The sequence below is a fragment of the Actinomycetota bacterium genome, assembly GCA_040881665.1.
In the GTDB taxonomy this organism is placed as follows: Bacteria; Actinomycetota; UBA4738; order UBA4738; family HRBIN12; genus JBBDWR01.
This window is the reverse complement of record JBBECT010000002.1, coordinates 115,343-172,488: the sequence shown is the minus strand read 5'-3', so window position 1 is coordinate 172,488 and position 57,146 is coordinate 115,343. Positions and strand designations below refer to the sequence as shown.

Sequence of the window (57,146 nt, the reverse complement as noted above, 5' to 3'; positions counted from 1 at the left end):
TACTCGAGGTCGCGGTCGTACATCAGTCACCACTCCGACCGGCAAGAAGGGTGCTGAGGATGTGCCGCGCCGAACAGGGAATGCACCATTCAGTTGGAGGGCGTCCTCCGTCCTCAACCGGATCCGTGCACTCGGGGTTGAGATAGTGATCGCTGACCGGCTCGCACTGGCGCTGAGCTAGGCGCGTTGTCAGCTCGAACAATGCCGTCTCCGACGACTCGGCTCTGTTCGCCAGGTCAACGAGTTCGCGACCGATCGTGCCGTGCACCTGGTGTGCGACCGTTCCGGGGTGGCCCGCGATCGTGATGGAGATGCGCGAGTCCCCGAGAGTGGGCACGGCCACGAAGCGGAGGCTCACGACTCACCCCGCAGACGCGCGAGCAGCCGGTAGGCGTCACACGTCGCGCACTCGCAACCCTCGCCCGCACCTTCGATTCCGCCGTGCGCGCGATCGACCTCGAGCAGTCGCTCGATCACGCGGGTCTGTTCGTCGCGGGTGTCGAGGAGGGTGAGAGTGATCGCGTCCGGCACCCGGTTCAGCGCGTACTCGTCGCCTCGGCATTGAGCGCGGATCACGTCCGCGTCCTCGTTCGTGACGAGCCGCGTCGCGTCGACCGCCATCACAGAACGCCCGCTCTGATGTCGTCGTAGTGCCGGTCCCCAGCCTCGAACGCAGCGTCCTCACGGGCGTGCTCGAAGCACGGGACGTGGACGAACCCCCACCCGTCGGTGATGCAGCCGCACGGCTCGTCGGTCGCGTGGCGCGTCGACTTGTCGGGCAGATCCACCAGGGCCGAGTGTCCGGAGTCACAGCGCATCCAGAGCTGGTCGATCCCGAGGAAGGAGCGCTCCATGCGCGCCGCCGTGATCCGGCCCTCGCACCAGCACCGCCCCTCGTTCCGATACTTCGCTGCGATCTGATCGCGGACCCGCAGGGCGAACTCACTCTCGGTGTCCGGTCGGTGGTTCAGGTCGGTATCCATGTGGCCGGTGCCTCCTATCTGCCGCCGGATCAGGCGGCGTCGGTGCGCTGGTCCTGCTCGCGGATCGCCTTCAGGTGCTGGTAGATCGCCTGGGGGGAGAGGTGGAGCAATCCCGCGATCTCTCGGGGCGTGAGGTCCTCGCGGTGGAGGGCCCGAATGGCTCGCCGCCGGAGCGTGTCGCCCTGTGAAGTGGTCCGCTGTCCCATCAGACGGGGACAGTAGACCCGCCCTTCGGCTCTTGTCAAGCGAGGACGGGGAGGCTACCCTTTCCCGCAGGTCAGAGGCCCCATAAAGGGGGCTCACGGGTAAGGGGATAGGGGCTGAAAGGCATGGCACAGCGGGCTGAGGTGCCCGAACCGCCCGAGAAGCGGCCACCTGAGGAGAGGCCACCTGACGCCGCCGTGCTGGGGTGGCAGGTGTTCCGTCGCCGGACGGGTCGGTTCCCGAAGATGGGACAGCGCGATCTAGCCGAGCGCTGCAAGGAGCTGGGGGACAGCGGGGGGAAGAACACCGTCTCGGCGATCGAACGCTCGCGCCTGTGGGTTCACGATCCCCGCACGCCGCTGCACAACCCCACGCTGTCGACTATCGAGGTTGTGGCTCGCGCACTGGAGTGCTCGTCGCGCGACTTGCTAACTTGGGACCCGAGCCTTACGCGGGTGTAGCTCAATGGTAGAGCCCCAGCCTTCCAAGCTGGTTACGCGGGTTCGATTCCCGTCACCCGCTCGATGCGAGTCGCGTTCCGCCTCCTCGATGTGTTCTGCGACCGGCCGTTCGCGGGGAACCAGCTGTGCGTCGTCCCCGATCCCGGTCGGCTCGACGATGCCGCGATGCAGACGATCGCGCTCGAGATCGGGTTCTCCGAGACGACGTTCGTGACCGGTATCCAGGGCGATCGCTTCCGGATGCGCATCTTCACTCCCGACGAGGAGCTCCCGTTCGCGGGCCATCCCACCCTCGGGACGAGCTACCTGCTCATTGCGGAGGGACGCGTGGGCGCGGGCGGCGCAGTCGGCGACCCGGACCCGCCGGAGATCACCGCGCAGGTCGCGGCCGGCGACTTCCCCGTCGTCGTGGACATCGACGGGCACGCAGCACGGATGCGGCAGCTGCCGGCGCTGTTCGATCCGCCGGTGACCGATCGCGCGGTGGTGGCTCGGGCGAGCTCGCTCGCGGAGGACGATCTCGATCCGGCGCTCCCGGTGCGTGTCGTGTCGACCGGGCTACGTCCGGTGATCGTTCCCGTCCGCGATCTCGAGACCCTTCGCCGCGCGGAACGCGACGGGCGAGCGGTGCGCGAGGCGTGCGCGCAGGTCGGCGGTGACGCGCTCTACCTGTTCGCGGTCGAAGGCGACGGGGCGGTGACCGCCCGCATGTTCGATCCAGGGGTCGGTATCGGCGAGGATCCCGCGACGGGATCGGCCGCGGGGCCGCTCGGTGCCTACCTCGCCGAGCACTCGGTAGCGGGGATGCCCGGCAGGGTGCGCATCTCGCAGGGAGCACAGGTGCGGCGGCCGAGCGAGCTGTTCGTCGACGCCGCGCGCGAGAACGAGGCGTGGACCGTCCATGTCGGCGGCGGGGTCCGCATCGTCGGTGACGGCGGGTTCGACCTGGAGGGATCGTGACGGACGACGACACTCCGTCCGCCGGGACGAGCCCGCGGGTCGCCGCCGCGGAGCGACGGGAGCGGATCGTCGAAACGGCGATGCGCCACTTCGCCGAACACGGGTACCGAGACACCCACGTCGACGCGATCGCAGCGGAGGTCGGCGTCGCGAAGGGAACCGTGTTCGTGGGGTTCGGATCGAAGGAGGGGCTGTTCCTCGCCGCGTACCAACGCGCCGTTTCACTGCTGCCCGCGTGGCTCGACGCCCCTCAGGACGTCCTCGACGCCGGGTTCTGGTCGACGCTCGAGTGGTGGTTCGATCGGACGGAGGAGTACACGCTCGAGGACCCCGTCCCGAACCGGGTGGCGATGCTCGGCCGGTACGACACCGGCTTCGGGCTCCGGCGACCGATCAACCGCTTCATGCGCAGCGAGGACCCGTACGGAACGCTCGAGTTCATCGAGTTCGGGATCGGCCGCGGGGAGATCCGTGGGGACGTGGACGTCGAGACGGTCGCGTCGATGCTCGACTGGGTGGCCGAGCGGTTCCAGGACGCCCTCGTTGCCGAGGAGCTCGACCCCGGGTTGATCCACCGCAAGCCCTACCGTCCCGAGCGCCGCGAGGCCCGGATCCGGGAGGTCACCGAGCTGCTGCGCACCGGTATCGGCGGCTCCGGGACCTAGGACGTGTCTCCTTATCGTGCCTTTCGGCAGCGTTCAGTGCTCAGCGCACCGCCTTCTTCACGAGCGCGACGATCTTCGTCTCTTCGGCGGCGGTCAGCTCCTTCAGCGCGAAGGAGGTCGGCCACATGGCGCCCTTGTCGAGGCTGGCCTCGTCGCTGAAGCCGATCGTCGCGTACCGTGCGTTGAACTTCTGCGCGGCCTGGAAGAAGCAGACGACCTTGCCGTCCTTGGCATACGCGGGCATCCCGTACCAGGTCTTCGGCCAGAGGTCTGGCGCGGACGCGGAGATGATCGCGTGGAGCCGCTTGGCGATGGCGCCATCCTTTCCCTTCATCCCGGCGATCGCCGCGAGCAGGTCCTTCTCTCCGGCCGCCCTGTTCTTGTTCGCGCGCTCTTCCGCCTTCAGCTCCTGAGCACGGGCCTTCATCGCCGCCCGCTCCTCGGCGGTGAATCCGCCGGACGTGCTCGCGGTGGTGCGCTTGCTCTGTGCGGTCTTCTTTGCGAGTTTCTTCTCAGCCATCTCGACATCATGCCACGTCGCGCCGAAGGGGCTATCGGCGCATCGTCTGCCGCGGCGGCCTCGTCCTCGCAGCTGTGCTGCTCTTGCTCACCGACGTAGGAGACACGTCCTAGGAGTCTCGAGGCGCTGCGCCCGGTAGGCTCGTGGGGACGGGGCGTAGCGCAGCCTGGCTAGCGCGCGTGCTTTGGGAGCACGAGGTCGCGGGTTCGAGTCCCGCCGCCCCGACCGGGACGAAGCGGCCGCATCCACCTGCGTGTCTGACACCGTCCGTACAGTGGCGAGCATGCGTATCGTCTCCCGTCACGCCGATCTGCCCGTCGCCGAGGTCCGCCGGATGCTCGAGGGCCTGCCCGACTGCCCGGGGTACCGGGTCGTGGTCAAGCCGTTCCGCTACCGGACCTCGCCCCACCTCTCGGCCTTGACCGATTTCGATGCCCGCGAGATCGTCCTGCAGGTCCCCGAGCCGTTCCTGCCCTTCGGCGAGGTCGTCCCCTACGGGGCGATGCGGCGCGAGGGTCGTGGCATCCGGTTCATCTGGCTGACCGAGGGGGTGACGTTCCGCACCCCCCGGCAGGTGCTGCGGTTCCTCTATTGCCATGAGTGGATGCACTGGTTCCTGAAGGAACGGCTCGGCCGCAAGAGCTCGGCCGAGACCACGTGCGACCGGTTCGCACTGTGGAACTACCTGCGGCGTATCGTCACCGAGGACGACGCACTGGCCGCGCTCAAACGCAACCGGGGCCCGGCGCGCACTTCCGGGCGCACCGCGGCGCGCGGGCGCACCACGCGGCGCGGCTGACCGCCGCTGCGACCCGGGGTCACGGCCGGGGCAGGCCCGAGCCCACGGCACGGGCTCGGTCCCGCGTAGGATTCGCGGCATGACCGATGCGACGATCACCACCGCGATCCGCGCCGGCCGGCTGCTCGATGTCGAGGCCGGCGAGGTGCGCACCGATCAGCTCGTGCTGCTCGCCTCGGACCGGATCCACGAGGTGCGCCCGTGGACCGACGCGGATCCCGACCTGCCGGCGGGTATCGAGGTCCTCGACCTCTCGGGCCACACGGTGTCTCCGGGCTTGATCGACCTGCACGCGCACCTCGTCGGACAGACCGAGGTCGAGACCGGCGCGAACTACGCCGCCCTCGTGATGCGCAGCGGCGCCCAGGAGGCGATGAACGGAGTCCGCAACGCGCGGAACACCCTCGAGGCGGGGTTCACGACGGTCCGCGACGTCGGCACGTTCCGAGCGTTCGTCGATGTGGCGTTGCGCGACGGCATCGAGGCGGGCTGGACCCCCGGGCCGCGGATGCTGTGCGCCGGGGCCTACCTCACCTGCTCCCAGGGAGGGGGCGACGTGACCGGGCTCGCGGCCGACGTCGACGCGGTGGTTCCACGGGATCTCCGATTCGGCGTGGCGAACTCCGTGGACGAGGTGCGCACGCGCGTGCGCGAGATCCTGCACTTCCATGCCGATTTCATCAAGGTGATCGCCACGGGCGCGGTGATGACACAGGGAACGAACCCCGGCACCCCCGAGTTCACCGAGGACCAGCTGCGCGTCGCCGTCGAGACGGCCGCCGAGCACGGTACGTTCGTCGCCGCCCATGCGCATGGCGCCGAGGGGATCAAGCAGGCGGTGCGCGCGGGGGTCCGTTCGATCGAGCACGGATCGCTGATGGATGACGAGGCGATCGCGATGATGCGCGACCACGGGACCTACCTCGTCGCCGACATCTACTGCGGCGACTACATCGACGAGATGGGCCGCGAACACGGCTGGCCGGTCGAGACGCTGCGCAAGAACACCGAGACGACCCAGGCGCAGCGCGATGGGTTCGCCAAAGCGGTGGAGCTCGGCGTGAGATGCGGCTTCGGCACCGACTCCGGCATCTATCCCCACGGATGGAACGCGAAGCAGCTCGCGTACATGGTCCGATTCGGGATGACGCCGATGCAGGCGATCCGGTCCGCGACGATCGTGGCCGCCGAGTGCATGGACTGGTCCGACCGCGTGGGCTCGATCGCGCCCGGGAAGTTCGCGGACCTCGTCGCGGTGGCCGGCGACGGCCTCGCCGACATCGGCGCGTTCGAAGACGTCGCCCTCGTGATCAAAGGCGGCGAGATCGTCAAGGACACCCGGGCCGACGACGAGAGGTAGGAACGGCCCGCGACCCTCAGGTCGCCGCGTTCGCCGGGGCGTCCTCGTCGGCGGTCGCGATCGCGGCCGCCGACGCCCGCACCGATGTGGTCCCGATCGCGCTGCGCAGCAGCGTCGCGAATTGCTCGATCCGCACGTCGGTTCGGTTCGGCACTCCGCGGCGATGGAACAGTCCCGGATCGAGCTCCTCGGTGACGAGGGCGTCCTGGAACCGTTCGGCGAGCCAGTCGAGCATCGACACGACCATGTCGAGATCGACGTCGCGGCGCACCTCCTCGCGTCCGATCCCGTACTCGACGAAGTCGAGCGTTCCGTACGGATCCTCCGACACGAGGAACCGGTTGATCTCACGTTTGAGCTGGAGGTCGGTGCCGTAATTGCCGATCAACAGCACCCGGTTGGGGACCCAGTCGTCCTGGATCAGGTGCTCGGTGCGCTTGAGCCAGTACAGCACCGTGCTGAAGAAGCCCTCCTCGAGCACCGACTCCGGAGCGTCGAGCCAGGCGGGCATCGCGAACACGGCCTTCTTGTACGCCTCGAAGAACAGACCGGACTTGCTGCCGAAGTGCTGGAAGATCGAGCCCTTCGCGATACCGAGCTCGCTCGCGATGTCCTCGACCCGCGCCCCTTGATATCCGTGCTCGGCGAAGTTGCGCATCGCGGCGTCCACGATCCGCTCGCGTTTGGCCTCCGAGCGCGCCGTCGACTTGTGTGACTTCAGGTCAGGCATCATCGCTCCGATCCATCGTTCCCGGGTCCGAACAGGAAGGGGATCGCCCTCCCCGGTCTGACTTGCGGTCAGAGTACGAGGCTCGGACGGGATCGCGCAACCTCTTCGCCCCGGGTCGGAGAACCCGGGGTCAGTCAGCCCCTCGGTCGGGCTCGGACGTCGTCAGCGGGTCGCGGCCGGGAACGCGTGACTCGCGCCTCCCGTGCGCGAGCCGGACGATCACCTCGTCGTGCAGGCGCCCGTTCGACGTCAGCACGCTGCCGCCGTGACGCAGGACGTCGCCCTCGAGCGTGCTCATCCGCCCACCCGCCTCCTTCACGACGACCTGGAGGGCGGCCCAATCCCACGTGGCGAGTGAGGGTTGCAGCATCACGTCGGCCGAGCCGCGCGCCACGAGCATGTGCCCCCAGAAGTCGCCGAACCCCCTCGCGCGACGCGCCGTGCGCACGATGTCCCCGAAGCCGGCGGCGTACTCGCCGTCGACCCAGTCCGCCGCATCGTTGAACACGACGAACGCGCGATCAATCCGGTCGGCACGCGAGGGATGGATCTGACGGTTGTTGAGCATGGCGCCCTCACCGCGAACGGCCTGGTAGCGCTCCCCGAGGGCCGGGGCGCTGACGACCCCGAGCAAGGGTTCTCCGTCGATCTCGAGGCAGATCAGGGTTGCCCAGACCTGGACGCCGTCGGCGTAGTTCTTGGTCCCGTCGATCGGGTCGAGGATCCACCGCCGGCTGCCCTCGCCGTCGAGACCGTCCTCCTCCCCGAGCACGGCGTCGGTGGGGAACCGGTCCTCGATCGCGCCTCGGAGGAGGCGCTCCACGCGCACGTCCGCCTCGGTCACCGGGGAGGAATCGGGCTTCTCCCGCACGTGGAGGTCGGTCCGGAAATACTCCATCGAGAGGGCGTCGGCCCGGTCGGCGAGCTCGAGCGCGAAGGACAGTTCGGCTTCCAGCACGCGGGGAGGCTACCAACGCGACCCCGGGTCAGCGGCCCGCCTTGAGCCCGCATACTGGGGAGTGCTTGCATAGGCGGCCGGAGGTGACCGACGGTCGCCCCGGTGGACCGACGGCAACCCGGTGCGGGCCGGCGAGCCGTCGCAGGCCGCGACGGGAGGGGACGCTCGTGGACAGGTCGCTCCGCAACAGGCGCTTCGGCGGTCGCTTCGGCGTCGTCACCGCGCTGGTGCTCGCAGCCATGGTCACCGCGCTCCCCATGGCGGCGCTCGCGCAGGAGGACGGGGCCAGCCCGGCGGGTACCTCGGCCGCCCCCGATGACGAGATCGTCTTCCGGGTCGGAACCCTGACGAACCTCGACAGCCCCAGCGTCTTCACGGCCGGTGGGTGCGGCTGTTACGAGATGCTGTTCCTGACCTACGACATGCTGTTCAACTTCGATCCGGTCACGCTCGAGCCCGGTGACCTCGGGCTCGCGACCGACTACGAGGTCCGCGACGGCGGGCGAACGTGGGAGATCACGATCCGCGACGGCGTCCGCTGGAGCGACGGAGAGCCGCTGACGGCCGCGGATCTGGCGTTCACCTATTCGTTCATCGTCGAGCAGGACATCAACCTCTACAAGGCCTACCTCGGAGCGGTGCGCGGCGTCGAGCCGCCGACGTTCGAGGCGCCCGACGACACGACCTTGATCTGGCGCGCATCCGAACCTACCCGAGCCCCGCTCACGCCGCCGTGGATCCCGATCCTGCCCGAACACATCTACGGAGACATGACGCTGGAGGAGGCGCGTTCGTTCGAGAACGTCCCCGCGGTCGGCAGCGGGCCGTTCGTTCTCACCGAGTGGGAGAGCGACCAGTTCTGGACGGTGGAGCGCAACGAGCAGTACTGGGGGACGACCCCGACGATCGACCGGGTGGAGTTCCGCGTGTACTCGAACGAAGAGGCGATGGTCACCGCGCTGAAGTCCGGCGAGATCGACATCGCCGACGGTCTGAACCCGAACCTGTGGCGGTCCCTCGAGGGGGACGAGAACATCACGATCCACGAGGGAACCGCCGGGTACTTCACGAACTTCGCCTTCAACTTCGGTGGCCAGAGTGAGAAGGCCGACCCGAATCCCGCGCTCGAGGACGCCGACGTGCGTCTGGCGATCGCGCACGCGATCGACCGACAGGTCCTCGTCGACAACGTCCTGCTGGGGACCGGGACCGTGGGCACCTCGGTGACGCTGCCCCTGTCGCCGTACCACTGGGACCCGGAGCCGGGGGAGGAGATCGGATTCGACCCCGCCGAGGCGCAGCGGCTGCTGGATACCGCCGGGTACGACGACACCGACGGTGACGGGATCCGCGAGATGCCCGACGGCGAGCCCTTCGAACTGGACACCTTCGTTCAGTCGTCGGACCCGGCCGCAGTGAAGTCGCTGCGGCTGATCGCCGGCTGGCTCGAAGACGTCGGGGTCCTCGTGAACGTGGACGTGGTCGGTGGCGGCGAGGCCGGCACGAGGTGGGGCAACGGCGACTTCGATGCCTACGTCTGGGGGTGGGGTCCCGAGCCGGATCCCGACTTCATCCTGTCGGTGTTCACCACCGACATGTGCGGGGTCTGGAGCGACGGGTGCTACTCGGATCCGGCGTTCGACCGGATGTATGAGGAGCAGCGCGTAGAGACCGACGTGGAGGCGCGTAAGCAGATGACCCTGGATATGCAGCGATACCTGTACGAGGACAACGCGGAGCTCGTCCTCTACTACTACAACCAGCTGCAGGCCTACCGGAACGATCGGTTCGAGGGGTACGTGCCCGCTCCACAGCCCGAGGGCTTCCTGGTGATGGGCTGGGGTCCGTACTCCTACATCAACCTGAAGCCGGTCGAGGGCGCGTCGACGGCATCGACCGGTTCGAGCGGCGTGTCGGGCGCGGTGTGGATCGCGGTGGTCGCCGGCGCCCTCGTGATCGCGGGGGCGGTGCTCGTGCTGCGACGCCGCGGGAACGCCGACGACCGCGAGTAGCGAGCGGGCAACGCTCCGGCGGCGCTGAGGCGGATGGGGGTCCGTCGCTACCTCGTCCGCAAGTGCCTCGGGCTGCTCGGGACGCTCGTGTTCGCGCTCGTGCTCAACTTCTTCCTGTTCCGCGTGATGCCCGGCGACCCGGTGCGGCTGCTCGCGCGCCAGCAGGAGCTCAGCCTCGAGGAGCAGCAGGAGCAGATCGAGCTCTTCGGGCTGGATGAGCCGCTCGGCCAGCAGTTCGTGACCTACGTCGGCGCGACGCTGCGCGGCGACTTCGGGATCTCGGCCCGGACCCAACGGCCCGTCTGGGACATCATCGGCGAGCGGGTCATGCCGACCCTGTTGCTCGTGGGACTGTCGACGATCTTCTCGATGGTGTTCGGCCTGTGGATCGGGATCCGCGGCGCGTGGCGGCGGGGGAGCGGCTTCGACAAGGTCACCCACATCGGTTCGCTCGCCCTGTACTCCACCCCGGAGGGTGTCCTCGCGATCGCGTTCATCCTCGTGTTCTCCGGCTGGCTCGGCTGGTTCCCGGCGGCGGGGTACTCCTCACCCGGGCTCACGGGGATGGCGTATGTGATCGACGTGCTCAATCATCTGGTGCTCCCGGTGCTCACGTTGGGGCTGGGCTACATCGGTTCCTACTCGGTCGTGATGCGCGAGTCGCTGCTTGAGACGATGGGCGAGGACTACGTCGGCACCGCTCGCGCCAAGGGACTGAACGAATCGCAGGTCCGCCGCAAGCACGCCGTTCCCAACGCGCTCCTCCCGACGATGACCCTCGTCCTGTACAGCTTCGGGTACGTGATCGGAGGAGCGGTGGTGACCGAGTACATCTTCAGCTTCCCCGGTCTCGGCAGGCTGACGGCCGAGGCGATCGGCCAGCAGGACTTCCCGCTGCTGCAGGCGTTGTTCCTGCTGCTCACGGTGTCGGTGCTCGTGTTCAACCTGATCGCCGACGTCCTCTACGGCTACCTCGACCCGCGGGTCCGGGAGGGCTGAGGGATCCGCATGCGCACGCCTGCGACCGAACCCGACGCCACCGGATCGGCTCGCGTCGACGTGTCGGGTCGGCGCCTCGCATGGCAACGACGGCGACGGTCGCTCGGCGACGTGTGGCGCGTGTTCCGCCACAGTCCGATGGGGGTGACGGGCCTCGTCACGTTGCTCGTGTTCGTGGTGATCGCGGTCGCGGCGCCCCTGCTCGCCGACCCGTCGAGCATCGATCCCACCGAGACGATCACGACGAACCCCTTGAACGCCGCACCTTCGTCGGAGTTCTGGCTCGGTACCGACGACGTCGGCCGGCCGGTCGTCTCGCTGCTGATCTGGGGAGCGCGGATCTCGCTGCTCGTGGGACTGACCGCGACGGTGGGCACGATGCTGATCGGTTCGATCGTCGGGCTCGCCGGGGGGTTCGCGGGCGGCAGGCTCGACGGGGTGCTCAACGCGTTGACGAACTGGTTCCTCGTGATCCCCTGGATCGCGCTGGCCGCGGTGATGGCGACGATCCTGGGTGCCTCGGTCGCCAACATCATCCTCGTGATCGCCGTGACGTCGTGGGCGGGCACCGCACGGCTCGTTCGCGCCCAGACCTTGACCGTCCGCGAACGCCCCTACGTCGAGCGCGCCCGTGCCCTCGGGGCGGGGAGCTGGCACCTGGTGACCCGGCACGTGTTCCCGAACGTGTTCCCTGTGATCTTCGCCAACACGATCTTGACCGTCGCGCTCGCGATCCTGTCCGAGACCACGCTGTCGCTGTTGGGGTTGGGGGACCCGCGCAGCGTCTCGTGGGGGCAGACGATCGGCGAGGCGTTCGACGCGGGCGCGCTCACGGCCGGCCAGTGGTGGTGGCTGCTCCCGCCGGGTGTGTGCGTGATGCTCGTGTGTCTCGCGTTCACGATGTGCGGCTACGCGCTCGACGAGATCGTCAACCCCAAGCTCCGACGTCGCTGAGGCCGCTAGAGCGGGTTGCTCCACGCCCGTTCGCCGGCGGCATCCTGGATCACGACGCGCGCGAACGCGACCGGCTGCTCGAACTCCAAGCGGGCCGCGGTCACGAGCCCGTCGGGGGTCGTCTCCAGTGCCCGGCCGTACCAGACGCGCGGACGCGGGGAGCCCCACACGCCCGCGCCGAGCTCATAGCTCGTGTGCAGGAGCACGGCGCGCGCCGGACTGCACCGCACCTCGACCCCTGTCTCGGTGCGAACGGCGTCGAGGATCGTCGGTCCTGTGGAGCCGTACGTGGCCCCGGTTCGGAGCGCCTCCAGCACCGCGGCGGGCGTGCGCTCGGCGGCGCGGACCCAGGTCCACGCGCGATCGAGGTCGAACCCCGGGTAGTGCGCGTCGTCGGTCCACAGCCCGAACGTCGGACCGCCTTCTTCGAGGGACTCGTCCCACAGGGCGCTCGCGTCGCCGCGATCGGCGTCGGACTGTGAGCTTGCGTTGAAGTGCTCAAGCCCCGCGAGGCCCTCCGATGCGACCACCAGGTCGTGGCGCACGCCGCTCCAGTACGGATGCGCCAGGTAGGCGACGCCCCCGTTCTCGTTCGCCCACCGGGCGCCGGTGGACATGTCCGGGAAGGAGTTGTTCGAACGCACGGCCGGGTCGTCGAGCAGCTGGTCGATCCCGTACACGAGGAGGTCGCAGTAGCGCTCGTCGCCGGGCAGATCGGCGTTCAGCTCGGCGCCGGTGATCGTGAGGACGCGGTCGGTCCCGGGATGCTTCGTGATGTGCCAGTGGTCGGTGATCGCGACCACGTCGTATCCCGCCCACTCGTAGTGGGCGATCAGTGCGTCCGGGGTGAGTTCCCCGTCGGAGTTCGTCGAGTGGCAATGCAGTTGCGCGCGCAGCCACTCGCCTTCGAGCTGGAACGGATTCGTGATCATCGAGGGCTCCCCGGGCGGCCGAGCCGAGCGTACCGGCGAGCGCAGGTCACCTCAATCACGCGGGCTCACGCGAGGCTCAACGTCAGGACCGCGATCCCGGCCACGATCGCCCCCGCGGCGACCAGACGGCGCCGGACGTCGACCTCGCCGAGCACGCGCGCGCCCAGCGCCACCGCGACCACGATGCTCAGCTCTCTGGCCGGTGCGACGAAGCTCACGGGAGCGAACGACAGAGCGGTCAGGACGAGCATGTACGCGAGGGTGGAGATGATCGCGACCCTCACGACCGCGCCGCGGTAAGCGCGGCAGACCATGCGAACCTCCGCGCGCCGCCGCGCGGCGAACGGGGTCAGCACGGCCGTGAGCATCACCACCGTCAAGGGGTACTGCACGACGGGCGGCATGCCGAGCGCCGTGACCGCGTACCGATCCGACAGCGTGTACGAGGCGATCGCGCCGCCGGTCAGCAGTCCCCACTCCGCCCCGGTGGCGAGCTCGCCGCGCCGCAACGCGTGGCCGGTTCCGGTGAGTGCGAACACCCCGCCCACCGCCAGGAGGATGCCGCCCACCGAGAGCACATCCGCCTGCTCGCCCAGGAACAGGAGTCCGGCCGTGGCCGCCAGCAACGCACCCGTCCCTCGTGCGATCGGATAGACGACCGAGAGATCGCCGTCGCGGTAGCCGCGTTGCAGCGCGAGGAAGTACACCGCGTGCAACGAGCCGGAGACCGCGACGAACGCGAGCTGCCGCCCGCCGATCGTCGGTCGCTCCACGGCGTAGGCGATCACCGCCACCGGGAGGAAGACGATCGCGCTCGTCGCCGAGACGCACCACACGAACGGCAGTCCAGACGGAACGCGCTTGGCAAGCAGGTTCCAGACGGCGTGAAGGACGGCGGAGACGGCCAGCAGGGCGAGCGCGGCCGCGATCCGACCGGGGCTCATCCGGTGCGCAGCCTCGAGAGCACCTCGTCGTGGAGCGAGTCGTTCGTCGACACCATGCTCTGTTCCTCGCCACCGGGCCTGCCGACGGCCGACAGCGCGCCGCCGTCGAGTCGGGTGCAGCGCCCGCCCGCCTCCTCGAGGATCGGTACGAGCGCCGCGTAGTCCCAGATCGACAGCGCCGGCTCCACCATCACGTCCACTGCGCCGCGCGCGACGAGGCAGTGCCCCCAGAAGTCCCCGAACGCACGCGTCCGCCTGCAGGCGCGCACGAGCTCGAGGAACGCATCTGCCAGAGGCGAGGCCAGGAGCTCGTCGAGCTCGGTCAGACACAGGAACGCCTGGTCGAGGGACGTCACGGCCTCGCGCACCCGTATCGGCTCGCCGTTGCAGTGTGCCCCCGCGCCGCGGACGGCCCAGTACCGCTCGCCGAGTGCCGCCGCCGAGGCCACACCGAGTTCGAAGCGGTCGCCGATCTGCAGACCGATCAGCGTGGCCCACACGGGGATCGCCTCGGCGAAGTTCTTCGTGCCGTCGATCGGATCAAGGATCCAGGTGCGCTCGGCCTCGCCGGTCGAGCCGCCCTGCTCCTCACCGAGGATCGCGTCGCCGGGGAACCGCGCTGCGATCACCTCGCGCACCATCGCCTCGATCGCGAGGTCGGCCTCGGTCACCGGTGTCGCGTCGGGCTTGTGGCGTACCTCGAACGTGCCGCCGTAGAAGCCGAGGGCGATCTCGCCGGCACGATCGGCCAGCTCGTGCGCGAGGGCGAGCTCCTGCTCCAGCACGGGCGCACGATACACCGGCGCCGCCCGGTCGCCCGTGCGCGGGTCGGCTAGGCTGTTCGTCCCATGCAGACGACCGTCGAGAACACCGATCCGCACAAGGTCAAGCTCACCGTCGAGATCTCGTCCGACCAGGTGGAGCAGGATCTGGACAAGGCGTACTCCCGCATCGCGCAGCAGGTGAAGATCCCCGGGTTCCGCAAGGGGAAGGTTCCGAAGCAGATCATCGATGCGCAGATCGGGCGCGACACGGTGATCGAGGACTTCGTGAACGAGTCGTTGCCTTCCTACTACCGCGAGGCGGTCCGCGAGGAGGATCTCGCGCCGATCACCGAGCCCGACATCGACCTCGCGCAGCTCGAGGACGGCAAGCCCCTGATCTTCACGGCCGAGATGGAGGTGCGTCCGCGGCTCGAGCTCGAGGACTACGAGGGGATCGAGGTCACCCGCCCGCCCGCCGAACCCACCGACGACGAGGTCGATCAGATGCTGCAGAGCGTCCGCGATCGCTTCGCTGAGCTCGAGACCGTCGAGCGGCCCGCGATCGACGGCGACTTCGTGGTCGCCGACGTGCACGCGGAGGTCGACGGCGAGGAACTGGCCGAGGGAACGCGGCCCGACTACCTCTACTCGGTCGGTTCCGGCGAGTTCGGTCCCTCGATGGACAGCGAGCTGCTCGGGAAGAAGCCGGGCGACATCATCACCTTCGACCAGGAGCTCGGGCCGGGCGCGGGGGAGCGCGCCGGGGGAACCGCCTCGTTCCGCGTGCTCGTGAAAGAGGTGAAGGGCAAGAAGCTCCCCGAGCTCGACGACGAGCTGGCCAAGACCGCGAGCGAGTTCGACACGCTCGACGAGTTCCGCGGGAGCCTGCGCGAGTCGATCGAACAGAACAAGGAACGGCAGGCGCAGGCTGTGGTGCGCGACCGCGTGCTCCAAGAGCTGATCGACCGCGTCGAGGTCGACCTTCCCGACACGTTGATCGACGAGGAGACCCAGCAGCGGGTCGACGGGGCACGCGAACGCGCCGAACGCTCCGGGATGACGCTGGACCAGGTTCTGGAGGCGCAGGGCTGGGATGAGGAGCGACTGCGCTCCGACGCCCGCGATCACGCGATCCGCGCGATCAAGGCCGACCTGATCCTCGAGTCGATCGCGCGCTCGGAAGACCTGGAGGTGTCGGCCGAGGAGCTCGGCACCGAGATCTCGATGCTCGCCGCACAGGTGGGACAAGAGCCGAAGCAGGTCGCGCAAACGTTGGAGCGCAGCGGTCAGATCGTGTCTCTGGCCAGTGATATCATCCGTTCCAAGGCGCTCGACATGCTGGTCGACAAGGCCAAGGTCGAGTCCGAGAGCGCTCCTTCCGAGGTCAACGACGGCGACGCGGCCGCCGATACCTCTAGCGACAGCGACCCTGATCGAGCATCCGAACCGAAACCGGAGGCGAATCCGTGACCGACATCCAGAACTATCTCGTCCCCGTCGTCGTCGAGCAGACCAGCCGGGGCGAGCGGTCCTTCGACATCTACTCGCGCCTGTTGAAAGAGCGCATCGTGTTCCTGGGAACGCCGATCGACGACGCCGTCGGCAACCTGATCATGGCGCAGCTGCTGCACCTCGAGTCCGAAGAGCCGGACAAGGACATCAACCTGTACATCAACTCACCGGGCGGTGACATCACCTCCTTGTTCGCGATCTACGACACGATGAAGTACATCAAGCCCGACGTCTCGACGATCGTGATGGGCCAGGCCGCGTCGGCCGCCGCCGTCGTGCTGCTCGCGGGTGCGAAGGGCAAGCGCTACGCGCTGCCGCATTCCCGCGTGCTGTTGCACCAGCCGCACGGTGGTGCGCAGGGACAGGCCGTCGACATCGAGATCCAGGCCAAGGAGATCCTCCGCTATCGTCGCCTGCTCGACGAGCTGATCGCCCAGCACACGGGCCAGGCGCTCGAGAAGGTCGGCAAGGACACCGACCGCGACTTCATCCTCACTGCCGAACAGGCCAAGGAGTACGGGGTCATCGACGAGATCATCCAGGCGCGCGGGCTCACGCCGGAGCTTGCTGCGGCGTCCGTCTAGGTCGGAGTAGACTGTAGGAATGGAGCCGCGGTTCCGGCGCGCGGCGTGGCAGAGAGGCAGATCCAGGGGGCATGGCCAAGTTCGGTGACTCCGACCTGTTGAAGTGCAGCTTCTGCGGCAAGTCGCAGAAGCAGGTCAAGAAGTTGATCGCCGGCCCCGGCGTCTACGTCTGCGACGAGTGCATCGATCTGTGCAACGAGATCATCGAGGAAGAGCTCAACGAAGGTTCCGAGCTCAAGCTCGAAGAGCTCCCGAAGCCGCACGAGATCTACTCCTTCCTCGACGACTACATCATCGGACAGGATCAGGCGAAGAAGGTCCTGTCGGTCGCGGTCTACAACCACTACAAGCGGATCCAGGTCGGTGCGAAAGACGCCGAGGTCGAGCTCCAGAAGTCCAACATCATGATCCTCGGCCCCACGGGCTGCGGGAAGACGCTTTTGGCGCAGACCCTCGCACGCATGCTCAACGTCCCCTTCGCGATCGCCGACGCGACGGCGCTCACCGAGGCCGGGTACGTGGGCGAGGATGTCGAGAACATCCTGCTGAAGCTGATCCAGGCGGCCGACTACGACGTGAAGAAGGCCGAGACGGGCATCATCTACATCGACGAGATCGACAAGATCGCCCGCAAGAGCGAGAACCCGTCGATCACGCGTGACGTCTCCGGTGAGGGCGTGCAGCAGGCTCTGCTGAAGATCCTCGAGGGCACCACCGCCTCGGTACCGCCGCAGGGCGGGCGCAAGCATCCACACCAGGAGTTCATCCAGATCGACACGACGAACGTCCTGTTCATCTGCGGCGGGGCGTTCGCCGGGCTCGACAAGATCATCGAGAGCCGTATCGGCAGCCGCGGCGTCGGGTTCGGCGCCGACGTGCGCCGCGCCGACGAGAAAGACCTGGGCGAGGTGCTCGGCAAGGTGCTGCCCGAGGACCTGTTGAAGTACGGCTTGATCCCCGAGTTCGTCGGACGCCTTCCGGTGCTCACGAACGTGGACCAGCTCGACAAGGGCGCGCTCGTGCAGATCCTCACCGAGCCGAAGAACGCGCTCGTGAAGCAGTACCACAAGTTCTTCGAGTTCGATGGCGTCGAGCTCGAGTTCACCGACGACTCGCTCGACGCGATCGCCGACCAGGCGATCCTGCGCGGCACCGGTGCACGCGGCCTCCGCGCGATCATGGAGGAGGTCCTGCTGAACGTGATGTACGACCTTCCCTCGCGTCAAGACGTCAACAAGTGTGTCGTCGACCGCGACGTCGTCCTCAGCGGCGTCAACCCCACGCTGGTTCCGGTCAAGGAGACCCGCCAGCGTCGCGAACGCACGGCCTAACCTCGCTCGATGGAGCGACTCGGCCGGTTCTGCGCCCGGCATCGGGTGCTCGTCCTCGTCCTGTGGATCCTGGTAGCCGGTGCCGTCGTCGCGGTCGTCGCGCAGGTCGGTGCGAAGACCAACGACGACCTCACGCTTCCGGGTACCGATAGCCAGCGGGCGTTCGACCTGCTCGCGGAGAACTTCTCGCCCCAGCAGAACGGCACGAGCCCGATCGTGTTCCACTCCGCCTCCGGGAAGGTGACCTCCGGCCCGAACGAGGCGGCGATCCGCGAGGCGTACCGCTCGATCCAGCCGGCGCCGCACGTCCACGAGACGACGAGTCCGTTCGCGGAGCTCGGACAGGCCCAGGTCTCCGACGACGAGCGCACCGCATATATCAACGTCCTGATGGGTGTCTACGGCTCCGACCTCACCGTGGAGCTCGCCGAGGGGGTGCTGGCCCGAGCCCAGGCGGCGGCGCGGGGCACGGGCATGCAGGTCGCCGCGGGTGGACCGATCGGCGGCACGCTGTCCTCTCCCGAGACCGGCAGCAGCGACCTGATCGGGATCGTCGCGGCGATGCTGATCCTGTCACTCGTCTTCGGCTCGCTGGTCGCGATGGGCATGCCGATCCTGACCGCTCTGTTCGGCCTGACGGTCGCGCTCGGGACGATCGGCTTGCTCGGACATCTCGTCGACGTGCCTTCGGTCGCGCCGACCTTGGCCACGATGATCGGGCTTGGCGTCGGGATCGACTACGCACTGTTCATGGTGAACCGCCATCGGATGCAGCTCACCGACGGGATCGAGCTCGTGGAGTCGGTCGCCCGCACCGACGGTCGATCGGGGACCGCGGTCGTGTTCGCGGGCGGCACCGTGGTGATCGCCCTCGTCTCCCTGCTCGTCGGTGGCATCCCGCTGATCACGCGGCTCGGGTTCGCGTCGGCGATCGCTGTGGTGACCGCGATCCTCGCGGCGATCACCCTGCTTCCGGCCCTGCTCGCGATCACCGGGCGGCACGTGTTCTCGCTGCGGATCCCCGCGTTCCTGCGCCCGAAGGACAAGCCGGAGGACGATCGCGCGTTCAGCCGCTGGGCGCACACGATCGCGCGCCACCCCGTGATCGCGGTCCTCGGTTCGGTGGCGCTCCTGGTACCGCTCGCGGTTCCGGTGTTCTCGCTGCGGCTCGGACAGGAGGACATCGCCTCGACCCCGAAGATCACGACCGAGCGCCAGGCCTACGACATGATCTCGGCCGCGTTCGGTCCGGGCTACAACGGCCCGCTGCTGATCGCGACACAGCTGGGAACCCCCGCCGAACCCAGCGAGCGGTACCGGAGCCGTAAGCACGAGGCGCTCGGCCTGCAGCGGCTGCTCGAACGGCAGCAGGTGCACGGCGAGAAGGTGCAGGCCAAGCTAGAGCGGCAGGGTGATGCTCTGCTCGAGCGCAAGGACGCGCTCGAGGCTGCGGGCGCCCGCCTCGACGTCCGCAAGCAGGCACTCGAAGCCGAAGCCGCAGTCCTCGCGGGCGAGAGGGACGAACTCGAGCGACGCGGCGCGGGCCTGCAGGCAGAGATCGCGAACCTCGAGGCTCGGGCGATCGCCCTCGCACAACAGGCGGCCGGGTACCTCGAGCGGTTGGCGGTCGTGGCCGCCCTGATCGACCGGGTCGAGGAGAAGCTCCAGCACGTTACCGACCCGGATCGACGTGCCAGGCTCGAGCGACGCCTCGCGAAGCTCCAACAGATCGCCTCCCGGCTCGAAGGGAACCTCGAGCGTCTGGAGCCGCGTGCCGAGCGGATTGCCGCGCGCGGGGTTCGTCTGTTCGAACGTGCCGAACGACTCGAGGCCGAGAAGGACCGGCTCGAGTCCCGGGCCGCGGTGCTCGAGCGGCAGGGAGCGGCCCTGGAGGCACAGGGCGAGCTGTTGCTCGAGCAAGAGGCGGAGCTCGAGCGCGACGGGAAGGCCTTCGACCGGCGCAAGGCGAAGAAGACCGCGACGCTGAAGGCGCTCCAGCGTGAAGCCACGGACGAAGAGGCGCGTGCGAAGCAGCTGAAGCGAGAGCTGACGAACGAGCTCACCGCGGCAGCCGGCGACCCGAAGGCGACCGACCCGCGGCTCGTGCGCCTGCAACACGCCTTCGAGGACACGCCGGGGGTCGAGGTCGTCTCGCCCCCGTTCCTGAACTCCGACGACGACGTCGCGATCACCAGCGTCGTGCCGACACACGCGCCGTCGGACGAGGCGACGGCGGGGCTCGTGGTCCGGATGCGCGGACACGTGATCCCGGACGCGATCTCGGGAACGGACGTGCAGGCATCCGTCGGCGGGTCCACCGCCTCGAACGTCGACCTCGCGGACGAGATCTCCGCGAAGCTCCCGCTCGTGATCCTCGTGGTGATCGGGTTGAGCTTCTTCGTGCTGCTGCTCGCGTTCCACTCGTTCGCGATCCCCGTGCAGGCGGCGGTGGTGAACCTGCTCTGTGTCGCGGCCGCGTTCGGCGTGCTCACCGCCACGTTCCAGTGGGGATGGGGGACCGCCCTGATCGGGATCGACGCGCCCACCGCCCAGGTCCCGGTGGCGAGCTTCGTTCCGCTGATGATGTTCACGGTGTTGTTCGGCCTGTCGATGGATTACCAGGTGTTCCTGGTCTCGGTCGTCCAGGAGGAGCATGAGCGAGGCCTCGATACCCGCGAGGCGGTGATCCGCGGGCTCGGCCGCGCCGGACCGGTGATCGCGGCCGCGGCCGCGATCATGATCTCGGTGTTCGGCAGCTTCATCCTCAACGGCGATCCGATCGTGAAGCAGTTCGGCGTCGGGCTGGCCGTCGCGGTGTTCCTTGCGGGAACGATGATGCTCGTTCTCGCGCCCGCGTTGCTGGTGTTGATGGGCAGGGCCACCTGGTGGATGCCGCGGTGGCTCGCGTGGCTGCCGCGGATCAACTTCGAGGGGAAGCGCACGGCCCCCGAGGCCCCCGAGGCCCCCGAACCATCCCGTATATTCCGCCCATGAGCGCAGCCGTGCCGGACAAGCCGAGCGTCGACGGGCTCGAGCAGACCTGGGGTGAGCGGTGGGAGGCCGAGGGCACCTACCGCTTCGACCGGACCAAGCCCCGCGAAGAGATCTTCGCGATCGACACCCCCCCGCCGACGGTGAGCGGGTCGCTGCACGTCGGACACGTGTTCAGCTACACGCACACCGACGTGGTCGCTCGCTACCGGCGGATGTCGGGCAAGGAGGTCTTCTACCCGATGGGGTGGGACGACAACGGCCTGCCCACCGAGCGGAGGGTGCAGAACTACTTCGGCGTGTTGTGCGACCCGTCCGTCGCCTCCGATCCCGCGTTCGACGCCGCGACCTTCGAGCCCGTCACGGCGCCGAAGGGGGAGCGCCTGCAGCCCGTGTCGCTGTCGCGAGGCGACTTCATCGAGCTGTGCGATCGGCTGACCGCCGAGGACGAGCGGGCCTTCGAGGAGCTGTTCCGGCGGCTGTCGCTGTCGGTCGACTGGTCGATGACCTATACGACGATCGGGGATGCCGCCCGCCGTGCCTCGCAACGGGGCTTCCTGCGGCTGCTCGCCGAGGGCCACGCGTACACGGCCGAGGCGCCGACGATGTGGGATGTCGACTTCAAGACCGCGGTGGCCCAGGCGGAGATCGAGGACCGGGAACAGGACGGTCTCTACCACCGGATCGCGTTCGAACGCGAGGACGGCGAGGACTCGGTGGAGATCGAGACCTCCCGTCCCGAGCTGATCCCCGCATGCGTGGCGCTCGTGGTGCATCCGGGCGACGCGCGGTACGAGAAGCTCGTCGGCTCTCGGGTGTTCACGCCGCTGTTCGGCGCCGCCGTGCCGGTGCTCGCCCACGAGCTCGCCGACCCCGAGAAGGGAACGGGGGTGGCGATGATCTGCACCTTCGGAGACGTCACCGACGTGCTCTGGTGGAAGGAGCTGGGGCTCCCGGCGAAGGTCGTGATGCAGAAGGACGGCTCGATCGCCCCGCCCCGATGGGGCCGCGAGGGCTGGGACTCGCGCGACGTCGCCGCGGCGACCGCGGCACAGGAAGAGATCGCCGGGATGTATGCGAAGAAGGCCCGGCGACGGATCACCGAGATGCTCGCCGAGTCGGGGGCGCTGCTGGGCGAGCCGGAGCAGGTACGCCACGTCGTGAAGTTCTACGAGAGGGGCGACCGGCCCCTCGAGGTGATCACGAGCCGCCAGTGGTTCGTCTCGACGCTCGCGTTGCGCGACCGGCTGCTCGAGCGGGGACGCGAGCTGACCTGGCACCCGCCGCACATGCGGGGGCGCTACGAGTCCTGGGTCGAGGGGCTCAACGCGGACTGGGCCGTCAGCCGACAGCGGTTCTTCGGGGTGCCGCTGCCCGTTTGGTACCCGCTCGACGACCAGGGCATCGCCGATCACGACCGGCCGATCATGCCCGACGAGGCGCGCCTGCCGATCGATCCGCTCACCGACGTCCCGGAGGGGTTCACGGGCGGGCAGCGTGACGTCCCGGGCGGGTTCACGGGCGACCCCGACGTGATGGACACGTGGGCGACGTCCTCGCTCACACCCCAGATCGCCGCCCGCTGGGAAGACGACCCCGACCTGTTCTCCCGCCTGTTCCCGATGGATCTGCGTCCGCAGAGCCACGAGATCATCCGCACGTGGCTGTTCTACACGGTCCTGCGCGCCGAGCTCGAGCACGGGTCGCTCCCGTGGACCGACACCGCCATCTCCGGGTGGGTGCTGGATCCCGACCGCAAGAAGATGTCGAAGTCGAAGGGGAACGTCGTCACGCCGCTCGGTCTGCTGGAGCAACACGGCGCCGACGCGGTGCGCTACTGGGCCGCGAGCGCCCGCTTGGGTGTGGACACCGCCTTCGACGAGCAGCAGATGAAGGTCGGTCGCCGCCTCGCTATCAAGGCGCTCAACGTTTCGCGGTTCGTCCTGCAGATGGAGGCGGCGCCCGGTGCGGTGACCGAGTCGCTCGACCGCTCGATGCTGCGCACGCTCGCGACCGTCGCCGCCGACGCGACGGCGGCGTTCGAGAACTACGACCACGCGCGGGCGCTCGAGATCACCGAGCGGTTCTTCTGGGACTTCTGTGACGACTACGTCGAGCTCGTGAAGAGCCGCGCGTACGGAGTGAAGGGTGAGGCGGCCGCCGGCTCGGCGATCGAGGCATTGCGCACCGCGCTGTCCATCCTGCTGCGTCTGCTGGCGCCGTTCCTCCCGTACGTGACCGAGGAGGTCTGGTCATGGTGGCAGGAAGGCTCCGTGCATCGCGCCGGCTGGCCCGCTCCCGAGGAGTTCGCGGCGACCGCCGACGCCGACCCGGGGGTGTTCGCCGTGGCGGCCGATGTGCTCAGCGCCGTGCGCAAGCACAAGGCGACCGAGAAGGTCTCGCTCCGCGCTCCGGTCGAGCGGGCCCGGGTCCGCGACACGGCCGAGCGGCTGGCTCTGCTCGCTCCCGCGCTCGGCGACGTGCGGGAAGCCGGACACATCGCCGAGGTCGAGTTCGACGAAGATGGCGCGTTCGCCGTCGAGACCCAGCTCGCCTCGCAGGACGCCTGAGGAGGCGGGTCGGGTCCGCTTCGACACCGCGCTCGCCGAACTCGTGGGCCGACAGCCCGATCGGATCGTTCCGACCCTTGACCGGATCGAGGCGGTCGCGGAGCTGCTCGGAGGGCCGCAGCTCACGCACCCGTCGATCCACGTGACGGGAACCAACGGCAAGACGACGATCGCTCGCGCCGTCACCCAGCTCGCGTGCGCCCACGGGATCACGACCGGCCTGTACACCTCCCCGCATCTGCTCTCGCTCACGGAGCGATTCCAGATCTGCGATCGGGAGATTACCGTCGCGGAGTTCGGAGAGGAGTACGAACGGCTGCTCCCGGTTCTCGAGGCGGTCGATGCGCGTGATGAGCACCGGGTCACCTACTTCGAGGTGCTCACGGCACTCGCGTTCCTGTGGTTCGCCGATGCGCCCGTCGGGCTCGGCGTCTACGAGGTCGGCATGGGCGGACGCTGGGATGCGACGGTTCTCTGCTCGGGCGACGTCGCGGTGATCGGCGAGGTCGGCCTCGACCACCCGGAGCTCGGATCGACGATCGCGGAGGTCGCCGGGGAGAAGGCCGCGATCATCAAGCCCGACCGGATCGCGGTGTCGCGGGCGCAGGCGCCCGACGCGCTGCGCGTGATCGAGGAGCGGGTCCGCGAGGTGGCGGCCTCACTGCTGCTCGAGGATCGGGATTTCGGGCTCGATCGCCGCGTCCCCGCGGTCGGGGGCCAGCAGCTCACGATCCGAACCCCGCACCGGACCTACGAGGACATCTACATCCCGCTGTTCGGCGAGTACGCCGCGCGCAACGCCGCGGTGGCGATCGCGGCGTTCGAGGCGTTCCTCGACCGTGAGCTGGAGACCTCGGCGGTCGTGGAAGCCCTGGGGGCGATCACCACGCCCGGCAGGCTCGAGGTCGCGGGACGACGACCGCTCATCGTGCTCGACGGAGCGCACAACCCCGCGGGCGCCGAGGCCCTCGCGGCGGCTGTGCGCGAGGTGTTCTCGTGGCAGCGGCTGCACCTGGTGGTCGCGGTGTCGGCGAACAAGGACGTCGAGGGCATGCTGTCGGCACTCGCGCCGCTCGCGGACCGCGCCTACGCGACACGCAACGACAGCAACCGCTCGGGCGAGGCCCAGGCGCTGTTCGAAGCAATCGCGATCCGCGACGTTCCCGTTGAGCGCTTCTCGTCGGTCGCCGCTGCGCTCGACGCGGCGAGCGCCAGCGCGGGAAACGACGACCTCATCCTCGTGACCGGCTCCCTCTATACTGTCGCGGACGCGCGCCGGGCGCTCGGCCCTTGATCGTCCTCCCCGGCATCGATCGACCGCGAACCCATTGCACCGGAGAGGGACACCGATGGCCACCGAATCCACACTGCTGATCATCAAGCCGGACGGCGTTCGCCGGGGGCTCGTGGGCGAGGTCCTGCGTCGCGTCGAGTCCAAGGGACTGAGGCTCGACGAACTCAAGCTCTTCACGATAACGCGGCCGACCGCCGAGGAGCACTACGGCGAACACCGCGACAGGCCGTTCTTCGATGAGCTCGTCGACTTCATCACGTCCGGACCCGTCGTGGTCGGCAAGGTCACCGGCGAGTCGGCGATCTCGGTGTGGCGGTCGCTGATGGGATCCACGAACCCGGTCGAGGCGCCTCCGGGGACGATCCGCGGCGACTTCGCGACGTTGATCGGCGAGAACGTCGTGCACGGCAGCGACTCGCCCGAGTCGGCCGCGCGCGAGTTGAAGCTCTTCTTCGGCTGAGGCGGCCATCGTGGCGGGACTGTCCGAGGCCTTCGAGCGAACGGGCGTTGTGCTCGAGCGGCGCATGCCGCTGATGCACGCACCGGGCGCGGCCCTCGCGGTCACCGACGACGACGAGACCCTGGGCGTGGTCGTCCGCGGCTTCGCCGACGCCGCATCCTCGACGCCGGTCCGGCCCGAGACACGGTTCCAGATCGGCTCGATCAGCAAGTCGTTCGCCGCGATCGTCGCGGTGCAGGAGAACGAGGCCGGGCGCCTCGACCTCCACGAGCCGGTCAACGACCTGCTCCCGTGGCTCGAACTCCGGCAGCCGTTCGGGTCGATCTCGATGCACCACCTGCTCACGCACACGTCCGGACTCGCGATCGGCACCGAGCACACGGGGGATGCGATCGTGGCGCTGCGCCGCCGCGCCGAGGTCGACCCAGGGTTCGCCCCCGGGGAGCGGTTCTCGTACTCGAACGACGGGTACAAGATCGTGGGACTGGTCCTCGAGCACGTGACCAGCCGTTCGATCGCCGAGTTGCTGCGGGAGCGGATCCTGGACCCACTGGGGATGGCGCGCACCTCGCCGTGGATCACGTCCCGCGAGCGACTCGATCTCGCGACGGGCTACGCGCCCGTGTTCGACGACCGGCCCGCCCATCGGGAGCATCCCTTGGTGCCGGCACCGTGGGTCGATTCCACCAGCGCCGACGGCAGCATCGTGTCGAACGTGCTCGACATGGGCGCGTACGTGCGCATGCTGATCCGCCGTGGCGAGGGCCCCGGCGGCGTACGGATCCTGTCCGATGAAGGCTTCCACCGCTTGATCACTCCGTATGTGCTCGATCAGGACTCTGTGCCGTGGCACTACGCCTACGGGTTCTGGGTGGGGACCGACCCGGCCGACGGGCGACGCTACCTATGGCACTCGGGGGGCATGGTCGGGTTCACCGCCCTGCTCCGGGTCGACGTCGACGCCGGACTGGGCGCCGTGATGCTCGTGAACGGCAGCGGGAACCGGAGTGCGACCACGACCTACGCCCTGGCCGCCGTCCGCGCGGCGATCGCGGGGTCGCCGCCGCCCGCACCCGTCGACGCACCGGATCCGCTCCGGATCGAGGCGGCCGAGGCGTTCGCGGGCCGGTACACGGGCGTCGACCGCGCGATCGAGATCCGGGCCGACGGTTCGGGGTTGTTCCTGCGCGACGGGGACATCGAGGTGGCGATGGAACTCGATACCGACGCGCTGCCGACGGACGCGTTCCTGGTCCCGCACACGGAACTCGACCGCTTCTACGTCCGGTTCGAGCGGGACGCGACCGGCACAGTGGTCGCCGCGACGCACGGCCCCGATCGCTTCGTGCGCGGCGACGTACCTTCCGAGGAACCGCCACCGCCGCAGGAGTGGGCGCCGTTCCCGGGTCACTATCGCTCGATGAACCCCTGGAGCCCCGACCTGCGCGTCGTTGCGCGCGGGGGGGCGCTGTGGCTACTCGCTCCGAGCGAGCCGGACGGTGACCTCGAGCTGCGTCCCCACCCGGACGGGGACTTCGTGGTCGGTCCCGAGCCGTGGCGTACCGTCCGCATCACCTTCGACACGGTGGTCGAGGGGCGAGCATCGCGGGCGGTCTTCGACGGCGCGCCCTACGCCAGGAGCTTCCTGCCTTGAGCCTGCCGGCTCAGGCGACGTAACGGCGGATCGCGACGACGGCGTTCTGGCCGCCGAAGCCGAAGGAGTCGCTGATCGCGAGGCGGACCTCGGCCTCGCGCGCCTCGTTCGGCACGACGTCGAGATCGCAGTCGGGGTCGGGCGTCTCGTAGTGGATCGTGGGCGGGATCGTGCCGCGGGCGATCGTCAGCGCGCAGACCGCGGCCTCGACCGCTCCCGCGGCCCCGAGCATGTGGCCGGTCATCGACTTCGTAGAGGAGACGGCCACCCTGGCCGCGTGTTCCTCGCCGAGTCCGGCCTTGATCGCGTGGGTCTCGGAGGAGTCGTTCAGCGGGGTGGAGGTGCCGTGGGCGTTCACGTAGTCGACCGCGCTCGCGTCCTCGCCGGCATCGGACAGGGCGATGCGGATCGCCAGCGCGGCGCCGGTGCCTTTCGGATCGGGAGCGGTGATGTGGTAGGCATCGGCCGTCGCCCCGTAGCCGGCGACCTCGGCGTAGATCCGCGCGCCGCGCGCCACCGCCCGTTCCTCGGACTCCAGGACCATCGCCAGGGCGCCCTCCGACAGGACGAACCCGTCTCGATCGGCGTCGAAAGGGCGCGAGGCCGTCTCGGGGTCGGGGTTCTTCGTCAACGCCTGCATCTGCGCGAACGCGGAGACGGTCAGCGGAACCGTCGCCGACTCGGAGCCGCCGACGATCACGAGGTCGGCGAGGCCGTCGGAGATCAGGCGATATCCCTCGCCCACGGCGTGTGAGCCGGAGGCGCACGCGGAGACGGTGCACAGGTTGGGCCCGTTGAAGCCGCGGCGCATCGCGATGTGGCCGGCGGCACCGTTCGCCATCAACGCCGGCACCATGAACGGGCTCACCCGGCCCGGACCCTTCTCGAGCATGACCGAGTGCTGGTTGAGCAGCCACTCGATGCCACCGATCCCGGTCGCGTAGATCACACCGGCGCGATCGGCCCGGACCTCGGGCGCTCCGGCGTCCTGCCACGCGAGCTCGGCAGAGGCGAGCGCGAAGTGGACGAAGCGATCCGTGCGGCGTGCCTCTTTCTTGTCCAGCCACGCGTCGACGTCGAAGTCGGGAACCTCGCCCGCGAGCTTCACGGGCAGATCGTCGGTGGGGAAGCGCGAGATCGGCCGGATGCCGTTGCGTCCGGCGACCAGTCCCTCCCAGAAGTCGTCGACGCCGGTCCCGACCGGGGTGACCGGTCCGATCCCGGTGACGACCGCTTTGGGCTGCTCGGCCATGCGGGTGGGCTCCTCGCTGCCTGGGGGACTAGCTATCGAGCTTGTTCGCGACCAGGTCGATCGCCTGGCCGACGGTCTTGACGCTCTCCATCTCTTCCTCCGGGATCTCGATGCTCCACTCCTCTTCGAGCGCGAGCACGGCCTCGACGAGGTCGAGAGAGTCCGCGTTCAGATCCTCGGCGAAGCGAGCGTCGGGGACGACCTGCGCTTCCTCGACCGCGAGCTGCTCGGCGAGGACCTTCGTCACCCGGGCCTGGATCTCTGCCTTGTCCGCCATCTGGGTCTCTCCCTTTCGTTCCGGGGTTCGGGTCTGGTGGGTCGATGCCCCCTGCGCGAGGGGGGTGGGACTGGATGATGCTAGCGGGTCGTCAGGCCGTCAGCCCGCCGTCCACCGGCATCGCCACACCGTTGACGTACGAGGCCTCCTCCGACATCAGGAACCGGACCACCGCGGCGACCTCGTGCAGGTGGGCGGTTCGGCCGAGCGGGGTCTGTTCCAAGTAGTAGGCACGTGCCTGGTCGGTCAGGTGCGAGGTCATCTCGGTGTCGAGCAACCCGGGGCAGATCGCGTTCACGGTGATGCCCTTCGCGCCGACCTCCCTCGCGAGGGAGGTCGTCAGCCCGAGCAACGCCGTCTTCGTGGCCGCGTAGACGGTCTGACCGGCGTTGCCGTGCAAGGCGACGGCCGACGACAGGTTCACGATGCGACCCCACTTCGAGCGCAGCATCGGGCGCAGCGCCGCCCGCGTGCACAGGAACGCGCCCCGCACGTTCGTGGCCATCGTCTGATCGAACACGTCCATCGGGTACTTCAGCAACAGCCCGTCCTGGGACATGCCGGCGTTGTTCACCAGACCGGTGATCCCCCCGAGGCTCTCGCCGATCTGGCGGAAGGCCTCGGCGACCGCGGCTTCGTCGGTCACGTCGAGATGGACGGGGACGGCCTCGCCTCCGACCTCCTCGACCTCGGCGACCGCGGTCTTCGCGTCCCGCTCACTCGAGCGATAGCCGATCGCGACCTTCCAGCCGCCCTCGGCGAGTGCGACGGCGCAGGCGCGGCCGATCCCGCGTGACCCACCGGTGATCACCGCGACCTTCTCCATCAGGGTCTCCCGGGGGCCGTCCAGCGCACGAGGTTCGCGCCCCAGGCGAGGCCGCCGCCGAACGAAGTCAGCAGCACGAGACCACCCTCGGGCAGGCGGCCGGCTCGCCATGCTCGGTCGAGGGCGAGCGGGATCGAGGCGGCGGAGGTGTTGCCCACCTCCTCGACGTCGATCACCGCACGGTCGTCGTCGATGCCGAGCCGCTCGGCCACCGCGCGCATGATCCGCGCGTTCGCCTGGTGGGGGATCAGCAGGTCGACGTCGTCGGGGGAGAAGCCGTTCTTGTCGAGCACCTCGCGGCAGGCCGAGGCCATCTCGATCACCGCGCGACGGAACACCTCGCGTCCGTTCGGCATGCGGATCGTATGGTCGCGGCGCTCGACCGTCTCGATCGACGCGGGCATCGCGGTGCCGCCGGCCGGCATGTGCAGGATCTCCGCAGCGGTGCCGTCCGCGCCGAGGACCGAGCCGAGCACGCCCGGTTCGCTCGACGGGCGCAGGACGACCGCGCCCGCGCCGTCGCCGAACAGCACGCAGGTGGAACGGTCGCTGAAGTCGAGCACGCGCGAGAGCACCTCGGCGCCGATCACCAGGACGGTGTCCGCCGCGCCGGACTCGACGAACGCGACGCCGGTCGACATCGCGTAGGAGAATCCCGCGCATGCCGCGTTGACGTCGAACGCCGGAGCGGAGATGCCGAGCTTGCGCTGGGTCCACACCGCGGTCGACGGGAACGGCGTATCGGGAGACAGGGTTGCGCACACGAGGAGGTCGAGCCGTTCGGCGGGAACGCCCGCCGCCGCGAGCGCCCGAGTAGCCGCCTCGGTCGCGAGGTCGGAGGTCGTCTGGTCGTCGGCGGCGAAGTGGCGCGTGGCGATGCCGGTCCGCTCCCGGATCCACGCGTCGCTCGTGTCCACCCACTGCTCGAACTCGGTGTTCGGCACGACCCGCTCGGGCAGGTACGAACCCGTTCCTCCGATCACTGCGTACCGTCGTTGCGTCGTCACCGCCACCTCGGTTTCCGGACCCCTGCGGGACGAGAGCCGCCCCTCTTGCGTGCGAGGATAGCCGTCGAGGTGTCCGGGTGCCCGGTAGCTCCTGCCGTGCTCACGCGCGGTCCCCGGACGCCTGCGCGGCAGCAGCAGCGGCGGCGTCCGGGCTCCCCGCCGTGACCGAGAAACCGGCTGGAACCGTGCGCTTCACGAGCTTGGCGAGCACGTCGCCGGGCCCCGCCTCGACGAAGGTGTCCACCCCCGCGTTGTCGAGCGTGATCATCGATGCCTCCCACCGGACCGGGGAGACGACATGCCGGGCGAGCAGCTCGCGGAAGGCCTCGCCTTCCCGGACGGCCTCGCCGGTCACGTTCGCGATCACGGGGAACGCGGGGTCGCTGAACGAGACGGTCGTCAGCGCGGCGCGCATCCGTTCGAGGGCCGAAGCCATCAACGGCGAATGGAACGCGCCCGCGACGTTCAGTCGCACCGCGCGGACCTTGCGATCCGCGGCGACCGTCGCGGCTCGTTCGATCGCGTCGACATCGCCGGCGAGCACGACCTGCTTCGGGCCGTTCTCGTTCGCGACCGTGAGGACGCCATCCTCCCGGGCCTCGCCGGCGATCGCCGCGCCGTCGGCCGCGCCGACGCCCACCAACGCGAGCATCGTTCCCGGGCTTTCGTCGGACGCGGCCTGCATCGCGTTGCCGCGCTCCACCACGAGCCCGAGCGCCTCGGGGAAGGTGAGCGTTCCCGCAGCAACGAGTGCCGCGTACTCGCCCAGCGAGTGGCCCGCGACGGCGCTCGTGCGCAGCCCCTCGGCCTCGAGCACGCGGTAGGCGGCGACGTCGCACACGAACAGGGCCGGCTGCGCGAACGCGGTGGTCGCGAGCAGCTCGTCGTCGCGGCACTGGCCGGCGAAGTCCCGGCTCGTGAGGTCGGAGGCCTCCTGCAGGACGGCGCGGCCGGCGGCGTGTTGCTCCCAGGGATCGGCCATGCCTGCGTACTGGGACCCCTGACCGGGGAACAGCACTGCTGCGGTCACGTGTCGGATGCCTCCTTGCGTGGTCCCAACGTCGGATGGGGCGCCGGACATTCCACCACACGCAGGCGAGGTCCAGGCCCACGTGACGATCGCGACGCGCGTTCGTACCGCACCTGCGCTGGTAGGTTGCCAGCTCTAGGTGTGTCCAGTAGACATACCTGGCAGAGCCCATGGCCGGGACGGTTCAAGACCACCAGAGCTCCCACGCTCGTGCTTCCACGGGTCGTGAGGGGATATTCGGTCTGTTAGGTCGAGACATGGCTGTCGACCTGGGGACCGCGAACACGCTCGTCTACGTACGCGGACGGGGCGTGGTCCTCAACGAGCCCAGCGTCGTCGCGATCAACACGCTCACCGGCGCGATCCTGGCGGTCGGTGCCGAAGCCAAGCGCATGATCGGCCGCACCCCGAGCCACATCCAGGCGGTCCGTCCCCTGAAGGACGGCGTGATCGCCGACTTCGACGTGACCGAGAAGATGCTCCGGTACTTCATCCAACGTGTGCACAAGCGCCGCCTGTTGGCCAAGCCTCGGATCGTCGTGTGCGTTCCCTCGGGTATCACCGGCGTCGAACAGCGCGCGGTCGAAGAGGCGAGCATCGCAGCGGGCGCGCGCCGCGCGTACATCGTCGAGGAGCCGATGGCTGCCGCGATCGGCGCCGGGCTCCCGATCCACGAGCCCACCGGCAACATGGTCGTCGACATCGGCGGTGGCACGACCGAGGTCGCGATCATCTCGCTGGGCGGCATCGTCACCTCGACGTCGATCCGGATCGGCGGCGACGAGCTCGACGAGGCGATCATCCAGCACGTGAAGAAGGAGTACTCCCTCTTGCTGGGGGAGCGCACGTCGGAAGCGATCAAGCTCGCGATCGCGTCGGTCTTCCCGATGCCCGAAGAGTTGATCGCGGAGATCAAGGGCCGCGACCTCGTGTCCGGCCTCCCGAAGACCATCACCATCACCGCCGAGGAGATCCGCCGCGCGATCGAGGAGCCCGTGAACGCGATCATCGACGCGATCAAGGGCACGCTCGATCGGACCCCTCCCGAGCTCGCTGCCGACGTCATGGACAAGGGCATCGTGCTCACCGGGGGCGGCGCTCTCCTGCGTGGCCTCGACAAGCGCCTCCGTCATGAGACGGGGATGCCCGTGCACATCGCCGACACGCCGCTGCAGGCCGTCGCGCTGGGCTCGGGCAAGTGCTTGGAGGAGTTCGAGGTCCTTCAGCGCGTGCTGGTGAGCCCGAGCCGGAGGTAGGCACGGCGTGGCCGTCCGGTCCAAGCCGCGGAGCACCCGCCTGCTGGTCGTCGTCCTGATCTCCGCGTGCCTGGCGGTCATCACCGTCGACTACCGCCAGGGCGAGGACGGTCCCCTTTCCGGTCTCGGCCGCCTCGCGATCGACGTCATGGCCCCGCTCCAAGAGGGCGTCCGCGACGCCACGCGACCCGTCGGCGACTTCGTCGCAGGCATCGCGAGCGCGGGTTCGATCAAGGCCGAGCGCGACGCGCTGGAAGCGGAGCTCGAACAAGCCCACGCAGACCTGGCCTCCGCCGCGTCCCAGCAGCTGGTGCTCGAGGAGATCCAGGGTCAACAGGAGCTCGTGGATCGACTGAAGCCCGAGGCACTGCCCGCGCAGGTGTTGTCCTACGCTCCGAACAACTTCGAGTGGACGATGACGATCGACGTCGGTACGTCGGACGGCGTTCGTGAGGGGATGCCGGCGATCGCGAGCGCGGGGCTCGTGGGAACCATCAGTCGAGCAGGATCGGATAGCTCGATAGTGCGCCTCATCATCGACCAGGACTCGTTCGTCACCTCCCGCGTGATGACGGGCCAAGACGTGCAGCCCAGTGGCCTCTTGCAGGGACAGGGGGACGCACCGATGCGGTTGGATCTGATCCCGGTCGAATCGCAGTTCGATGTGGTGAGCGAGGCAAGTGGCCCGCTCGTGCAGACAGGGACGTATCGGATCGTGGACGAGCAGGGCCTTTACCCACCGGGGATCCCGATCGGCACCGTCGAACGGGTGTTCAGAGACACGGCCCGAGACGAGATGTTCGTGACGGTTCGACCTGCGGTCGACTTCGCCACGGTTGAGTTCGTCCAAGTGCTGCTCACCGAGCAGGATGGCGGGTAAGCCGTCCCGTGCGACGGGTACTGGTCCTCGCCCTCGTGGTCGTCACGGCCCTGTTGCTGCAGACGACCCTGCTCTCCGACGTGACGCTGCTCGGTGCGAAGCCGGAACTCGTCTATCTGGTGACGATCGTGTTCGCGATGCTCGAGGGACCTTCCGTAGGGGCGACGTCCGGATTCGTGGCGGGTATGTCACAGGACTTCCTCTTGAATGCCCCGAAGGGCATCACCGCGCTGACGCTGACCCTGCTGGGGTACGTCGTGGGCACGATGCGTCAGTACATCGTCTCGGGGTCGCCGATCCTGCCCACGGTCATCGTCGGCGCCGGAACGTTCGTGGGCATACTGTTCTACGGGACGGTTTCGTTCCTCCTGGGGCAGCTCGACGAGTCGTTCGGCTACGTCCTGCGGATCGCGGCGCTCTCAGGTGCCTACAACGCGATCTTGACCCCGCTCGCCTTCCCGCTGATCCGGCGGCTCGCCGAAGGCTCGGAGAAGCAGCGCGTGGGGAGGTTCTGAATTGACGGATGGTCGTGCCGCCTCCCGTCTGCGTGTGCTTGCCCTGTTCGTGGTGTTGATGTTCGCCGCGCTGACCGTGCGGCTGTGGTACCTGCAGGTGTTGGCCTCGGACGATCTCGTTCGAGACGCCCAGAACAACATCACCCGCATCGTCGAGACGGACACGATCCGCGGGAAGATCCTCACCTCGGACGGCAAGGTCATCGTCGGCAACCGAGGAAGCATCGAGATACGGGTCGAGGAGGATAAGCTCGGTGACAATCCCGAGGCAGTTGTCTCCCGCCTCACGAGGTTGCTCGAGCTGAAACCGTCGGCGATCCCCGAGGCGCTCGCCGATCTGCGCTACTACGACTACCAGCCGGTCCCCGTTGACTTCGACGCGCCCCGCAGGGCGGTGTACTACATCGCGGAGCACGCGCGACGGTTCCCCGGCGTCTCATGGGAAGAGGTCAAGGTCCGCACGTACCCGATGGGAGACCGTGCCGCGCACATCCTCGGATACACGAGTCCCGTCTACGCCGAGGACCTTGAGGCGAACAAGGGGTATGACCAGAACGATGTGATCGGCCGCGGGGGGCTCGAGCAGCAATACGAGAAATGGCTGCGCGGCGAGGAGGGATTCATCAAGTACGAGGTGAACTCCGCCGGACGACAAACGAGAACCTTGGGAGAGAAACGGTCGGTTCCCGGCAAGGATCTGATCATCAGCATCGACTCCGAGCTTCAGGCCGCAGCTGAAGAGGCGCTCGACTACGGCATGGAGCAAGCCCAGAACGTGTTCGACGAAGAGACGAACAAGAACCTCCTGGCCGACGCCGGTGCCGTGGTCGTGATGGACCCGACGACGGGGGCGATCGAGGCGACCGTCTCCCGTCCGAGCTTCGACCCTGCGGAGTTCGTAGGCGGGATATCTGAGAAGCGCTTCGAAGCCCTCGAGAGCAAGCGGCGAGGTCAGCCCATCTTCAACCGCGTCACGCAGGGTGAGTATGCGCCGGGATCGGCGTTCAAACCGTTCGTGGCCCTCTCGGCGATACGCAACGGCGTGGCCTCGCTCGGTCAGAGCTACGACTGCCCACCCACGTACTCGGTGCCGAAGGACGAAACAACCGTGTTCCACAACTGGTCCGACGTGAGCCTCGGTTTCCTCGACGTCGCGGGGTCTCTGCGCGAATCCTGCGACACGATCTACTACGACTGGGGCTATCAGTTCTACGATCGCTACTACGGAACCAAGGACGCGAAGGACCCTGCTGAACCGCTGCAACGCGACCTGCGGCAATGGGGATTCGAGAGACCAACGGGCATCGACCTGCCTACGGAAAGCGTAGGGAACCTACCCGACGACGCCTGGATCGAGGGATTGTACGAAGTCGGCGAGGCGAACTTCGACTTCAACATCCCCGGTGACTACATCCAGATGGCGATCGGGCAAGGAGGCGTCTTGGGAACGCCTCTCCAGCTGGCGACCGCGTACTCGATGTTGGCGAACGGCGGCAAGTGCGTGGTGCCCCACATCGGAACGGAGATCCGCGATCCGAACCGCGAGGACAAGCCGAAGGCGCTCCAGCCCAGGTGCAAGAACTCGCGCACACCTCTGCCGTACTCGCAGAGCGACTTGCAGTACATCCGGGACGCGCTCGTTGACGTCATCCGGGAGGGAACCGCCCAGACCGCCTTCGCGGGCTTCGGTGGGTCGATAGCGGGCAAGACCGGTACGTCGCAGCGCGAGGGAGAGCAGGACTTCTCCTGGTTCGCTGCGATGACGCCCGCCGAGCAGCCCGAACATGTCGTGGTCGTGGTTGTCGAACACGGAGGGAACGGTTCGGAAACGGCAGCACCGATCGCACGCAGGATCGTGGAGCACATCGAGGGCATCGAGAGCGACGACTTCATCATCGGGGAGGCGATCGACTGATGGATATCGTCGCGGGTTCCAGCAGGGCGGTTGCCGCAGAACGGCGGCCGATCCGCCACCTCGATCTGATGCTGCTCGTGATCGCGGGGCTCCTGTCGGCTGCCGGCATCGCGCTGATCTATTCCGCGAACCGGTCGCTCGCCGCGATCGACCTCGATCCCACCGTCAACGTGAAGAAGCAGATCGCCGGGATCGCGATCGGGGTGGTGTTGCTGCTGCTGATCGTGGCGTTCGACTACCGCTTCTTGAAGGTCTACGCCGGGCTGTTCTACGGGATCACCCTCCTCGGGTTGATCCTGGTCCAGACGCCGCTCGGAACGAACGTGAACGGGGCACAGCGCTGGTTCCAGTTCGCGGGGTTCCAGCTCTCACCCGCGGAGTTCGCGAAGCTCTCGCTGATCGGATTGCTCGCGGCGATGTTCTCCGAGATCAAGCACCGGGACATGGAGCTGTCCGACGTGATCCGCGGTGTTGCCGTCGCCGTTCCACCCATGGTGTTCGTGTTCATCCAGCCCGACATCGGAACGTCGATCGTGGTCGCTGCGATCCTGGTCGGTGTGCTCGTGGTTGCCGGGGCCAAGGCGAAGCACCTGATCGCGATCGGGCTCACCGCCGTGATCCTGGCGGTCGGTGCGTTCCAGCTCGGCGTGATCAAGGACTATCAAGTGGAACGGTTGACGGCGTTCTTCGACTCCGAGACCGACCTCGCCGGCGCGAACTACAACCGCGACCAGGCCGAGATCGCGATCGGGGCTGGAGGGCTCACCGGCCGCGGCTACCTGTCGGGAACGCAGACGAACCTCGACTTCGTCCCCGAGCAGCACACCGACTTCATCTTCACCGTTGCGGGGGAGGAGTTCGGATTCGTCGGCTCGGTCGGCTTGCTGATCCTGTTCGGGATCCTGCTGTGGCGAGCGATCCGGATCAGTTCCCTGTCGAAGGACATGTTCGGGACCTACGTGGCGGCCGGGATCGCTTCGATGTGGGTGATCCAGATGTTCGTCAACGTCGGGATGGTGATCGGGATCATGCCGATCACCGGGATCCCCCTGCCGTTCGTCTCCTACGGCGGCAGCGCGATCCTCACGAACTTCATCGCGGTCGGTTTGCTGCTGAGCATCCACATGCGCCGCTTCACGGGAAGCCCCCGTTGATCCGGGTGGTCGGATAGGCTTCGCGGCGCGGTTTCAGGCAGGGGGTCCGACGAGCCAGAGGAACGTCGATCCGTCGGGACCGGTCGACTCGAGCACCACGTCACCGTCGGCGGCCCGAGCTGCCGTGCGCGCCAGCGACAGGCCCATCCCCACCCCTTGATGGGTGCGGGCATTGAGTTCCTCGGCCTGCTCGAGGGCTCCGAAGATCCGTTCCCGGTCTTCGTCGGCGATCCCGTTGCCGCGGTCGACCACGCGGACCTCCGCCCCGCCCGGCCCCCGCTCGACGAGGATGTCGACGCGCGCCGGAGGCTGGGAGAAGCGGAGCGCGTTCTCGACGAGCTCTTCGAGGAGCCGCCGGCCGACGACCGGGTTCAGGTTCGCGCTGGGAATGCTCCTGGTCACGTGTACGTGTACACGGTCGGCATCGATCGATGCGGCGCTGTGCGCGATCTCGGGGACGTCCACGTGCTCGGTGAACGCGGCGTCCACGGCGAGTTCGAAGCGCTCGACGAGGCGGGCGAGGTCCCCGGCCCGGGACACGAGCCGGTCGAGGAGCTCCTCGCGCTGGGCGCTTGTCGCGGAGTCGGCGGCGAGGGTCTGGGCCATCCCGAGGATCACGGTGACGGGGGTGCGGAGCTCGTGACCGAGCCGCGCGACCTGTTCGTGGCGGCGCACCGATCGTTCCGTCAGCGCTCGGTGGGCCTCCTCAAGCTCGCGGGAGCGCCGGCGCTCGCGTTCGAGGGCCTCGGTCAGCTCGTCGATCACACCCGGTGTGATCTCGGGGGACAGCAGCGCCCCGCCGTGCGCGGCCTGGAGCACCGCCTGGAGGATCTCGTCCCCGTCCGAGTCCTTGAGGACGAAGCCGCTCGCGCCGGCGACCAGCATGTCGCGGACGACGTCCTGACCCTCGTTCCCGGTGAGCGCGACGATGCCGACCTCGGGAAGCAGTTCCTTCATCCGGCGGGTCGCCTCCACACCGTCCATCCGGGGCATCCGGACGTCCATCACGACCACATCGGGGGACAGGCCGGGTGCGACGTCGAGGGCCTGTTCGCCGCTGTCGGCCTCGCCGACGACCACGAGCTCGTCGGTGGCCAACAGCGCCACCAGTGACTCGCGGAAGCCTTCGTTGTCGTCGACGACCAGAACGCGGACCGGGGAAGTGCCCGGATCGCCCCGGTCGAGCCCGTGGGCAATCTGTGCCATCCGCGGAAGAGTCTCACGGTGACCGGCCAGGAGCGAGTATCCGGCAGGTGGTCGTTTCGTGCAGGCACATCCCATGACCGAGGATGGCTCTCGCGGGCTAGTCTCCGTGCCCGGCGATGCCCCTTCCCGGTCTGGTCGCGCGCGACGCATCCCACGGGGTCGCGCCGCGACTTGCTATCCTCCCTTCAGATGTGCTCGCCGCTTCCGGGGCCACCCGCTCCGTGAAAGGCGGCGAGGAACGAGGAGGCGCCTCCGCTCCGCGCTCGCGGAACCCCGGGAGATCCCCGAAGCAGGTTCGGCTGGAGCGCATCAGGATCGGGCGCCGGAGAAAGGCGTAGATCGTGCGTGACGACGCGTGCGGCGTTGCCGTGGAGGGCTCAGAGCTCTCCGGGTACGCCGCGCTGGCACCGACCTCGTCCTCCGTCCCGGAGGGCGAGACCACCGGCCGGTCGACTCCCGCGCAGATGGACCGCCCGCATCCCGCTGCGGCGCCTCCGCTGCGAAGGGAGACCTGTACATGACCGACGACACCTCGGTCGCCTCGGAGCACTCCGAGACGACCACCCCCCCTGCGGCGAACGCCCAGGGATCCTCCGACCCCGGCTCGGGGTCCGACCCCGGCTCCGGTTCGGACGAAGGCTCGTCCACCTCCGGCACGCGGTCCGGCGGACCGCGCTCCGGATCCTCGCGCCGCCGGGGCCGGCGCGGAGGACGAGGCCGCAACCGGCCCAAGAGCGTCACCGCCGACGGCGAGGGATCCTCCTCGTCGGCCTCGGAAGCACCCTCCACCGAAGCCGAGACGCCGGCGCGTGACTCGGCCGCCGCGGGCACCGGCTCGACGCGCCGACAACGGGTCAAGCAGCCTGCCCGGAAGCCGCCGAAGTCCGCGGAGGGGAACGGAGCCGCGGGCGAGGAGGGCTCGAGCGACCCCGTGAGCTCGGCGACGCGAGCCGACGGCGATCCGGACGCGGGACCGGTCACACCCTCCGGGCAGCGCCGTCGCCGCCGCCGGGGCGGCCGGGGGCGCAGCCGGAGCGGCGGTGCCACGTCGAGCACGGCCGAGCGATCGGACGGCGACGCCGACGCCGACGCCCCGAGCGACGAGCCGGAGGCGCCGAGCCTCGACGACCCGCCCGCCGCGATCGCCGCGGACGAGGAGGCGAACCGCTCGAAGAGCCGGAGCAGGCGCAGGCGACGCTCGGGATCGAAGCCCCGAACTGGTGACGGGGACGGCGCCGGCGACGGGGCCTCCGCATCGACGTCCGCAACCCCGTCGGGTTCGAGGTCGCGCGCCAAGTCCTCCTCGAAGTCGGCATCCAAGTCCGGCGCGAAGTCCGGCGCCCGATCCGGGTCCGGGGCCGAGACGAAGAAGTCGGGTTCGTCCAAGTCCGGCGCGAAGAAGAGCGCCAAGGGTGCGGGAACGGCCGGACCCACGCGCCTGCGCCGCGGGCGTGCGACGACGCGCACCCGTGCCCCGCGCCGCCGCCGGCAAGAGCTGATCATCCCGCCTCGGATCACCGACAAGCAGATGGTGATCACCGAGCACGGCGACCGCGATCAGATCGCGATCCTCGAGGACCGCGATCTCGTGCAGCACTACGTCACGCGGGCCGGAGCGAAGTCGATGGTGGGCAACGTCTACCTCGGTCGGGTGCAGAACGTACTTCCGGGGATGGAGGCCGCCTTCGTCGACGTCGGCAAGGGCCGCAACGCCGTCCTGTACGCCGGCGAGGTGAACTACTCCGCGGAGGAGCTTGACGGTGACACGCCGCCACGGATCGAGGAAGTCCTCAAGCCCGGACAGTCGGTGATCGTTCAGGTCACCAAGGACCCGATGGGTGGAAAGGGAGCGCGGCTGACCGCCCAGATCTCGATGCCCGGCCGGTTCCTCGTGATGGTGCCGCAGTCGAACGTGTTCGGGATCAGCCGGCGGATCAACGATGACGACCGCAAGCGGCTCAAGGCGATCGCGAAGGCGATCAAGCCATCCGAGCACGGTGTGATCATCCGCACGGCGGCCGAGAAGGCGACCGAGGAGCAGCTGGACGCCGACCTCCAGCGCACGATCGACGCGTGGAAGGCGATCGAGAAGCGCTCGAAGAAGGCGAAGGCACCCGATCTGCTGTACGAGGAACCCGAGCTCACGGTGCGGGTCGTGCGCGACCTGTTCACCGACGAGGAGTTCAAGGAGCTCGTCACCGACTCGGAGGCGATCTACGCGAAGGTGAACGGCTACCTCACCGACGTCGCACCCGATCTCGCCGAGAAGGTGCGGATGCACGAAGGCAAGCTGTCGGCTTTCGAGGCGTTCCACGTCACCGAGCAGATCCACAAGGCCCTCGACCGGAAGGTCTGGCTCCCCTCGGGGGGGTATCTGATCATCGAGCGCACCGAGGCGATGACGGTCGTCGACGTGAACACCGGCAAGAGCGTCGGCAAGACGAACCTCGAGGAGACGGTGGTCAACACGAACCTCGAGGCCTCCCGAGAGGTCGCCCGGCAGCTCCGCCTGCGCGACATCGGTGGGATCATCATCGTCGACTTCATCGATATGCTGCTGGAGAAGAACAAGAACCAGGTCGTCGACACGCTTCGCGAAGCGATGTCGCTCGACAAGACCCGGTCGCAGGTCTACGAGATCGGCCCGCTGGGCCTGCTCGAGATCACCCGTAAGCGTGTCTCCGGGGGGCTCGTGGAGTCCTTCTCCGAGACCTGTCCGACCTGCGAGGGTCGCGGCATCCTGATCAACTACGACGTGGACTAGGAGAGGTACGGATGGAAGCGGTCATCAAGGCAGGCGGGAAGCAGCAGCGGGTCAAGGCCGGCGACGTGATCGAGGTCGAGCTGATGAAGGGGATCGGGGACTCGGTCGAGTTCACCCCTCTGCTCGTGATCGACGACGACGGAGCGACGCACGCGGGCAAGAACGCGGCGGGCGCGACCGTCACGGCCAAGCCGATGGGCGAGAAGAAGGGCGACAAGGTCCGGGTCCTGCGGTTCCGGCCGAAGACCGGCTACAACAGCCAGATCGGTCACCGCCAGCAGTACACCCTGCTGGAGATCGTCGAGGTCAAGCTCGGAGCCGCCGCGAAGAAGAAGGCCGCCCCCAAGAGCACGGCGAAGAAGGAGAGCACGGCGAAGAAGGCTCCCGCGAAGGCGCCCGCCAAGGCCGGAGAGGCCGGCGACCAGGGCTGACGGGCCCATTTTGGTAGCCTGGACGACCGATGGCACACAAGAAGGGCGGCGGCTCGACACGCAACGGACGAGACTCCGAGGCTAAGCGGCTCGGGGTCAAGGCCTTCGGGGGCCAGCAGGTTCCCGCGGGCTCGATCATCGTCCGCCAGCGAGGCACTCGGATCCACCCCGGTCAGGGTGTGGGCAAGGGTGGCGACGACACGCTCTTCGCCCTGATCACCGGCGAGGTCCGTTTCTCCTCCTCGCACGGCCGCAAGTTCGCCTCGGTCCTCGCGTCCGACTGACCGCCCCGCCGACGCGGCTCAGCCCTCGGGTATCGCCGCTCGGATCCTCGCCACCCACGCACGGATGTCGTCCTTCCGCGCGGTGTTCGAGGTTCCGAGGTAGTGCGCTCCGACCCGCCGGGCCTTCCGTTTGCTCTCGACGCCCCGTCGCGTCGTGAGCGTGAGTGGCGGGGGTTTCGTGAAGTAGAACGCGGTCCGGGTCACGCCGTGTTCGCCGTCGTCGTGTTCGACGATCACCACGGGCGACCCGACGAGCCGCCTCACCTTCCGCACGTGCGCCATCGAGATCCGGTGTCGGGAGCCGCCCTCCTCCACGAACCGGAGGTCGGCGCCCTCGATCGAGAGCTCGCCCTTGACGTCGTTCTGCACGGTCTCCCGGCCGAGCCGCACGCGCCACACGGTGACGGAGTCGATGTGTTCGGGGTCGTTCACGCTCCCATCTTGCCTGGCGGCTCGCACGCCGACCACCCTGCCCGGCACCTATCCTGACGCCATGACCTTCGTCGACGAAGCCGTTGTGGTGGCTCGCGCCGGTCGTGGAGGGGATGGTTCCGCGTCGATGCGGAGCGAGCCCTACACGCCACGCGGTGGACCGGACGGCGGCAACGGCGGCGACGGGGGCTCGGTGATCCTGGAGGTGTCCTCGCGGATACGGGATCTCGCCTGGCTGCGCGACCACCCCCACCTGGACGCGAAAGCGGGCACCGGGGGGCGCTCGCAGAAGCGGGACGGTGCGCGCGGCGGTGACCGTGTGCTCCAGGTCCCCGACGGCACGGTGGTGTCCGACGAGCAGGGCCTGCTCGCGGATCTCGTGGGCGAGGGAGCGCGGGTCGTCGTCGCACGAGGAGGACGCGGCGGCCGAGGGAACGCCGCGATCGCGAGCGCGCGCAACAAGGCGCCGACCGTTGCCGATCAGGGCGAGCCGGGGGAGGAGCGCCGCCTCGAGCTCGAGCTGCGGACGGTCGCGGACCTCGGCCTCGTCGGCCTGCCGAACGCGGGGAAGTCGACGCTGCTGGCCGCGCTCACCGCGGCCAAGCCGAAGATCGCCGACTACCCGTTCACCACCCTCACGCCGAACCTCGGCGTGGGCGGCGGGCACGACGAGCGCTTCGTCGTCGCCGACATCCCGGGACTCGTCGAGGGGGCGTCCGAGGGACGGGGTCTGGGGCATCGGTTCCTCCGTCACGTCACGCGATGCCGGGCGCTCGTGCTCGTCGTCGACCTCGCCGCCGAGGATCCGCCGGCCGATCTCGCCACGGTGCGTGAGGAGCTCGCCGCGTACGATCTGGAACTCGCCGATCGCTTCTCGCTCGTCGTCGGGACGAAGGCCGACCTCGTCGACGATGCGGCGCAACGCGCCGCGGCGCTGTCCCCGGACGCGCTCGTCGTATCGGCGACCGACGGCGCCGGGGTCGAGGAGCTCGACCGGCGGCTGGGCGACCTCGCGCGCGCGACGGCCGGTGCCGCCGAGAGGCCGCAGCCCTACGTGGTGCTCCGTCCCGCCCGAGCCCGGTTCCAGGTAACGAAGGAGGGATCGCGGTACCGAGTCCGGGGCCCGCGGGTGGAACGATGGGTCGCCGAGACCGACTTCGAGGACGCTCGTGCGGTGGTCGCCCTGCAGAAGCGGTTGCAGAAGGAAGGCGTCGAACGACAGCTCGCCGTGACGGGCGCCCGGCGCGGCGACGAGGTCGTGATCGGCGCGCAGAGCTTCGAGTTCTACCCGGACGAGGCGCCGCAGGTGCCCGAGGAGGCCGACCGATGACCGACCGACGCGCGCAGCTGCTCGCCGACGAGGACGCCGCCTGGATCGAGTTCCACGACCTGATCGATCGGGTTCGTCTCGACCTTCTGGACGACCCGACCCTTCCGGAGGGGTGGACCGTGAACGACCTCGCGTTCCACGTCGGTGCCTGGCTGGCGGATGCCGGAGACGAGCTGGAACGCATCGCTGCCGGCACCTTCGTTCGCAACGACGAGACCAGCGATCGACAGAACGAGGAGTGGTTGGAGCTGTCCCGAACGCTGGACGCCGAAACCTGCCGGGCGCAGCTCGAGTCGGGTCGCATCCAGATGCTGCGGTGCTTCACCGAGCTCCCCGAGCTCACCCCGGACGCGATCGAGTGGTTCGAGGAGTCCGGGGCTCTGCACTACCGCGCCCACCTTTCGGATCTGCGCGCCTGGCTCGACGAGCACGGTCTGTAGGGGGCCGTCGTGCCCGTAGGATGTGGGGATGGGACGCAAGCTGGGGGTCATGGGTGGCACCTTCGACCCGATCCACAACGGACACCTCACGACCGCCGAGGAGGCGCTCGTGCAGTTCGGGTTGGACGAGGTCGTGTTCGTACCCACCGGCAGTCCGTGGATGAAGCAGCACGAAGTCGTCTCGCCGTCCGAACACCGCTACCTGATGACGGTGATCGCCACCGCCAGCAACCCACGGTTCTCGGTGTCGCGGATCGACGTCGACCGAGACGGCCCCACCTACACGATCGACACCCTCCTGGCGCTGGCCGACGAGCATCACGACGCCGAGCTGTACTTCGTGACGGGCGCGGATGCGATCCTCGAGATCTTCGACTGGAAGGATCCCGCCGACCTGCTCGGTCTCGCCCACTTCATCGCGGCGACGCGACCGGGCTATGACCTCACCGCGCTCGAAGCGTCGACCGCGACCCGCGAGCGGGTCAGCGTGATGAACATCCCGGCGCTCGCGATCTCCTCGACCGACGTGCGACGGCGTGTCCGCGAAGGCCGGCCGATCCGCTACCTCGTCCCCGAGGGCGTGAAGAGCTACGTCGAGAAAACGGGTCTGTACCGGAGCTGATCGACGGTGATGACGACATCTTCCTCCGGCTCCGGTCTTCCACCCGCACCCGGCACCTCGCCTATGCGCGACCTCGAGCCGCCGGGTCATCGATCGCGTCAGCGCGATCAGCAGCGGAAACTGCGCACACGGATCGGCGCGCTCGTCGTCGTGGCCTCGCTGCTGGTCGTGGCTCTCGGTGTCTGGGGCGCGCTGCGCCGCGACGACGACGGCGACACCGCGGCCGCCGGCTCCGGTCCGAGTTCTTCGACCCTGCTCGCGCTGGCGGTCCAAGGGCCACACGCCCTCGGAGCCGTCGTCGGGGCGGAGGGTCCGGATGCGCCTGCGGTGGTCGCCGTTCCGGGCGAGACGGTGTTCGTCGTTCCGGGACAGGGCGAAGCGATGATGACCGACGCTGCGTCGCTGCCGGGGGGTGCGTTCCGGATCGGTATGGCGAACCTGCTCGGTACCTGGGTCGACCACTTCGCCGTGCTCGACCGTGACACCCTCGGTGCGGTCGTCGATCGGATCGGCGGGATCGAGGTCAACCTCGGGGAGCCGTTCGAGGCTTCCACCGGCACGATCGGCCCCGGACCCGTGACGATGGACGGAGCGCAGGTGCGCGAGTATCTCGCGACCGAAGATGACACGCTCGACCTGCGATGGCAGCTGGTGCTCCAGGGGCTGTTCGCCCAGGAGATCCCCCTGCTGCCGAGCGATCTGGTGGAGAGCGACGACGAGGTCGCCGTGGCGGGCTTGCTGAACGCCTCGCGCGGCGCCGGTGTTCGATCGCTCCCCGTCGAGGAGGTCCAGACCCTGACCACGCCCGATCAACCGGCCGTCGCCGAGCTGACCGCGCAGGCCTTCGGGCGCGACGGGCCTCAGCCGATCAACGTGATCGTGACGAACGGCAGTGGACGGCCCGGTGTCGGGCAGGAGGTGGCCGGTCGCATCATCCCGGCCGGGTTCCGGGTGGTGATCTCCGACAACGCCGAACGCTTCGGTCGGGAACGGACCCAGATCGTGGCGAACGGCGACTCGGCGATCCCGATCGCGGATCGCGTGCGCGAGGCGATGGGCGTCGGCGAGGTCGTCGTGTCCCAGATCCCGTCGGGTCTCGCGGAAGTGACTATCCTCGTAGGCGAGGATCTCTCGAAGACGGAGGACGACGCATCGACCGACCCAGCGGCGTGACGGCGGAGCGAACCACGGCAGTGGACGCGCGCGAGCTGGCCCTGGCCGCCGCCCGCGCCGCCGCCGGCAAGCAGGCCGAGGACATCGTGATCCTCGACGTCGGCAGCGTCATCGCGATCACCGACTACTTCGTCCTGTGCACGGGGACGAGTCAGCGACAGGTCAAGACGATCGTCGAGGGGATCGGACAGCAGCTTCGATCCCTCGAGGAGCGCCCCGTTCGCCGCGAGGGGGAGTCCGAGGGACGCTGGGTACTGTTGGACTACGTCGCGGTGGTCGTCCACGTTTTCGCCCAGGAGGAACGCGACTTCTACGACCTCGAACGACTGTGGCGCGATGCACCCGTCGTACCGCTCGATGAGGGCGACGAAGGCGCCGACGTCGCCGGGGCTCCCTGATCGGGACTCGGTACACTGAGCCCGCCGCGGGCCCGTAGCTCAGTTGGTAGAGCACCTGGCTGGCAGCCAGGGGGTCAGGGGTTCGAATCCCCTCGGGTCCACTTCGGAAACTGCCTGCTTGCGGAACGTGTGTTCAGCCTCGACCGGGTGTGTCCGAGGTGATGCCACGCCGAACGAGACACATCCGGGACACAGTGGGTCTTCAGAGATCGAGCTTCGTCTGAATGTGGCTGTCGGCGTCGCCACCGGCCGTGCCGAACAGCTCGTCCTGCGCCGCGGACGCCCTCGCCATCGGCCCGCCTGCGTTCCACCGCCTACATGAGGATGCTCTCCTCCGCGGCGTCGCGCGAACGCGCCTCGAGCTCCCGAACGAGCTCGTCGTAGGCGTTAGCGATCGCCTGGCGATCCGCTTGCAGATCCCCGGCTCAGCCGAGTTGCGCGAGAACGAGACTTTCTCCGTATGATTCGCCCATAGTGCTCGCGGGGTCCAGGGTCAAGCTGTCTCTCGTTGCCCTTGCAGTTGCGGCGGCGACCTTCGTGGCCGTGACCGCGACGGCGGGTGGCCATCTCGAGCAGGCCGATCCGGATGAGCCGTCCTACCTCCTCAGCGTCGACTCTATTGCTAACGCAGACAGCGAGACCGGAGCGGTAGCTCTGGTCGAATACAGCGGCGCATGGAGTCACGGCGACTTTCCTGGTTATTCCGAGTGCGAAGCGACGGTCAGTGACGCGGCGGGCAACGTCGTGGGAATCCAAGGATTCGAGCTGGCGAGCTTCAGTGCATCCACGGATGGAGCGATCGACGTCGAGGTCTCGGGTACTCCGGCGTCAGCTTCGATCGCGTGTGCTCCCGCCTCCAAGCCGTCCGAGAGGGCTGGCTACGTCATCTCCAACCCCATGGTGATGGACGCTGACACCGACGATCCCTGGCTCACGTTCCGGGCCGATTGGGCGACCGACGAGCCGCCTCAGGTGCAGCGGTGCGAAGCGGTCTTCGCGACGTCCGAGGGCGCTCGGATCTACGAATTCGATGTTTCCCTGCCAGACGGGGGAGAGGCTCACGTGCTCCTTCCCCCGGGTCTGGCTGCTGACCCCGTCAAGGACGTTAGCTGCCGGGCCTACTGAGGAGGATTCGTGTGACGCAGCTGGCGAGTGCGACGCGATTCAGGCGGCCGTTGGGGGTCGCGGCGGCCCTGTCGCTGGCTGCCGCAGCCGGACTCTTCTCCGGTTCCTACGTGGTGTCGGCAAGCGCAGGCACGTGTGACATCGAGAACCGCGACCTCGGAGACGCTCCGCAGGACATCCGTGACACGGACGACGGTGAGGACGAGGACAATCGCTGGGAGTTCCACGCCGGTCGGGACTTCGCCCGATCGCCGCCTGCTCGGACGGAACCAACGTGGTCAACGGTATCGAGGGCCAGGGCGACAACGACGACGTCGGTGGCGGCTCCGGGAACGACTCCGTGTCTGGGGGCTTGAACAACGACGACATCTTCGGGGGCGACAGTGGGTCGGGGGGCGTGTCCGGCGGTGACGCCCTCAGGGGGAACGACGGCGCCGACTTGATCAAGGACCTCGAAGGCAATGATCGGGAAATCGCATCAGGTGGCGATGGCGACGACACCATCAACGTCGATGACGGTGACGGTCTCGACGATGCCTTCGGCGATCAAGGCAACGACAGCTGCAACACCGACCCGAACGACAATCGGGATTCCTGCTAAGACCTGGCGCCATCCACGGCCCCTCGATCTCGGGCCTGTCTCTCGCCCTCGCCTTAGCCTCTGCTTCCGCCTCCGCAAGTGACTCGAACATCGCGGCCCGCTCCTGCCCCCTCTGTCGCTCCGTGTCGCGTTCATCCTCTCGACCTCGGTTGTAGGCCCACGAAAGGGCACACGGCCCGGGGCCCTTGCTCGGAATGACGCGCAAGTCAGGCCAGCGAATGAAGATGCGGAAACAGGCAGCTCAGCGGCGGTTCGAATTCTTTGCGTACGGGTCGACCACCTCAGCTCAGGCGCCAGACCAGACCTTTCGGGGGTGGGTCGCACAGATCGCGTGTGTGTCGTCTGAGGACCTTCAGCCGCCGCCGGGTGCGACCGTCGTTCGCGATGTTCCTCAGCTGGTAGCGGTCCGAGGCCATCCGGTAGAACTCCTCTTCGCCCGTCGCGTGGCGCACGTAGAGCTCATCGCGGTCGGTGCGCAGAGCGCAATAGGTAGGCACCTGGCTCTCGCTCCCGAGGTGTTCCACGAGAAGCTCGTCGCGCCATCCCGCGCTGTCCCCGCTCAGCAAGGGACTGAGGTCTTGACCGTCGAGAGGCGGGGTCGCAGCGCCGGCGATCGAGGCGATCGTCGGCGCGAGATCGATCGTCGCGGCGAGCGCGTCCTGCTTCGTCCCGGTGGCGGTCAAGGGATCGTAGCGGATCAGCATCGGGATCCGGATCGATTCCTCGTACGGGACGCGCTTCGAGTGCCAGCGGTGTTCGCCCCAGTGGACCCCGTTGTCCGAGACGAACGCGATCATCGCGTTGTCGAGCCGACCCTCGTCCTTGAGCGCCTGAACGACGTCGGCGACGAGCCGATCGAGTGCGAGCAGGCTTCGAAGCTGCCGGATCCGGGCGCGATCGATCGCGCGGACCTGGTCCGCGTCGAACTTCTCCCGGTTGCGCAGCCATTTCGGCTTGTCCGATACGTCGGGCTCGTTGAACGAGGGCGGTCGCCATCGCTCCAGGTCCGAGAACGCGTTCCCGTCACCGGGAGCGGCCGTCGAGGGGCTGTGCGGCGAGGACGGAGCGACGTAGGCGAAGAGTGGTGTGTCCGCTTCCGTTCCTTCGATGAAGGCCACGGCCTCGCGGGCGACGACGGAGGGGCCGTAGTGCTGGGGCTTCGTTCCGAAGTGGACCGGCGAGCCCTGGTCGCTCGCTCGGTAGTCGTAGTAGGCGGCATCCGCGAACGTGGCGAACCAACGATCCCACCCCGGAGGGATGTAGGTGCCGCCGGTCGACGTGTACCCGTTGAGGTACTTGCCGATCAATCCCGTTCGGTACCCGGCGTCGTTCATCCACGTCGCGAGCGTCGATGTGTCGTCGAACACCTTGAACCCCCCGCGTGGCCCGCCGTTCGCGTACACGCCGTTCGTGTGGGAGTAGGTACCCGTGAGGATCCCCGCCCTGCTCGGACAGCACAGCGGGTTGGTGGTGAACGCGTTCGTGAACCGCACCCCCTGTTGACCGAGGAGGTTGCGCGTCTCCGGCATCGCGAAGAGCGTGTCCCAGCGCTGGTCGTCCGACACGATGAGCACGACATCGGGCTGGGCGGGCTCGCCCGCACGCGCGTCGTGGGGTGTCGACACCGGCAAGCCGATGAACACGGTCGCCGCAACCAGGAACGGGAGCAGCAACGCAGCCAGGGAGCGACGCAGGCGCGCGGGGGGGATTCGCATGCTCAGCGAGGGTACCGGTTGGTTCCCAGAGGGACAACGGGCATCCGATGCCTCAGGCGCGCTTCGTGGTCCGGTGCGCGGAGGGCCGTCGCGGCGCACGTTCGCGGTGCGTGACGGTACGGTGGTGTCGATGCCCTCGACGTTTCCCCTTCGAGCGAACGACGTCCGCGACGAGCCGGCGGTGTTGACGCGGCGACAGCTGCTGGTCGGAGGAGCCCTCCTCGCGGGCGGGTTGCTCCTCGGCGCGAGCGGGTGCTCCGGACGGGGCGGCCGACTGGGTTGGAACGAAACCGCCGACTGGTCGACCGCCGAGCGCATGTTCTTCCGCGGACCGTTCACGGCCGACGACCTTCGTCCCGCTCTGTCCGCCGGCCGGCGGCCGATCGTGTCCGTGAAGCTGTCGCAGCCGTGGGCCGGTGTGGCCGCGGGTGCCTCCGACGCCGACCTGGACCTGATCAACGCCGCGCTCTCGGAGATCGACGGGGTCGCGGACATCACGTTCCATCACGAGCCCGAGAACGACGAGGAGGGCCACCCGAACGTGGTTTCGCCCGCCGGAACCGCGGAGCAGTACCGGGCCGCGACCCGCCGCTTCGTCGATCGCGCGGTCGAAGGAACGGGCGCCACCTACGCCCTGTGCCTGATGGGTTCGGGCTACGAGGCGGGCGCCGAAGGAGGGCCGGAGCGGTGGGACGCGGGGGTCGAGGGCTCCTACGCCGCCGATCCCTACAACCGCTGGGGAGCCGACGGCGACACCTGGCGGTCCCTCGCCGAGTTGGTGGAGCCGATGGCCGCCTACGCCGACCGGCAGGGGACCGGCTGCGGCGTGTGGGAGACGAACGCGATGGAGGATCCTGCCGACCCCGATCGCAAGGGGCGTTGGATCCGGGAGGCGGCGGCCACGGCCACAGAGATCGAGATGGAGACGTTGGTGTTCTTCGACGGAGGGGAGTTCGCGTGGCAGCTGCTGTCGTCTCCGCAAGCGATGTCCGCCGTCGAGTCGAGCGCGCGCACCGAGTACTTCACCGCGTGATCCGCCGACCCGACGGCCGCTGCTAGGCTCGCCGGTGGCGCCACCGATCCTGTTCGTGCGCAACGACCCCAGCGACACGCTCGGCATCGCGCCCGAGGTGTACACCGCCGACGGCATCCCGTTCGAGACGGTCGAGGCGCACGCGGGTCAGCAGCTCCCTCCGCTCGAAGGGTTCGGCGGCGTGGTGATGTTCGGCGGCGAGATGAACGTCGATCATGTGAGCGGCTTCCCGTTCCTTCGTGAGGTCCGCGATCTCGCGGGACGCGCGGTCGAGCAGCAGATCCCCTTCCTCGGCATCTGTCTGGGAGGGCAGCTGCTCGCGCGGGCGCTCGGCGCTGCCGTTCCGAGGGCGCCCGAGCGCGAGATCGGGTTCGAGCCGATCGAGCCCGCCGACGACGCGGCCGGCGATCCGCTGCTGTCGGTCTACGGGCCGGGTGATCGCGTCTTCCACTGGCACGAGGACATGGTCGAGCTGCCCGACGGCGCGTTGCAGCTCGCGCGAGGGATGACGACGCCCGTCCAGGCATTCCGGGTGGGGGAGGTGGCGTGGGGGGTCCAGTTCCACTTCGAGATCGACCGCGGCGAGATCTCGCGTTGGGCCGGCGACTTCACGCCGGGTGAGCTCGCTGCGGTGTGGGGCAAGAGCCGAGAGCAGCTGGGCGCCGAGGCCGACCGGCACCTCGCCGCCCACCGAACCGCAGGAACGGAGGTGTTTCGGCGGTTCGCGCGTGTGGTCGCCGAGGGATCGCCTCGGAGCACGAGCTGAGCACGAGGGAAGTCCGGTTCGCGCTCGTGCGTGCCTCGTCCGGACTACCTAGTTCGAGGTAGATGTGGGAACCACCCGGCTGTGCGCTCAGGCCGTGTCTGCGTCGGACCGATGCAACGAGCATCGAGTCGGCAGCACAAGGGGGTTCACCCGTGGTCAGCTCTGCCCGCGAGATCGGCGCGCCGGAGGAAAGCGCGCTCGGTCTCCCGAGATCGGTCGCGCCCGATCGCCTGCTGGAGGGAACACCCGAGTGCCTGGTGCTCGCCGGTCCCGACCGGCGCATCGTTTTCGTGAATCGGCGCGCGCAGGAACTGTCGGGGTTCGCCGCCGCCGATCTGATCGGCAGCCCGATCGAGACCCTGCTGCCCGACGGCCTCGGTGCGATGGACGACAAGCCACGAGCCGCCGCCTGCCGTCGCAAGGACGGCACCGACGTGCCGGTCGAGGTCCACACCGGCAAGGTCGAGTCCGATTCGGGAGCACTCGTCGTCGTGACCTTGCGCGACATCACCGAGCTGATCGCCGGGTCGGAGGCGCAGTTCGAGGCCGAGGCCAAGTACCGCGCGCTCGTGGAACACCTCCCGGGCCTGACCTATATCGACCCGGTCGACGAGGACGAGACGAGCATCTACGTGAGCCCGCAGGTCCAGCAGCTGCTCGGCGTCACGCCCGACCAGTGGCTCGCCGATCCGTACGTGTGGCGCCACCACGTTCACCCCGACGACATCGAGACGGCGTGGGACGAGTACGTCGAGGCGTACGAGGCGAAGGAGCTCCTCGACCACGAGTACCGGATGGTGCACGAGGACGGCACGGTCAAGTGGGTTCAGGAGCAGGCCTCGATCATCCGCAACGAGTCGGGCGACCCCTGGCTGATCCAGGGCGTGATCTTCGACATCAGCGAACGCAAGGCCGCGGAGGAGCAGGTCGCTTTCCTCGCCTATCACGACAAGCTCACCGGGCTTCCGAACCGCGCGTTGTTCGAGGAGATGGTCGAGATGGCACTCGCGCGCGCGGGACGCCACGGTCTCGGCGTCGGGGTGCTGTTCCTCGACCTCGACAACTTCAAGCTCGTGAACGACTCGCTGGGCCACCACGCCGGCGACCAGCTGCTCGAGCAGCTTGCCGACCGCCTTCGGGTGTGTACGCGCGAGACCGACCTGGTCGCGCGCCAGGGGGGCGACGAGTTCCTGATGCTGCTGTCGGATCTCGAGCGCGGGACCGGTGCGATGCCGGGAACCGACGCGGCGCTGCTCGTTGCCGAGTCGGTCGCCGCCCGTGTCAAGGAGGCGCTGGAAGCACCGTTCCATCTGAACGACCAGGAGTTCTACGCCTCGGCCTCGATCGGGATCTCCCTGTTCCCACAGGACGCCAACGACGCGGAAGCGCTGCTGAAGAACTCCGACGAGGCGATGTACCAGTCGAAGCGCTCGGCGCCGGGGAACTACCTCGTGTTCCGCGAGCACGGCGAGGACTCCGCGAGCAAGCTGTCCTTGTCCACCCGGCTGCGCCGCGCCGTCGAGGAACAGCACTGGGAGCTGCACTACCAACCGATCGTCGAGTTGGACACCGGAAGGATCCAGGGGATCGAGGCGCTCGTTCGGTGGCGCGAACCGAACGGCGGACTGGTCCCTCCGGGCGAGTTCATCCCGCTTGCCGAGGAGATGGGCCTGATCGGCGCGATCGGCGACTGGGTGATCGAGGAACTGTCGCGTCAGCAGCGCACGTGGGCCGACGCCGGCATCGATCTCGAGGCGAGCTTCAACCTCTCGCCGCGCCAGCTCTGGCAGGCGAACCTGTGCGAGGAGATCCTCGGCCGACTGAACGCCTGCAACATCGATCCCCGCAACGTCGTCGTAGAGATCACCGAGTCGACGGCGATGACCGATCCGGATCGAACGCAACGGCTGCTGACCGAGCTGCACGCGTGGGGTCTGCGTCTGGCGATCGACGATTTCGGAACCGGGCACTCGTCCCTGTCCCGGCTCCGCCACCTGCCCGTGGACATCCTGAAGATCGACCGGACCTTCGTCCGCGACGTCGATTCTGACGCGGACGGCGCGAGCATGGTGACCGCGATGGTCCAGCTCGCGCACTCCCTCGGCATGACCCCCCTCGCGGAGGGCATCGAAACCGTCGAGGAGCTGTCGTTCCTCGTCGACAACGGCTGCCTGCTCGGCCAGGGCTTCTACATGGCGCGCCCGGTCGTCGCCTCCGAGCTCGAGACCCTCTGGCGCGAGAACGAGGGCCACGTCCCGGCGATCGCAGCCGATCCCACAAAGCGCTGAGGCTCAGTCGCCGAAGTACTGGGGTCCGAACCCGAGCGCGAACGCCGCCGCGGCTCCGAGTGTGCAGCTGATCCGGAGCCGCTGGGTCGGGGAAAGGGCCTCCCGGCTGATCCCGATCGCGGTGACCGCGAGCCAGGCAAAGCCTCCGAGAAGGGGGCCCGCCGGGTTGAAGAGGGGTACGAACCAGTAGACGGCGAGGGCTGCGATCGCTCCGGAGAGGGCAACCACGACCGCGATCGACGATGCGCGCGATGCATCCCGCATCCAGTACACCGTTCCCGCGATCGCGACGGCGGACGCGACGGCGCCCGCAAGTGCCGTACCGGTCCTGAACGGGGCGTTGGCGCAGAGGTAGTCCGCCCGCCCATCCGGGCACCAACTCGAGTCGTGGCGCTGCATCTGGTAGCCGGCGACGAGGCATCCCGGGATAAAGATGACCCCGGCGGCCGCGAACAGGGTCGTCGCGGTCTCAGCGCGCTCCATCCGACGTGTGCGTTCAACGGTCGTCTCCATGCGGCCGGACGGTATCGCGTCGCGGGAGCCGGATCGTGGATCGCGACGAAGTCCTGGCGGATCCGCAACGGGATCGTCGCGTTCGTGTCCGGTCGTTGGGCGTTCGGTAGCATGGCGCACATCATGACCAGGTATGACGCGTCCGAGATCGAGCCCAAGTGGATGGTGCGCTGGCGCGAAGAGCAGCTCTATCGCGCGGGCGCGAGGGGCTCCGACGCGCCCCGCTTCTACGCGCTCGACATGTTCCCCTACCCCTCGGGCGATCTACACATGGGACATGCGGAGGCGTTCTCGGGCGGGGACGCGGTGGCGCGGTACAAGGCGATGCAGGGCAACGACGTGCTCCACCCGATCGGATGGGACGCGTTCGGACTGCCCGCGGAGAACGCGGCGATCAAGCGGGGGGTCCACCCGAAGGAGTGGACCTACGCGAACATCGAACAGCAGGCCGCCAGCTTCGAGCGGATGGGCATGTCGTTCGCCTGGTCGCGCCGGCTGAACACCTGCGATCCGGAGTATTACCGCTGGACGCAGTGGCTGTTCGCCCGGTTCTTCGAACGGGGCTTGGCCTACCGCAAGACCGCTCCGGCGAACTGGTGCCCGAACGACAAGACGGTGCTCGCGAACGAGCAGGTCAAGAACGGCGCGTGCGAACGTTGCGGCGCGATCGTCGTTCGCAAGGACCTGACCCAGTGGTTCTTTCGGATCACCGACTACGCGCAGCGGCTGCTCGACGACATGGACGAACTCACCCAGTGGCCCGAGCGAGTGCTGACTATGCAGCGGAACTGGATCGGACGCTCCGAGGGTGCGACCGTCACCTTCGAGGTGGCCGAAACCGGGGAGCAGGTCGAGGTCTTCACGACCCGCCCCGACACCCTGTGGGGGGTCACGTTCTTCGTCTTCGCTCCGGAGCATCCGATGGTGGAGGCGCTCGCGAAGGCGGGCGGCGCGTGGGACGTGGTGCGCGGCCTCGTCGAGCGGGAACGGTCGGCGGTGCTCGCCGATCGTGAGCAGGCGGAGGAACGCGCCGAGAGTCGCGAGGGGATCGCGCTTGGAGTGCACGTCGTGAATCCGGTCAACGGGGAGAAGGTGCCCTGCTACGTCGCTCCGTACGTGCTGATGGAGTACGGGACCGGCGCGGTGATGGCCGTTCCCGCGCACGACCAGCGCGACTTCGGGTTCGCCCGGGAGCACAACCTTCCGGTCCGCGTGGTGATCCGACCGGAGGATGCGGATCTGGACGCCGGTGCGATGACCGAGGCCTTCGCGGCCGAGGGCGTGATGGTCGACTCGGGTCCGTTCGACGGCGAACGTTCTCCCGGGAGCATCTCCAGGGTCGCCGCGTGGCTCGACGAGGAGGGCCGTGGCAAGGCCGCCGTGACCTACCGCCTGCGCGACTGGCTGATCAGCCGGCAGCGCTACTGGGGAGCGCCGATCCCGATCGTGCACTGCCCAACGCACGGTGAGGTCGTCGTGCCCGACGACCAACTCCCCGTGCTGCTGCCCGACGACGTCGACTTCACGCCCGGCGGTGACTCACCGCTCGCCCGCCACGAGGGATTCGTGCAGACGACCTGCCCGGCGTGCGGCGGACCCGCGCGGCGCGACACCGACACGATGGACACCTTCGTCGACTCGAGCTGGTACTTCCTGCGCTATTGCTCGCCGCACGAGAGCGATCGTGTCTTCGACCCCGAGCAGGTCGCCGCCTGGATGCCCGTGGGCCAGTACACCGGCGGGGTGGAGCACGCGATCCTCCATCTGCTCTACTCACGGTTCTTCACGAAGGTGCTCCACGACATGGAGCTCGTCTCGTTCACCGAACCGTTCCCCAGCCTGATGAACCAGGGGCAGGTGATCTACGACGGCGCGTCGATGTCGAAGAGCAAGGGGAACATCGTCGAGCCGATGCCGATCGTCGAGCGCTGGGGTGCGGACACGATGCGTGTGATGATGCTGTTCGCGGGGCCGTTCGAGGACGACATCGACTGGAAGCTGATCGCTCCCGAGGGCGACCGCAAGCCCGGAGTGACCGCGTGGCTCGGCAGGGTGCACCAAGCGGTGTTCGACGCCGCCGGCAACGACGCGGCGCAGTCCGGCGAACTGACCCGCCTTCACCACCGCACGATCCAGGGCGTGACCGACGATCTGGAGCGTTTCCGGTTCAACGTCGCGATCTCGAAGCTCCAGGTGCTGTCGAACGAGCTCCGGGCGGCGCTCGATGCCGGGGCGGGGGGCCGGGACGCAGCGGAGGCGCTGACGCTGCTGCTCGCGCCGTTCGCGCCGTTCCTGGCCGAGGAGCTGTGGCGTGGAGCGCTGGGCAAGACCACCAGCGTGCACGTTGCGTCCTGGCCGGGGTTCGACTCCGGGCTCACGGTGCAGGAGCGGATCACCCTCGTCGTCCAGGTGGACGGCAAGGTGCGCGATCGCCTCGAGGTCGACGCCCGTGCCGACGCCGCCGCGATCGAGGAGCTCGCGCGCGCTTCGGAGAACGCGCGGCGAGCGCTCGACGGACGCGAGGTCGCGAAGGTGATCGTCCGCGCGCCCAAGCTCGTCAACTTCGTCACGAAGGGCTGAATCTCGGTCCTGCTGTGATGCGGGTCACGGCTCCCGCTCGGGGTGTCCACTAGGCTCGCCTGCGTTCCTCTCCCTCGATCCGTTCCGACCGTGGGGGAGGGTGCATGTCCGACCTGTCGTTGCGCGATCGCCTCGCGACGCTGTCGCGGCGCGAGTTGATCGGGATGCTCGTGCTCGTCGCCTCGCTCGTCGGCGCCGTCGCGGTCTGGTACCTCCGCTCGTTGCCCGAGCCGGTGGCCGTGCAGCAGGTCGGCGGAGCCATCGCGCCATCCTCTTCGCCGTCCGCCGTCGCACAGGGCTCCGGGTTGACCGCGCCGGGAGCATCCGCGACCCCGGCCGCCGGCGCCGGGGGGTCGCAGGCGATCTTCGTGCACGTGGCCGGCGAGGTTCGGCGACCGGGGGTGTACGAGTTCGTTCCGGGTGATCGGGTGATCGATGCGATCGACGCGGCACGCGGACCCACCGGGCGGGCGGTCCTTGACGGCCTCAACCTCGCGGCGCTGCTCACCGACGGTTCCCAGATCGTCGTTCCCGAGCGCGGCGCCACGGCTCCGGGCGGGTTGCCCGCGGCGCCCGGAGCCGGCGAGGGCGACACGATCAACGTCAACACCGCCGACGCGATCGAGCTCGAGGAGCTGTCGGGCATCGGCGAGGTACTGGCGCAGGAGATCATCGACCACCGCATCGAGAAC

At 68.7% G+C, this 57,146-nt stretch carries 55 protein-coding genes and 3 tRNA genes (2 of these 58 running past the window's edge); 39 read left to right on the top strand and 19 right to left on the bottom strand.

The features are described 5' to 3' along the window. The 4 genes from WEF05_00835 to WEF05_00820 form a co-directional block, all read right to left on the bottom strand. Positions 1-23: the beginning of a hypothetical protein gene (locus tag WEF05_00835; protein ID MEX1100443.1), read on the bottom strand. The gene continues 118 nt to the left of window position 1, outside the view; 23 of the gene's 141 nt are visible here — the first part of the coding sequence; the start codon lies at positions 21-23; its stop codon lies beyond the left edge, outside the window. Positions 24-354: 331 nt separating this feature from the next. After that, a complete protein-coding gene (locus tag WEF05_00830) occupies positions 355-621 on the bottom strand; it encodes a hypothetical protein (protein ID MEX1100442.1) in 267 nt (88 codons plus the stop codon). Further along, positions 621-983 (bottom strand): hypothetical protein, encoded by a 363-nt coding sequence (locus WEF05_00825; protein MEX1100441.1) that lies wholly within the window; start codon positions 981-983, stop codon positions 621-623. Before WEF05_00825 ends, WEF05_00830 begins: the two co-directional genes overlap by 1 nt. Positions 984-1,012: 29 nt before the next feature. Then, positions 1,013-1,189, bottom strand: coding sequence for an ArsR family transcriptional regulator (locus WEF05_00820; protein ID MEX1100440.1), 177 nt, complete (start codon positions 1,187-1,189; stop codon positions 1,013-1,015). Between the two features lie 123 nt (positions 1,190-1,312). On the opposite strand from WEF05_00820, the gene WEF05_00815 reads away from it, so the two are divergent. From WEF05_00815 to WEF05_00800, 4 genes are all read left to right on the top strand, one after another. Continuing rightward, positions 1,313-1,648, top strand: coding sequence for a hypothetical protein (locus WEF05_00815; GenBank protein ID MEX1100439.1), 336 nt, complete (start codon positions 1,313-1,315; stop codon positions 1,646-1,648). After that, positions 1,639-1,709, top strand: a tRNA-Gly gene (locus WEF05_00810). Before WEF05_00815 ends, WEF05_00810 begins: the two co-directional genes overlap by 10 nt. A 2-nt stretch (positions 1,710-1,711) precedes the next feature. Further along, positions 1,712-2,608 carry a PhzF family phenazine biosynthesis protein gene (locus tag WEF05_00805; protein ID MEX1100438.1) on the top strand — a complete coding sequence of 299 codons (897 nt, stop codon included), beginning with the start codon at positions 1,712-1,714 and terminating at the stop codon, positions 2,606-2,608. After that, the gene (locus WEF05_00800; GenBank protein ID MEX1100437.1) at positions 2,605-3,273 is read left to right on the top strand and encodes a TetR/AcrR family transcriptional regulator; all 669 of its coding nucleotides are present in this window, start codon (positions 2,605-2,607) and stop codon (positions 3,271-3,273) included. The genes WEF05_00805 and WEF05_00800 overlap by 4 nt, the downstream gene beginning before the upstream one ends. Before the next feature lie 40 nt (positions 3,274-3,313). Here WEF05_00800 and WEF05_00795 read toward each other — a convergent pair whose 3' ends face one another. After that, the gene (locus tag WEF05_00795; GenBank protein ID MEX1100436.1) at positions 3,314-3,793 is read right to left on the bottom strand and encodes a hypothetical protein; all 480 of its coding nucleotides are present in this window, start codon (positions 3,791-3,793) and stop codon (positions 3,314-3,316) included. 150 nt (positions 3,794-3,943) lie between these two features. Here WEF05_00795 and WEF05_00790 point away from each other — a divergent pair. From WEF05_00790 to WEF05_00780, 3 genes are all read left to right on the top strand, one after another. Further along, positions 3,944-4,018, top strand: a tRNA-Pro gene (locus WEF05_00790). A 58-nt stretch (positions 4,019-4,076) separates the two neighbouring features. Next, the gene (locus WEF05_00785) at positions 4,077-4,592 is read left to right on the top strand and encodes a hypothetical protein (protein ID MEX1100435.1); all 516 of its coding nucleotides are present in this window, start codon (positions 4,077-4,079) and stop codon (positions 4,590-4,592) included. Positions 4,593-4,671: 79 nt separating this feature from the next. Further along, a complete protein-coding gene (locus WEF05_00780; protein MEX1100434.1) occupies positions 4,672-5,952 on the top strand; it encodes an amidohydrolase family protein in 1,281 nt (426 codons plus the stop codon). Between the two features lie 16 nt (positions 5,953-5,968). Here WEF05_00780 and WEF05_00775 read toward each other — a convergent pair whose 3' ends face one another. Continuing rightward, complete coding sequence (locus tag WEF05_00775) at positions 5,969-6,682, bottom strand: TetR/AcrR family transcriptional regulator (protein MEX1100433.1); 714 nt, start codon at positions 6,680-6,682, stop codon at positions 5,969-5,971. A gap of 130 nt (positions 6,683-6,812) precedes the next feature. Beyond that, positions 6,813-7,640, bottom strand: a complete 828-nt coding sequence (locus tag WEF05_00770; GenBank protein ID MEX1100432.1) for an inositol monophosphatase family protein — start codon at positions 7,638-7,640, stop codon at positions 6,813-6,815. Between the two features lie 167 nt (positions 7,641-7,807). On the opposite strand from WEF05_00770, the gene WEF05_00765 reads away from it, so the two are divergent. From WEF05_00765 to WEF05_00755, 3 genes are read left to right on the top strand one after another with little or no spacing between them, the layout of a single operon-like run. Then, positions 7,808-9,652: an ABC transporter substrate-binding protein gene (locus WEF05_00765; GenBank protein ID MEX1100431.1), complete on the top strand. Its 1,845-nt coding sequence runs from the start codon at positions 7,808-7,810 to the stop codon at positions 9,650-9,652. Between the two features lie 33 nt (positions 9,653-9,685). Then, positions 9,686-10,651 (top strand): ABC transporter permease, encoded by a 966-nt coding sequence (locus tag WEF05_00760; protein MEX1100430.1) that lies wholly within the window; start codon positions 9,686-9,688, stop codon positions 10,649-10,651. 9 nt (positions 10,652-10,660) lie between these two features. Then, positions 10,661-11,605, top strand: coding sequence for an ABC transporter permease (locus WEF05_00755; GenBank protein MEX1100429.1), 945 nt, complete (start codon positions 10,661-10,663; stop codon positions 11,603-11,605). Between the two features lie 5 nt (positions 11,606-11,610). Here the strand turns inward: WEF05_00755 and WEF05_00750 are convergent, their stop codons facing one another. The 3 genes from WEF05_00750 to WEF05_00740 form a co-directional block, all read right to left on the bottom strand. After that, entirely contained in the window at positions 11,611-12,537 is a 927-nt protein-coding gene (locus WEF05_00750; protein ID MEX1100428.1) for a CehA/McbA family metallohydrolase, read from the bottom strand. 65 nt (positions 12,538-12,602) lie between these two features. Beyond that, complete coding sequence (locus WEF05_00745; GenBank protein ID MEX1100427.1) at positions 12,603-13,481, bottom strand: EamA family transporter; 879 nt, start codon at positions 13,479-13,481, stop codon at positions 12,603-12,605. Then, complete coding sequence (locus tag WEF05_00740; protein MEX1100426.1) at positions 13,478-14,266, bottom strand: inositol monophosphatase family protein; 789 nt, start codon at positions 14,264-14,266, stop codon at positions 13,478-13,480. The genes WEF05_00745 and WEF05_00740 overlap by 4 nt, the downstream gene beginning before the upstream one ends. Positions 14,267-14,329: 63 nt before the next feature. Between WEF05_00740 and tig the strand changes: the two genes are divergently transcribed. From tig to WEF05_00700, 8 genes are all read left to right on the top strand, one after another. Further along, positions 14,330-15,715 carry a trigger factor gene (gene tig, locus WEF05_00735; protein MEX1100425.1) on the top strand — a complete coding sequence of 462 codons (1,386 nt, stop codon included), beginning with the start codon at positions 14,330-14,332 and terminating at the stop codon, positions 15,713-15,715. Continuing rightward, positions 15,712-16,341, top strand: coding sequence for an ATP-dependent Clp protease proteolytic subunit (locus WEF05_00730; GenBank protein MEX1100424.1), 630 nt, complete (start codon positions 15,712-15,714; stop codon positions 16,339-16,341). Before tig ends, WEF05_00730 begins: the two co-directional genes overlap by 4 nt. 71 nt (positions 16,342-16,412) lie before the next feature. After that, positions 16,413-17,672, top strand: coding sequence for an ATP-dependent Clp protease ATP-binding subunit ClpX (gene clpX / locus WEF05_00725; protein MEX1100423.1), 1,260 nt, complete (start codon positions 16,413-16,415; stop codon positions 17,670-17,672). A gap of 9 nt (positions 17,673-17,681) precedes the next feature. Next, positions 17,682-20,666: an MMPL family transporter gene (locus WEF05_00720; GenBank protein MEX1100422.1), complete on the top strand. Its 2,985-nt coding sequence runs from the start codon at positions 17,682-17,684 to the stop codon at positions 20,664-20,666. Continuing rightward, the gene (gene valS, locus WEF05_00715; GenBank protein ID MEX1100421.1) at positions 20,663-23,233 is read left to right on the top strand and encodes a valine--tRNA ligase; all 2,571 of its coding nucleotides are present in this window, start codon (positions 20,663-20,665) and stop codon (positions 23,231-23,233) included. Before WEF05_00720 ends, valS begins: the two co-directional genes overlap by 4 nt. Positions 23,234-23,276: 43 nt before the next feature. Continuing rightward, entirely contained in the window at positions 23,277-24,527 is a 1,251-nt protein-coding gene (locus WEF05_00710; protein ID MEX1100420.1) for a Mur ligase family protein, read from the top strand. Positions 24,528-24,582: 55 nt separating this feature from the next. Beyond that, a complete protein-coding gene (gene ndk, locus WEF05_00705) occupies positions 24,583-24,987 on the top strand; it encodes a nucleoside-diphosphate kinase (protein MEX1100419.1) in 405 nt (134 codons plus the stop codon). Positions 24,988-24,997: 10 nt separating this feature from the next. Then, entirely contained in the window at positions 24,998-26,641 is a 1,644-nt protein-coding gene (locus WEF05_00700; GenBank protein MEX1100418.1) for a serine hydrolase domain-containing protein, read from the top strand. 10 nt (positions 26,642-26,651) lie between these two features. Here the strand turns inward: WEF05_00700 and fabF are convergent, their stop codons facing one another. The 5 genes from fabF to WEF05_00675 all read right to left on the bottom strand — a co-directional run bounded on the left by fabF (position 26,652) and on the right by WEF05_00675 (position 31,033). After that, positions 26,652-27,893, bottom strand: a complete 1,242-nt coding sequence (fabF, locus tag WEF05_00695) for a beta-ketoacyl-ACP synthase II (GenBank protein ID MEX1100417.1) — start codon at positions 27,891-27,893, stop codon at positions 26,652-26,654. A gap of 28 nt (positions 27,894-27,921) precedes the next feature. Beyond that, a complete protein-coding gene (acpP, locus tag WEF05_00690; GenBank protein MEX1100416.1) occupies positions 27,922-28,170 on the bottom strand; it encodes an acyl carrier protein in 249 nt (82 codons plus the stop codon). Positions 28,171-28,261: 91 nt separating this feature from the next. After that, positions 28,262-28,996 (bottom strand): 3-oxoacyl-ACP reductase family protein, encoded by a 735-nt coding sequence (locus WEF05_00685; GenBank protein MEX1100415.1) that lies wholly within the window; start codon positions 28,994-28,996, stop codon positions 28,262-28,264. Further along, positions 28,996-30,003 carry a beta-ketoacyl-ACP synthase III gene (locus tag WEF05_00680; protein MEX1100414.1) on the bottom strand — a complete coding sequence of 336 codons (1,008 nt, stop codon included), beginning with the start codon at positions 30,001-30,003 and terminating at the stop codon, positions 28,996-28,998. Before WEF05_00680 ends, WEF05_00685 begins: the two co-directional genes overlap by 1 nt. 100 nt (positions 30,004-30,103) lie before the next feature. Beyond that, complete coding sequence (locus WEF05_00675) at positions 30,104-31,033, bottom strand: ACP S-malonyltransferase (protein ID MEX1100413.1); 930 nt, start codon at positions 31,031-31,033, stop codon at positions 30,104-30,106. Positions 31,034-31,266: 233 nt separating this feature from the next. Here WEF05_00675 and WEF05_00670 point away from each other — a divergent pair, with 233 nt between their 5' ends. The 5 genes from WEF05_00670 to rodA are packed head-to-tail and all read left to right on the top strand — an operon-like array spanning position 31,267 to position 36,753. Then, entirely contained in the window at positions 31,267-32,289 is a 1,023-nt protein-coding gene (locus WEF05_00670) for a rod shape-determining protein (protein ID MEX1100412.1), read from the top strand. Positions 32,290-32,296: 7 nt separating this feature from the next. Beyond that, positions 32,297-33,169: a rod shape-determining protein MreC gene (mreC, locus tag WEF05_00665; GenBank protein ID MEX1100411.1), complete on the top strand. Its 873-nt coding sequence runs from the start codon at positions 32,297-32,299 to the stop codon at positions 33,167-33,169. A gap of 8 nt (positions 33,170-33,177) precedes the next feature. Then, entirely contained in the window at positions 33,178-33,684 is a 507-nt protein-coding gene (gene mreD, locus WEF05_00660; GenBank protein MEX1100410.1) for a rod shape-determining protein MreD, read from the top strand. Between the two features lie 34 nt (positions 33,685-33,718). After that, entirely contained in the window at positions 33,719-35,599 is a 1,881-nt protein-coding gene (gene mrdA / locus WEF05_00655) for a penicillin-binding protein 2 (GenBank protein ID MEX1100409.1), read from the top strand. Further along, positions 35,599-36,753 carry a rod shape-determining protein RodA gene (gene rodA / locus WEF05_00650; GenBank protein ID MEX1100408.1) on the top strand — a complete coding sequence of 385 codons (1,155 nt, stop codon included), beginning with the start codon at positions 35,599-35,601 and terminating at the stop codon, positions 36,751-36,753. Before mrdA ends, rodA begins: the two co-directional genes overlap by 1 nt. Positions 36,754-36,786: 33 nt before the next feature. Here the strand turns inward: rodA and WEF05_00645 are convergent, their stop codons facing one another. After that, a complete protein-coding gene (locus WEF05_00645; GenBank protein MEX1100407.1) occupies positions 36,787-37,959 on the bottom strand; it encodes a response regulator in 1,173 nt (390 codons plus the stop codon). 517 nt (positions 37,960-38,476) lie between these two features. On the opposite strand from WEF05_00645, the gene WEF05_00640 reads away from it, so the two are divergent. Genes WEF05_00640 through rpmA form a run of 3 tightly spaced genes read left to right on the top strand, consistent with a single transcriptional unit; the run spans position 38,477 to position 41,438 of the window. After that, positions 38,477-40,723, top strand: coding sequence for an Rne/Rng family ribonuclease (locus WEF05_00640; protein MEX1100406.1), 2,247 nt, complete (start codon positions 38,477-38,479; stop codon positions 40,721-40,723). Between the two features lie 11 nt (positions 40,724-40,734). Then, entirely contained in the window at positions 40,735-41,154 is a 420-nt protein-coding gene (gene rplU / locus WEF05_00635) for a 50S ribosomal protein L21 (GenBank protein ID MEX1100405.1), read from the top strand. A 29-nt stretch (positions 41,155-41,183) separates the two neighbouring features. Next, positions 41,184-41,438, top strand: a complete 255-nt coding sequence (rpmA, locus tag WEF05_00630) for a 50S ribosomal protein L27 (protein MEX1100404.1) — start codon at positions 41,184-41,186, stop codon at positions 41,436-41,438. A gap of 18 nt (positions 41,439-41,456) precedes the next feature. On the opposite strand, the gene WEF05_00625 is transcribed toward rpmA, so the two are convergent. Then, positions 41,457-41,870, bottom strand: a complete 414-nt coding sequence (locus WEF05_00625; protein ID MEX1100403.1) for a hypothetical protein — start codon at positions 41,868-41,870, stop codon at positions 41,457-41,459. Between WEF05_00625 and obgE the strand changes: the two genes are divergently transcribed. The 8 genes from obgE (at position 41,851) to WEF05_00585 (ending at position 47,559) form a co-directional block, all read left to right on the top strand. Then, positions 41,851-43,200 (top strand): GTPase ObgE, encoded by a 1,350-nt coding sequence (gene obgE, locus WEF05_00620; GenBank protein ID MEX1100402.1) that lies wholly within the window; start codon positions 41,851-41,853, stop codon positions 43,198-43,200. The genes WEF05_00625 and obgE overlap by 20 nt on opposite strands. Further along, complete coding sequence (locus tag WEF05_00615; protein ID MEX1100401.1) at positions 43,197-43,640, top strand: maleylpyruvate isomerase N-terminal domain-containing protein; 444 nt, start codon at positions 43,197-43,199, stop codon at positions 43,638-43,640. The genes obgE and WEF05_00615 overlap by 4 nt, the downstream gene beginning before the upstream one ends. A gap of 28 nt (positions 43,641-43,668) precedes the next feature. Then, entirely contained in the window at positions 43,669-44,262 is a 594-nt protein-coding gene (gene nadD / locus WEF05_00610) for a nicotinate-nucleotide adenylyltransferase (protein ID MEX1100400.1), read from the top strand. A gap of 63 nt (positions 44,263-44,325) precedes the next feature. Then, the gene (locus WEF05_00605; GenBank protein ID MEX1100399.1) at positions 44,326-45,435 is read left to right on the top strand and encodes an LCP family protein; all 1,110 of its coding nucleotides are present in this window, start codon (positions 44,326-44,328) and stop codon (positions 45,433-45,435) included. Further along, positions 45,432-45,833, top strand: coding sequence for a ribosome silencing factor (rsfS, locus tag WEF05_00600; protein ID MEX1100398.1), 402 nt, complete (start codon positions 45,432-45,434; stop codon positions 45,831-45,833). Before WEF05_00605 ends, rsfS begins: the two co-directional genes overlap by 4 nt. A gap of 28 nt (positions 45,834-45,861) precedes the next feature. After that, a tRNA-Ala gene (locus tag WEF05_00595) sits at positions 45,862-45,934 on the top strand. A 373-nt stretch (positions 45,935-46,307) separates the two neighbouring features. Then, a complete protein-coding gene (locus tag WEF05_00590; GenBank protein ID MEX1100397.1) occupies positions 46,308-46,958 on the top strand; it encodes a hypothetical protein in 651 nt (216 codons plus the stop codon). A gap of 352 nt (positions 46,959-47,310) precedes the next feature. Continuing rightward, positions 47,311-47,559: a hypothetical protein gene (locus tag WEF05_00585; protein ID MEX1100396.1), complete on the top strand. Its 249-nt coding sequence runs from the start codon at positions 47,311-47,313 to the stop codon at positions 47,557-47,559. 281 nt (positions 47,560-47,840) lie between these two features. On the opposite strand, the gene WEF05_00580 is transcribed toward WEF05_00585, so the two are convergent. After that, the gene (locus tag WEF05_00580; protein MEX1100395.1) at positions 47,841-49,274 is read right to left on the bottom strand and encodes a sulfatase; all 1,434 of its coding nucleotides are present in this window, start codon (positions 49,272-49,274) and stop codon (positions 47,841-47,843) included. A 130-nt stretch (positions 49,275-49,404) separates the two neighbouring features. Between WEF05_00580 and WEF05_00575 the strand changes: the two genes are divergently transcribed. The 3 genes from WEF05_00575 (at position 49,405) to WEF05_00565 (ending at position 53,361) form a co-directional block, all read left to right on the top strand. Next, positions 49,405-50,307 (top strand): hypothetical protein, encoded by a 903-nt coding sequence (locus WEF05_00575; GenBank protein MEX1100394.1) that lies wholly within the window; start codon positions 49,405-49,407, stop codon positions 50,305-50,307. Between the two features lie 34 nt (positions 50,308-50,341). Continuing rightward, on the top strand, positions 50,342-51,073 hold the full coding sequence (locus tag WEF05_00570) for a type 1 glutamine amidotransferase (GenBank protein ID MEX1100393.1): 732 nt from the start codon (positions 50,342-50,344) through the stop codon (positions 51,071-51,073). A gap of 152 nt (positions 51,074-51,225) precedes the next feature. Continuing rightward, positions 51,226-53,361 (top strand): EAL domain-containing protein, encoded by a 2,136-nt coding sequence (locus WEF05_00565; protein ID MEX1100392.1) that lies wholly within the window; start codon positions 51,226-51,228, stop codon positions 53,359-53,361. 3 nt (positions 53,362-53,364) lie between these two features. Here the strand turns inward: WEF05_00565 and WEF05_00560 are convergent, their stop codons facing one another. Beyond that, entirely contained in the window at positions 53,365-53,874 is a 510-nt protein-coding gene (locus tag WEF05_00560) for a hypothetical protein (protein ID MEX1100391.1), read from the bottom strand. A gap of 123 nt (positions 53,875-53,997) precedes the next feature. Here WEF05_00560 and leuS point away from each other — a divergent pair, with 123 nt between their 5' ends. Both leuS and WEF05_00550 read left to right on the top strand, forming a co-directional pair. Then, entirely contained in the window at positions 53,998-56,454 is a 2,457-nt protein-coding gene (leuS, locus tag WEF05_00555; protein MEX1100390.1) for a leucine--tRNA ligase, read from the top strand. Positions 56,455-56,558: 104 nt separating this feature from the next. After that, on the top strand, positions 56,559-57,146 hold the 5' portion of the coding sequence (locus tag WEF05_00550) for a ComEA family DNA-binding protein (protein MEX1100389.1). Its footprint extends 90 nt past the window's final position; the window shows 588 of its 678 coding nt (coding positions 1-588); the start codon lies at positions 56,559-56,561; its stop codon lies beyond the right edge, outside the window.

Bases quoted from the DNA above. Each gene is read 5' to 3' on its own strand.
- WEF05_00760 (MEX1100430.1), top strand. From the start codon at position 9,686: ATGGGGGTCCGTCGCTACCTCGTCCGCAAGTGCCTCGGGCTGCTCGGG.
- ndk (MEX1100419.1), top strand. From the start codon at position 24,583: ATGGCCACCGAATCCACACTGCTGATCATCAAGCCGGACGGCGTTCGC.
- WEF05_00615 (MEX1100401.1), top strand. From the start codon at position 43,197: ATGACCGACCGACGCGCGCAGCTGCTCGCCGACGAGGACGCCGCCTGG.
- WEF05_00795 (MEX1100436.1), bottom strand. From the start codon at position 3,793: ATGGCTGAGAAGAAACTCGCAAAGAAGACCGCACAGAGCAAGCGCACC.
- WEF05_00645 (MEX1100407.1), bottom strand. From the start codon at position 37,959: ATGGCACAGATTGCCCACGGGCTCGACCGGGGCGATCCGGGCACTTCC.
- WEF05_00825 (MEX1100441.1), bottom strand. From the start codon at position 983: ATGGATACCGACCTGAACCACCGACCGGACACCGAGAGTGAGTTCGCC.
- leuS (MEX1100390.1), top strand. From the start codon at position 53,998: ATGACCAGGTATGACGCGTCCGAGATCGAGCCCAAGTGGATGGTGCGC.
- obgE (MEX1100402.1), top strand. From the start codon at position 41,851: ATGTGTTCGGGGTCGTTCACGCTCCCATCTTGCCTGGCGGCTCGCACG.
- rpmA (MEX1100404.1), top strand. From the start codon at position 41,184: ATGGCACACAAGAAGGGCGGCGGCTCGACACGCAACGGACGAGACTCC.
- WEF05_00815 (MEX1100439.1), top strand. From the start codon at position 1,313: ATGGCACAGCGGGCTGAGGTGCCCGAACCGCCCGAGAAGCGGCCACCT.
- WEF05_00755 (MEX1100429.1), top strand. From the start codon at position 10,661: ATGCGCACGCCTGCGACCGAACCCGACGCCACCGGATCGGCTCGCGTC.
- WEF05_00775 (MEX1100433.1), bottom strand. From the start codon at position 6,682: ATGCCTGACCTGAAGTCACACAAGTCGACGGCGCGCTCGGAGGCCAAA.
- WEF05_00745 (MEX1100427.1), bottom strand. From the start codon at position 13,481: ATGAGCCCCGGTCGGATCGCGGCCGCGCTCGCCCTGCTGGCCGTCTCC.
- valS (MEX1100421.1), top strand. From the start codon at position 20,663: ATGAGCGCAGCCGTGCCGGACAAGCCGAGCGTCGACGGGCTCGAGCAG.
- WEF05_00605 (MEX1100399.1), top strand. From the start codon at position 44,326: ATGCGCGACCTCGAGCCGCCGGGTCATCGATCGCGTCAGCGCGATCAG.
- WEF05_00780 (MEX1100434.1), top strand. From the start codon at position 4,672: ATGACCGATGCGACGATCACCACCGCGATCCGCGCCGGCCGGCTGCTC.
- WEF05_00580 (MEX1100395.1), bottom strand. From the start codon at position 49,274: ATGCGAATCCCCCCCGCGCGCCTGCGTCGCTCCCTGGCTGCGTTGCTG.
- WEF05_00820 (MEX1100440.1), bottom strand. From the start codon at position 1,189: ATGGGACAGCGGACCACTTCACAGGGCGACACGCTCCGGCGGCGAGCC.
- WEF05_00720 (MEX1100422.1), top strand. From the start codon at position 17,682: ATGGAGCGACTCGGCCGGTTCTGCGCCCGGCATCGGGTGCTCGTCCTC.
- WEF05_00560 (MEX1100391.1), bottom strand. From the start codon at position 53,874: ATGGAGACGACCGTTGAACGCACACGTCGGATGGAGCGCGCTGAGACC.
- WEF05_00750 (MEX1100428.1), bottom strand. From the start codon at position 12,537: ATGATCACGAATCCGTTCCAGCTCGAAGGCGAGTGGCTGCGCGCGCAA.
- WEF05_00685 (MEX1100415.1), bottom strand. From the start codon at position 28,996: ATGGAGAAGGTCGCGGTGATCACCGGTGGGTCACGCGGGATCGGCCGC.
- WEF05_00575 (MEX1100394.1), top strand. From the start codon at position 49,405: ATGCCCTCGACGTTTCCCCTTCGAGCGAACGACGTCCGCGACGAGCCG.
- rodA (MEX1100408.1), top strand. From the start codon at position 35,599: ATGGATATCGTCGCGGGTTCCAGCAGGGCGGTTGCCGCAGAACGGCGG.
- tig (MEX1100425.1), top strand. From the start codon at position 14,330: ATGCAGACGACCGTCGAGAACACCGATCCGCACAAGGTCAAGCTCACC.
- WEF05_00830 (MEX1100442.1), bottom strand. From the start codon at position 621: ATGGCGGTCGACGCGACGCGGCTCGTCACGAACGAGGACGCGGACGTG.
- nadD (MEX1100400.1), top strand. From the start codon at position 43,669: ATGGGACGCAAGCTGGGGGTCATGGGTGGCACCTTCGACCCGATCCAC.
- fabF (MEX1100417.1), bottom strand. From the start codon at position 27,893: ATGGCCGAGCAGCCCAAAGCGGTCGTCACCGGGATCGGACCGGTCACC.
- WEF05_00640 (MEX1100406.1), top strand. From the start codon at position 38,477: ATGACCGACGACACCTCGGTCGCCTCGGAGCACTCCGAGACGACCACC.
- WEF05_00785 (MEX1100435.1), top strand. From the start codon at position 4,077: ATGCGTATCGTCTCCCGTCACGCCGATCTGCCCGTCGCCGAGGTCCGC.
- acpP (MEX1100416.1), bottom strand. From the start codon at position 28,170: ATGGCGGACAAGGCAGAGATCCAGGCCCGGGTGACGAAGGTCCTCGCC.
- WEF05_00805 (MEX1100438.1), top strand. From the start codon at position 1,712: ATGCGAGTCGCGTTCCGCCTCCTCGATGTGTTCTGCGACCGGCCGTTC.
- rplU (MEX1100405.1), top strand. From the start codon at position 40,735: ATGGAAGCGGTCATCAAGGCAGGCGGGAAGCAGCAGCGGGTCAAGGCC.
- clpX (MEX1100423.1), top strand. From the start codon at position 16,413: ATGGCCAAGTTCGGTGACTCCGACCTGTTGAAGTGCAGCTTCTGCGGC.